Source organism: Variovorax sp. GW821-FHT09B05 (assembly GCF_059418265.1).
The window spans coordinates 504,297-561,967 of record NZ_JBWKPN010000004.1 but is presented as its reverse complement, the minus strand read 5'-3'; the positions used below and the strand labels follow the sequence as shown (position 1 = coordinate 561,967).

Below are 57,671 nucleotides of genomic sequence, written 5' to 3'. Positions count from 1 at the left end.
ACCAGGCCATCGACCTGTCGCTGCGCATGCTGGCCGACCCCAGCGACACCGTGTGGGTCGAGGAGCCCGGCTACTGGGGCTTCCACAAGCTGCTGCAGATGGGCGCCTGGCGCGTGCGGCCGCTGCGCGTGGAGGCCGAGGGCGACGGTCCCGGGGCCGGCTGGCCGCGCGGCGGCAGCGCGCCGCGGCTGATCTTCGTCACGCCCTCGCACCAGTACCCGCTGGGCTCGGTGATGAGCCTGGCGCGCCGGCGCGAGCTGCTCGACTTCGCGCGCCAGTCGGGCAGCTGGATCGTGGAGGACGACTACGACAGCGAGTTCCGCTTCGCGGGCCGGCCCATTCCCTCGATGCAGGGGCTCGAGGACGACAGCCCGGTGATCTACATCGGCACCTTCAGCAAGACGCTGTTTCCGGGCTTGCGCGTGGGCTACATGGTGCTGCCGCGCGCGCTGGCCGCGCATTTCCGCACCGCGCATGCCGACCTCTACCGCGAGGGCCACGCCATCACGCAGGTGGCGCTGGCCGAGCTGATCGGCCAGGGCCACTACGCCGCCCACATCCGCCGCATGCGCGTGCTCTATGCGCGCCGGCGCGCGCTGCTGGCCGGGCTGATCGCCGAGCACCTGGGCCCCGACCACCTGCATCCGCAGGCCAGCAATGCCGGGCTGCACCTGGTGCTGCGGCTGCCCGAGGACCGCGACGACGTGGCGATCATGGAAGCGGCGCAGGCGCGCGGCGTGCTCTCGCGGCCGCTGTCGCGCTACTACCGGCGCGGCGACGGGCGGCGCGGGCTGCTGCTGGGCTATGCCTGCGTGGAGGAGGCGAACATCGAGCCGGCGTTCCGCGTGTTGCTCGACTGCATCCGGCCTTGAGCGACGCCGGGCCGGTTCGCATCGGCCTACACGCGCTGGCCGATCATCCCGACAGCGCCGCGCGCGGCCTCGGGTCCCAATGAGGCTTTCGCCATTCACCGCCTTCGTCTCCCGTGCCCCTGCCGCCCGCGCAAGACCGACCCGCCCGCTTCGGACGCCGACTGGCCCTCGCGCTGGTCGTCGCCATCGCCGCCGGCGTGGTGGCCGTCTTCACGGGCGCCATCGAGGTGCCCGAGCGCCACGATCCCTGGGCGCCGCTCGACGTGACGGCCCCGCCCAACTGGCTCACTTCGTACAAGCTCGCCCGCGCACGCGGCGACCCGGTGCGCTGCCAGGCCGCGCTGGCCGACACCGGCATGCAGTACGAGCGCGTGCCCGACCGCGTCACGGGCCCGGGCTGCGGCTTCGAGAACGCGGTGCGCCTGCGCTCGGCCGGCGTGCGACTGGGCAGCGCGCCGACGCTGAGCTGCCCGATGGCGCTGTCCTTCTTCATGTGGGAGCACCATGCGCTGCAGCCCGCGGCCCTGCGGCACTTCGGCCAGCCGGTCGCCGCGGTCGATCACCTCGGCAGCTATGCCTGCCGCAACGTGAACCGCGGCGAAGGCGCGATGCCCGGCGCGCCACGCAGCCGGCACGCCACGGCCGATGCCTTCGACGTGGCCGGCTTCGTGCTCGCGGACGGACGCCGCATCAACGTGCGCAAGGACTGGCGCACCGACGCCACGAACCCTTCGGCCGCGCTGCTGAACGACGCCCACCTGGGCGCCTGCCGTTTCTTTCGCGGCGTGCTCGGGCCCGAGTACAACGCGGCGCACCGCGATCACTTCCATCTGGAGACGGGCGGGTTTCCGATGTGCCGCTGAGCCCGTCTGCTAGAAAGCCACCATGAGCGCTTCCCTCGCCGCGTCCCTTCTCGACCTTTTGCTGGGCCTGGAACTCGGCGCGCGCGGCGATGCCGATCCGAACCGCTTCGCGCTCGAGGGCGTGCGCTGGACCACGGGGCAGGACGGCACGCGCGAACTGCGGATCGCGCGGCTCGAAGCGACGGCCCTGCGGCTGGCCACGGGCGCGCTCGTGCTGGAGATCGAGCGCATCGCCGTGCACGAACTGGTCGCGCGCGTGCATGCCGAGAACGGCTTACTGCGCGTGGGCGCCATCGAAGCCCGCGACGCGGAGTTCTCGGGCTTGAAGCTGCACGGCCCGCTGGTACTGCCACGGCCCTTCCGCCAGCTGTGGGAGGCCACCCATCCCGCCGACGGCACCGCGATACCGCCGCCGGCCGACGCCTGGCAGCTCGGCCCGCTCGGCGAGATCGACGGCACCGTTCGTGGCCGCATCACCGACGCGCACCTGCTGTTCGATGCCGACGTGACCGTGCCGATCCGCCATGGGCTGATCGACTTCAACGATGCCACCGTCGAGCACGTGGGCCCCGACTCGCGCATGGGCGTGAGCCCGCTCGGCTTCTACGTCGATGCGCCGAACGGCCGCAGCTACCTCTACCAGTTCGCGTCGGCGCCGCTCGCGGGCGTGGAGTTCGAGCGCCGCAAGAGCCTGATCGGCCCGTGGATCTCCGAGCGCGGCAAGCTGCGGCTTCCGCCCTTCGCCGAATCGATGCTGCGCCAGGGGCTCGGCACGCAGGCCCAGGGGCTGACCGCGCAGGCGCGCACGTTGCTGGGGCGCACGGCCTTGTCGGGCGAACTGCGCCTGGGCGACGGACTGCTCGCGCTGCCCGGCCTGCAGGTGTCGATGGACGGGCACGAGCAAGGCCTCAACACGATCGTGCTGCGCTCGGAATCGGTGGGGCGCGGGCTGGGCGCGGAGATTGCGGCGCTGTCCGCGCACGAGATCGCGGCGAGCTGGGGCGGCGCGCAACTCGCCGGCGAGGCCATGACGGCGAAGCTCGGCGTGCAGATCGTCGTCGAGGGCGACACCCTGCGCTTCGTGCTCGCGGTCGCGAACGGCCGCATCACCGCACCCCGCATCGGCTTCGCGGCCGGCGAGCCCGCGTGATCCTCGCCGTCGATGTCGCCTACGCCGAGTCGGGCGGCGCCATGGCCGCCGGGCTGCTGCTCGCGGACTGGCATGACACCGCGCCCGTGCGCGAGATCCTGGTGCCGGTGCCGCAGGTCGAGGACTATGTGCCCGGCGCGTTCTACCGCCGCGAGCTGCCCTGCATCGAGGCCGTGCTCGCGCAGGTCGCCGAGCCGCTCGCCTGTATCGTCATCGACGGCTACGTGACGCTGGGCACGCCGCCGCGCGACGGCCTCGGCGCGGTGCTCTGGGACAAGCTCGGCCGCACGACCCCGGTGATCGGCGTCGCGAAGACGAGGTTCGCGGGGGCGCCGCCCGAGACCGAACTGCTGCGCGGCGACAGCGCGCGCCCGCTCTTCGTGACGGCCGCGGGCATGCCGCTCGAGCAGGCCAGGTCGCACATCCGCGCGATGGCCGGTGCGTACCGGCTGCCCGAGATGCTCAGGCGGGTCGATGGCCTGTCGCGCCAGCGCGCGCAGGTCTAGCCGACGCTTGCGTGGATCTATGCGGGACGCGATCGCTTCGATTGCTCGAGCCGCGCGATGAGCTCCTTCGGCAGACGCCGCGCCCGCGCGATGTCGACCGCATCGCGCCCCTGCGCGTCGGCCACGGAAGCATCGGCACCGGCCGCGATCAACAGCGCCAGGGTCTCGAGCCGCTGCAGCCGGGCCGCATAGAAGAGCGGCGTTTCGCCGTGCGCGCGCAGGTTCAGCGCGGGCTTGTTCGCGAGCAGCACGCGGCACATCGCCGCGTCGTCGCGCCACACCGCGGCCCACAGCGACCCGCTCGTGTTCGCGCCGCGCTTGGCGAGGAACTTCACCAGCGGCAGGTTCTCGCCGCGCGCCACCGCGTACCAGATCGGCGTGGCGCGGAAGTCGCCCTCGTCCTCGTCCATGGGCACCTCGGCCTCGAGGTCGGCACCCGCATCGAGCAGCGCGGTCACGGTCCTGATCCCGTGGGGTTCCGCGAGCTGCGCGCCCTCGGCCTTCACCGTGCAGGCCAGATGGATCGCCGCGCGGCCGCGCGGATCGGTGGCGCCGACCAGCGCCGGCGCCCGGGCCAGCTGGGCCTGGACCGAGGCCGCGTCCCAGGCCTTCGCGGCGGTGAACAGCGAGGTCTTCGAGGGCGAGGGCATGGGCGCTTTCCTTCCTTGTCTGCGTCGGGCCATCTTCCCACGGGCTTGACCCAGGTCAATCGCCGGGCGCCCGCGCCGGGCTAGCATGGACAGGCGACACGAGGAGACGCCGTGGAACTCGAGATACCGGAGATGCTGGCCGCCGTCCTGCGCAGCCAGGTCGGCGCGCAGTCGCCGCTGGGCCTCCAGCTGGGCGGCCAGGGGGCCTGCAGCGGCATACGCGTCGTGTCGAGCCGCCACTTCGACGGCCGCTCGCTCAACCTGCTCTACCAGCTGAGCCTCGGCAAGGGCGCGCGCGACCTGGTGTTCCAGCTGCTTGCGCTCGACAACCTCAACGGCGAATCGCAGCTGCAGCCGATCGCGAACCTCGAGGCGATGGTGCCGGCACTGACCGAATGGCTGGCGCGCGACGCCATCGACGGCTGGCTCTACCAGCGCGGCAAGGACGGCGTGCTGCTGCCCTGGCTGGTCCACACGGTGCGGCTGGTGAAGCCCACCGAGGGCAATGCCTACGTGCTCGTGGGCCTGCTCGCCAACACCTTGCAGGCCGCCGGCCGCGAGCCGCCCTCCGAGCCCCGGCTGCGCTTCGCGGGCATGACCTGGGGCCTGAGCTTCTACGAGGAGCAGTTGCCGCAGCGCACGCTGGCCGACCTGTTCGCCGACCACGGCTTTCACAAGGAGTGCGCGGAGTTCAAGCGCGAGTACGAGATGCAGCTCGAGCGCTTCGGCAAGCTGCAACCGCAGCACGGAGCGCAGTTCACCGTCGGCGGCAGCGTGTGGACCGCGGGCGAGGGCCCGCGCGCGGCGCTCGAGTGCCACCGGCTGCCCGAGGCCGCCGCCGTGCGCTGCGTGAACGACGAGGAGCTGCTGCGCCGCCGCTTCGACCTGGCGGCCGATCCGCACCACTGGCGCGAGAGCGGCATCGCCCAGGGCTTCGACCGCATCCCCCAGCACTGCTACCTGCACCTGTTCCACCTCGACTGGCACCGCAACATCTGGGTCCATGCCCAGCATGTGCAGGAGTACCGGTACCAGCCCGGCCTGCGCGAGCGGCTGGTGCTGCCGCAGGCGCACCGCGACCTGATCGACATCCTCACGGCCGACCGCAATTTCCTGGTCGAGGACGTGGTGCCCGGCAAGTCGGGCGGCACCACCATCCTGTGCAAGGGCGCGCCCGGCCTGGGCAAGACGCTGACCGCCGAGGTCTATGCGGAGGTGGTCGGCAAGCCGCTGTACCGCGTGCATTCGGGCCAGCTCGGCGTGACGGCGAGCTCGGTGGAGACCAGCCTCACGCGCATCCTGCAGCGCGCTGCGCGCTGGGGTTGCGTGCTGCTGCTCGACGAGGCCGACGTCTACATCCGGCGCCGCGACAACGACCTGCAGCACAACGCCATCGTGGCCGAGTTCCTGCGCACGCTCGAGTACTTCAGCGGCCTGCTGTTCATGACCACCAACCGCGTCGGCGACATCGACGAGGCCATCCTCTCGCGCTGCATCGCGGTGATCGACTACCAGCCGCCCGGGCCCGACGATGCGCGGCGCCTGTGGGCCACGCTGTCGGCCCAGCTCGGCGTGGAACTGCCCGCGGCCGTGATCGACCGGCTGGTGGTCGACTACGCCGGCGCCAGCGGCCGCGACATCAAGGAACTGCTCAAGCTCACGAGCAAGTACTGCCGGCGCAAGGAACTGCCGCTGTCGACGCAGTCCTTCGCGCAGTGCGCGGTGTTCCGCGGCATCGCGCCCGCCGCATCGCCCGGAGCCACCGCATGATCGACCCCACCCTGTTCGGCGGCGCGCTCACGGGCCGCATGGCCTTCCGGCCCGGTGCCGCGCCCCTGTACGAGCCGCTGCCGCCCGGGCGCCACGACCTGGGCTTCGACGAGGGCCGCGATGCGGTGCTGGTGGTGCCCGAGGGCCTGCCCGCCGATGCGCCGCTGCCCCTGCTCGTGATGTTCCATGGCGCGGGCGGCGAGGCCAACCGCGTGCTGCCGCACTTCGTCGCCCATGCGCGTTCGCGCGGCTTCCTGCTGCTGGCGCCGCAGTCGATGTACGCCACCTGGGACATCGTGGTCGGCGGCCATGGCCCCGACCTCGAGCGGCTCGACAACGCACTGGCCACCGTGTCGCGGCATTTCTGGCTCGACCCCGCGCGGCTCGCGCTCGCGGGCTTCTCCGACGGCGGCAGCTACGCGCTGTCGCTGGGCCTCACCAACGGCGACGTGGCGAGCCACGTGATCGGCCTGTCGGCCGGCTTCATGAACAGCTTCGCGCAGGCCGGCACGCCGCGCTTCTTTCTCGCGCACGGGCGCTCGGACAGCCAGTTGCCGATCGAGACCAGCGCCCATCCGCATGCCCGGCGGCTGCTCGAGAGCGGGCACGACCTCACGCTGCAGCCCTTCGATGGGGACCATGTGATCGTGCCCTGGGTGGTGGGGCGGGCGGTGGCCTTCTTCCTGGGGGACGAGGCGGCGAAGCCGGGCTGAGCGCACGGCTACTTCAGATAGCGGGCCTCGACGGCGCGCATGCGTTCGTCGCCCTGCAGCTCGATGATCTCCTTGACGGACGGAAGCGCCGCATCCACCTCGCGGATGCCGCCGTCTCTGCGGATCCGGGCGAACACCTCGCGCACGGCACCGACAGCCGCGCGGATGGCGTGGTTGCCGTAGATGACGATGCCGACCTTCGAGAGCGCGGCGATGTCGGCCTCGGTCAGTTGTGGATAGGCGGTCGGCACCAGCACCAGCGGCACCTTGCCGGGCCAGGACTTCACGAAGGCCAGGATCTCGTCGGGCGTCTTCTGCCTGGAATGGATCAGTATCGCGTCGGCGCCGGCCTCCTCGTAGGCCTGGCCGCGCCGCACGGCTTCCTGCTGGCCCAGGCCGGCGATCAGCGCTTCCACGCGCGCGATCACCACGAAGTCCTTGTCGGCGCGGGCAGCGGTCGCCGCCGCGATCTTGCCCTGGAACTCCTCTAGGCGGACCAGCTCCTGCCGGCCATCGGTCCTCAGGCTGGTGTCCTTGGGAAAGGTCTTGTCCTCCATCACGATGGCCGACGCGCCGGCCGCTTCGTACTGCGGCACGACGTAGTGGACGTTCACCGCGTTGCCGAAGCCGGTGTCGATGTCGGCGATCAACGGGATGGACACGGTGGAAGCGATGGCGCGCATCATCTCCAGGTGCGTGGACATCGACAGGATGTTGGCGTCGGGCACGGCATAGCTGGCCGACAGCTCGAAGCCGCTGCCCCAGATGCCGCCGAAGCCGGCCTGCTCGGCCAGCTTCGCCACCAGGGGATTGTGGGCGGCCATGGCGGTGAACAGCCGGCCGCTGTCGAGGGCTGCGCGCAGCGCTTGATTCTTGGTCATTGAAGTTTCTGTGGATGGATGAACGAAGTGATGTGGAGCGCCGCTCAGCCGAGCCGCGCGCAGGCCGCGGCGATCCGCGCCATGGCCTCTTCGAGCTCCGCGTCCGAGGCCGCATAGGAGACGCGGAAATGGCCCGGCAGCTCGAACGCGGAGCCGGGAACGATCGCCACCCCCGCCTCGCGCAGCAGGTACAGCGCGAGGTCGGCATCCGTCGCGATCAGGTGGCCCGCGGGGTCGCGCCGCCCCAGCAGTCCCTGGCAGCCCGGGAAGGCGTAGAAGGCGCCGGGCGGCAGGTCGCAGGCGATGCCTTCGATGCGGTTGAGCTGGCCGACCACGCTGTCGCGGCGCCGCCGGAAGGCCTCGACGAACTGGGGAAGAAAGTCCATCGGGCCGTCGAGCGCGGCGACGGCGGCGGCCTGGCTGATCGAACTGGTGTGCGAGGTGGACTGCGACTGGACCAGGTTCATGGCCTTGATCAGTTCGAGCGGCCCGGCGCCGAAGCCCACGCGCCAGCCGGTCATGGCATAGGCCTTGGACACGCCGTTGATGGTCAGCGTGCGCGACGCGAGCGCGGGCATCACGGCGGCCGGCGTGGCGAAGGGGTCGGTCTGGTAGCGGATCTTCTCGTAGATGTCGTCCGCCATCACCCAGACCCGCGGATGGCGCAGCAGCACCGCGCCGAGTGCGGCCAGTTCGTCGTGCGAATAGACCGCGCCGCTGGGATTCGACGGCGAGTTGAGCATCAGCCACTTGGTGCGCGGCGTGATGGCTTCCTCCAGCTGTCGCGGCGTGAGCTTGAAGCCGCTCGCGGCGCCGCAGCGGACGATCACGGGCGTGCCGCCGGCCAGCAGCACCATCTCGGGGTAGGACACCCAGGCCGGCGTCGGCACCACCACCTCGTCGCCCGGATCGATGGTGGCCTGCAGCGCGTTGTAGAGGATTTGCTTGGCACCGCAGCCGACCTGGATCTGCTCGGGGTCGAAGCGCAGCCCGTGGTCGCGCTCGAACTTGCGCACCACCGCCTCGCGCAATGCGAAAGTTCCGGCCACGTCGGTATAGCGCGACTCGCCGCGGTCGATGGCCTGCTTGCCGGCCTCGCGCACATGGTCGGGCGTCGGGAAATCGGGCTCGCCCTGGCTCAGCGCGATGACGTTGCGGCCCTCGCGCTTGAGCTGGTTGGCCAGCCGCGTCATCTCCTTCGTGGCCGAGGGCTTGGCGCCGAGCACGCGCCCGGCCAGGAACGGATGGGATTTGCGCGAGGATGTTGTTGTTGTCGTGGCTGTCGTCATTCGATGGTTCCTACTCTCAGCTTGAAGATCCAGCGCGCCAGCGCCAGGGGGATGAAGATGGTCAGCAGCAGCACCAGGCTGTAGGCGCAGGCCAGTGCCAGCCGCCCGCTGTCGATCTGCTGGAAGATCTCGATCGGCATGGTGTTCATGCCGCCGAAGTACAGGACGACCGTGGCCGACAGCTCCGACAGGGTCGTGACCCACATCAGCACGGCGGCGGCGACGACCGACGGGCCGATCACCGGAAGCACCACGCGCACGAAGCTGCGCAGCGGGCTCACGCCCAGGCTCATGGAGGCCTCCTCGATCGAATCGCGCAGGTTGTGCAGCGGGCCGGCGGCGGCGCGCACGCTGGTGGGCATGCGCCGGAGGAAGTAGGCCAGCGCCATCACCACCCAGCTGCCCGTGAGCACCAGCCAGCCGCTGTTGAACGCGTTGATGAGCGCGATGCCCAGCACGGTGCCCGCGATGGTCAGCGGCAGCATCACCAGCACGTCGAGCACATGGGTGAGCCACGAGCGCCGCTTGACGATCAGGTAGGCCGACACGACCGAGAAAACGACACCCGCCACGGTGGCGATCGAGGCCAGGAACAGCGAGTTGTACAAGGGCTCCGGCGCGCGGAACAGCGCATGCTGCAGATGGGCCAGCGTGAAGCTGCCGTAGCGCAGCACCGGCCCCACGGACGGCGTGAACGCGGTGACGACCACCACCACGGCCGGCAGCAGCGACAGCAGCACCACGCCGAGCACGGCACCACTGGCCAGCACCGCGCGCCAGCCGTGGATCGCCAGCACCGCCGGGCTGCGGCCCGCTTCCATCTGGAACTGGCGCTTCTCGATCACCAGTTTCTGGACCAGCAGCAGACCCGCGCCCAGCAGCACCAGCAGCGACGCCATCGTCGTCTGCATCTGCGGGTTACCGCCCATCTCGCTGACGAACTCGTTGTAGGCCTTCACCGCCAGCACCGGCGTGCGTGCGCCCAGGATGGCCGGCACGCCGAAGCTGCCGATCACGTGGGTGAAGACGATGAGCGCGCCGGCGAACAGCGAGGGCAGCAGCAGCGGCAGGGTCACGCCACCCAGCACGCGGCCGATCGGCCGGCCCAGGCTCAGCGCGGCCTCCTCCAGGTTGCGGTCCATCGACTTCAGGCCGACGAGGACGGCGACGAAGGCGTACACGTAGTTGTTGAGGGTCATCACGTAGACCATGCCCCACCACGAATAGAGCGACGGCAACTCGATGCCCCAGGGTGCCAGCGCCATGTTGACGAGGCCCTGCTTGCCCAGGATCAGCACCCAGGCCGCGGCCACGACGACGTCGGGGACCACCAGCGTCACCAGCGGCAACGCGGTGACGATGCCGGCCAGCGGAAACCTGCAGCGCGCGACGACCACGGCCAGGCCGCCGCCCACGAGCATCGAGGTGATCGTGACCGCCAGCCCGAGGATCAGCGTGTTGAAGAAGACCTCGCGGTACGAGGCCTCGGCGAAGAAGCGCAGGTAGCCGCCGAAGCTCGGCTGTCCGTCGGGGCCCGTGAAGGACTTGCCGATCATCCCCGCCAGCGGCAGGACCAGGAACACGCCCAGCACGCCGATGGCGCACAGCGCCAGCACCAGCCAGGCGGGATCGCGTCGCAGCGCGCGGGACATCATGCGGCCTGCACGATGTGCGCGTCGACGGGCAGTGCCAGCACGACGGCGTCGTCGCGCGAGCGGCTCTGGTCCTGCTGGCGCGTGCGCACCTCGACCCGGAGCACGCCGGCGCTGGTGCGCACCCGGTAGCCCGTGAGGCCGCCGCGGAATTCGACATGCTCGATCACGCCGCGCAGATGGCCGTCGGCCGTCGCATCGGCGTCGGCGAAGACCAGCTCCTCGCTGCGCACCGCCAGCACCGCGCCGGGGCGCAACGGCACCGCGCTGTCGGTCAGGATGACGCCGGCCGGCGTGCCCAGGCGGCGCAGCCCGTTGGCGGCCGCGGGCAGTTCCTCGTCGATGGCGATGAGGTTGGCTCCCCCGACGAAGTCGGCGGCGAAGGCGGTGCCGGGCCGGGCGTAGATCTCGCGCGGCGGGCCGATCTGGACGATGCGCCCGCGGTCCATCACGGCAATCAGGTCGGACAGCGCCAGCGCTTCTTCCTGGTCGTGCGTGACGAAGACGGTCGTGATGCCCGCCTCGGTCTGCAGCTCGCGCACCAGGCTGCGCAGCTCGACGCGCAGCTTGACGTCCAGCGCCGACAGCGGCTCGTCCAGCAGCAGCAGCCGGGGCTCGATCACCAGCGCGCGCGCCATCGCGACGCGCTGCCGCTGGCCGCCGGACAGGGCCGCGGGCGAGCGGTCGGCCAGCGCCTTCAGCCCCACGCGCGCGAGCATGGCCAGCGCGCGTTGCTCCGCGGCGGCGCGGTCGACGCCGCGCGCGGCGAGTCCGTAGACGACGTTGGCGAGGACCGAGCGGTCGGGGAACAGCGCGTAGTCCTGGAACACCATGCCGACCCCGCGGCGATGCACCGGCACGTGGGTCACGTCCTCCTCGCCGAACCGGATGCGCCCGGCGTCCGGCCGCACGAACCCGCCCAGCATGCGCAACAGCGTGGTCTTGCCGCAGCCCGAAGGCCCCAGCAGCGTGAAGAACGACCCGCTCGGGATGGCGAGATCGAGCCCGTCGAACAGGGCCTGGCCGCCATAGCTCTGGGCGATGGCTTCGAATGAGACTTGCATCGGTGGCTTTCCGTTGGCCTGGTGTGCCGGTCAGCGCGCGTTGACGCTCTGGCGCCACTGCGCGATGAATGCCGCGCGCTCCGTGCCCATCCGGGCATCGTCGAGCGCCACGACCTTGATGCTCGACAGCGCGGGCAATTCCGCCAGCCTGCTCACGTCGATGTCGGTGCGCAGCGGACGGCGGTAGGCGCTCTTGAAGACCTCGGTCTGCGTCTTGCCGGCGGCCAGGAATTCATAGAGCCGGCGGGCCTCCTGCGGATGCTTCGCGCCCTTGATCAGGGCCATGCCTTCGGGCGAGAGAAAGGTGCCCTCGGCCGGATAGACCAGCTTGATCTCCTTGAGTCCGCCGGCCACGTACTCGTAGGCGGCGTACTCCATCGTCACCGCGACCGCGAACTCGCCCTTGGCAACGCCTTCGTAGGCGGCGGAGGTGGTGCCGACGATCACGGCATTGCGCGCGACCTTGGCGAGAACCTCGTTGCCCAGCAGTTGCTGCAATCCATACAGCGCGACGAACGAGGCGCTGCTGCGCTCCGGATCGGGAATGACGATCCTGCCCTTCCACTTCGGATCGGCCAGGTCGGCCCACCCCCGCGGCGGCTGGCCGCCCGGCGTCTGGCGCAGGTTCGCCATCAGCACGGTCACGTGGACGTTGGTGCCCAGCCAGAGGCCGTTCGGTCCGCGGTAGGCCGGCGGTATGGCCGCAGCCTGCGCGGATTCGTGAGGCTGGAACTGGTCACGGAATTCGCCGATGGTCGACAGGCCGCCCGACCAGAAGATGTCGCCCAGCGGGTTGGCGGCCTCGGCCTTGATGCGCTGCATCAGCGCCCCGGTGCCGGCGCGCACCACGGACACCTTGATGTCGGGATTCTGCTTGGTGAACTGGTCGACGACCTGGTTCACCGTCTCCACGTTGTTGGAGGAATACAGCACGACCTCGCCCGCGCAGGCCTGCGCCAGCCGTCCTGCGAAAATGAGGAAAAGACATAGTTTTGGCAGCAGCCGAAGCATCTGATTCCGCCCTTTCGAGGCACTGTTGGTGACAGAATGAATGCTATCGACCGCCAAATTTCGATCAACCGAGGTTCTGTGACAGTATTCCCCGCCGTGGTTTCACAATGAGTTTTGATCATGAAAGAGCGGCCGAAGTACCGCTGACACCGCTGCGCGCCTTCGTGGCGGTCGGCCGGCATGGCAACTTCACGCGGGCCGGCGCGGCATTGGGCGTCACCCAGGGCGCGGTGAGCCGCCACATCGCCTCGCTCGAAGCATTCGCGGGCGGACGGCTGTTCCACCGCCGGGGCTCGACCGTCGAATTCACGCCCAGCGGCCTGCAGCTCTTCGAGGCGGTCAAGGACGCCATGTCGACCATCGAGATGACGATGCAGCTGCTGGCGCAACGTGGCCGCAAGCACGACCGGCTGAAGGTGCGCACCTCGATGCCGAGCTTCGCGATGACGGTGGTGGTGCCCGCGCTCGGCGCCTACACCGCGCAGCATGGCGTGCAGATCGACCTGATCACCTCGCTGGCGCCGCCCGAGCCGTCCGACGACTTCGACGTGCTCATCACCCGCGACCTGAGCGTGCCGGGAACGGAGAGCTGGGAGCTGATGCGCGAGGAACTGGTCTGCGTCGCGTCGCCGTCCCTGCTGGAGAAGCACCGCGCGCGATCGAAGAGCGGTTGGCCCCTGGTGGCGGCGCGCTCACGGCCCGACGTCATCGCGACCTGGGCCATCGCCGCGGGCATCGCGACCGAGAGCCTCTATGTGGTCGCCACCTACGACCATCTCTTCCTGGCAATCACGGCGGCCATCGGCGGCACCGGCTTCCTGGTGGTGCCGAAGCTGCTGGTGCTGGATCCGCTGCGCGACGGCACGCTGGTGCTGGCCGACGGGCAGAGCATCGGCTCCGGTGCGAGCTACCTGGCCTACGTCAGCACGCACAGCGCGCATGCCCAGAGCGCGGGCGACTTCTGCCGCTGGCTCAAGGGCATGCTTCGCGAGCGCATGTGAGCGCCGACGGCGCCGGGCTTGCGCGTCGCGCCTAGTCTTCAGGTCGGCTCGACGGCCGGCGCACGATGGACGCCGCATCCACGGTCACGGGCCGGGCCTGCCCCGCCACGCCGGCGCCCGTCGCGCGTGCGCGCAACTGCCCACAGCCTCCATCCACGTCCTGCCCCGCCGAATTGCGCAGCTTGGTCAGGATGCCGCGCTCGTGCAGGGTGCGTGCGATCTGCTGGCAGCGCGCCCAGGCCGGGCGCTGGAAGTCCACGCCGTCGACCGCGTTGAACGGGATCATGTTGAGCACGCCGTACTTGCCCGACAGCAGCCGCACCAGCCCCTCGATCTCTTCCTCGCTGTCGTTGATGCCCTCGAGCAGCGTCCACTGGTACTGGATCGGATAGCCGGTGGTGCGCGCATAGCGCTCGCCGGCCTCGACCAGTTCCTCGGGCGTGAGCCGCGGCGCGCGCGGCAGCAGCCTGCGGCGCAGTTCGTCGCGCGTGGTGTGCAGCGACAGTGCGAGCGCGGGCCGCACGCGTTCCTGCAGCAGCCGCTCGAACACGCGCGGATCGCCGACGGTGGAGAACACCAGGTTCTTGTGGCCGATGTTGCCGACCGTGCCGAGCAGCTCGATCGCCTCCATCACGTTGTCGAGGTTGTGGGCCGGCTCGCCCATGCCCATGAACACCACCTTGCGCACCGGCCGGCGCATGCGCGCGAGCGCCACCTGGGCAATGATCTCGGCGCTGCCGACCTGGCGCAGCAGGCCTTCGCGCCCGGTCATGCAGAACTGGCAGCCGACCGCGCAGCCCACTTGCGAGGACACGCACAGGCCGTCGCGCGGCAGCAGCACGCTCTCGACGGTCTGGCCGTCGGCAAGGGCCACCAGCAGCCGCTCCGAACCATCGGCGCCCGGATGCACCGCATGCACGCGCGCGAGGCCCGCGAGCTCGGCCTCGATGGCCGGCAGCTCGGCCATCAACCCGGCCGGAAAGAAGCTGTGCGGCAGCCGCCGGCCGCTGTCGCGCGGCAGCGCATGGGACCACAGCCGCAGCACGCGCTGCTCATGGCTGGGGCCCGCGCCTGCTTCGCGCAGTCGGCGTCGGATGTCGTGGATTCGCATGGGGCTGGAACGGGAGGCGGCGCGCGCGGCGGCGCGGATCGGGGGCCCAGATTGTGCACCCGGGCCGCGCCCGGCTCAGCCCCACTGCCGCGCGAGGTACTTCGCCGTGGGCGTGCCGGCCTTCGCGACCTCGCGCGGCGTGCCCGCCGCCACCACGCGCCCGCCCTCGCCGCCCGCGCCCGGGCCCATGTCGATGACCCAGTCGCAGCGCGCCACCACGCGCATCTCGTGCTCGACCAGCACCACCGTGTTGCCCGCGTCGACCAGCTCGTCGAGCTGCGCCATCAGCCGGTCCACGTCCGACGGATGCAGCCCGGTCGTCGGCTCGTCGAGCACGTAGAGCGCGTCGCCGCGCTGCGCGCGCTGCAGCTCGGTCGCGAGCTTGATGCGCTGGGCCTCGCCGCCCGACAGCTCGGTGGCCGGCTGCCCCAGGCGCAGGTAGCCCAGGCCGATCGCCGCGAGCAGGCGCAGCGGCCGCTCGATGGGTGCGTCGTCCACGAAGAAGGCATGCGCCTCGTCCACCGTCATCGCGAGCACGTCGGCGATGCTCTTGTCGCGCAGCCGCACCTTCAGCGTTGCCGCGTCGAAGCGCGAACCGCCGCATGTCGGGCACGGCGCGTAGACGCTGGGCATGAACAGCAGCTCGACGCTGACGAAGCCCTCGCCCTCGCAGGTCGGGCAGCGGCCCTTGGCGACGTTGAACGAGAACTGGCCGGCATCGAAGCGGCGCGCCTTCGCGGCGCGGGTCTGAGCGAACAGCTTGCGCACATGGTCGAACAGCCCGGTGTAGGTCGCGAGGTTGGAACGCGGCGTGCGGCCGATCGGCTTCTGGTCGACCCGCACCAGCCGCCGGATCCGGTCCAGGCCCTCGACGATGCGGCCGTGCGTCTCCTGGGCCAGCGAGGGCTCGCCCTCGCCCGGCTCGTCGTCGGCCGGCGCCTCGTGGCCCAGGTGGGCCGCCACCAGCTGCACCAGCGCCTGGCTCACGAGGCTGGACTTGCCCGATCCCGAGACGCCGGTGACCGCGGTCATCGCGCCGATCGGAAAAGCCGCGTCGACCGCCTCGAGGTTGTTGCGCGTGACGCCTTCGAGCCGCAGCCAGCCCTGCGCCGAACGCGGCGGCCGGCCCGCATCGCCGGCCGCCTCGGGCGCGAACAGGTAGGCGGCCGTGCGGGAAGCCGCCACTTCGCGCAACCCGGCGGGCGGCCCGCTGTAGAGCACCTCGCCGCCCTTCTCGCCCGCGCCGGGCCCGACATCGACCAGCCAGTCGGCGCGTCGCATCAGGTCCAGGTCGTGCTCGACCACGAACAGCGAGTTGCCCGCGCGCTTGAGCGCATCGAGCGCATCGACCAGCGCCTCGGCGTCGGCCGGGTGCAGGCCGGCCGAGGGCTCGTCGAGCACGTAGACCACGCCGAACAGCTTGGAGCGGATCTGCGTCGCGAGCCGCAGCCGCTGCAGTTCGCCCGGCGACAGCGTGGGCGTTGCGCGATCGAGCGAGAGATAACCCAGCCCGAGGCCGAGCAGCGTGTCGAGCCGCGCCAGCGCGTCCTGCGCGATGCGCTGCGCCACGATGCGTTTCTCGGCCGACGGCGCCACCTTGCCATGCGCCTCGCCACGCGCGGCCGGCCGCAGCACCTGCGCCAGCGCGCCCAGCGTCAGGTGCGAGATCTGTCCGATGTCGAGCCCCGCGAAACGCACCGACAACGCCTCGGCCTTGAGCCGCTTGCCCTGGCAGGCCGGACACGACGCGCCCGACATGAAGCGCGAGACGCGGTTCTTCATCAGCGTGCTCTGCGTGGTGGCGAAGGTGTGGAGCACGTACTTGCGCGCGCCCATGAAGGTGCCCTGGTAGCTGGGCTCGAGCTTGCGGCGCAGCGCGGCGCGCGTCTCTGCCGGCGTGAAGCCCGCGTAGACCGGCACCGCCGGCTGCTCCTCGGTGAACAGGATCCAGTCGCGCGTCTTCTTCGGCAGCGCGCGCCACGGCGTGTCGACATCGATGCCCAGCGTGACGAGGATGTCGCGCAGGTTCTGCCCCTGCCAGGCCGAGGGCCAGGCGGCCACCGCGCGCTCGCGGATCGTGAGGCTGTCGTCGGGCACCATCGCGCGCTCGGTCACCTCGAACACCCGGCCCAGCCCGTGGCAGACGGGACAGGCACCCTGCGGCGTGTTGGGCGAGAAATCCTCCGCGTGCAGCATCGCCTGGCGCGCCGGGTAGTCGCCCGCGCGCGAATAGAGCATGCGCAACAGGTTCGACAGCGTGGTCACGCTGCCCACCGAGGAGCGCGTGCCCGGCGTGCCGCGCTGCTGCTGCAAGGCCACCGCCGGCGGCAGCCCGTCGATGGCATCGACCGCCGGCACGCCGACCTGGTCGATCAGCCGTCGCGCATAGGGCGCCACCGATTCGAGGTAACGCCGCTGCGCCTCGGCATACAGCGTGCCGAAGGCCAGCGAGGACTTGCCGGAACCCGAGATGCCGCTGAAGACCACGAGGGCATCGCGCGGGATGTCGACGTCGACGTTGCGCAGGTTGTGCTCGCGCGCGCCGCGCACGGAGACGAAACGGTGGGAGGCCGGATCGGACAAGGCTTTGGGTTGTTGGGGCATGGTGTTCGCAGGGACTGGCGCCGCAGGCCGATATTGATGGCAGACATCGCAGCGGTGCCTTGCAGGACAAGGGCGCGACCTCGATTCGGCGCAGGCAAAGGCCGGCACGATAAGGCATGCGTGTCACTGCCCCCCGCAAGCCCTGGAAAGCCATCGCCTGGACCTTCGTCCTGACGCTGGCCGCCACCCTGCTCGTGCTCAACCTCACGAGCGGCGAGAAGAAGCTCGACGAACAGGTGCGGCGCGAATACGCGCTGCACGATCCCCAGTACCAGCGCGCGCTCGGCGCCATGCTCGGCCCGCCGATCACCGACGGCAACCGCTTCGAGGCCTTCCAGAACGGCGACAAGATTTTTCCGCCGATGCTCGCGGCGATCCGCTCGGCGAAGCAAAGCATCACCTTCGAGACCTACATCTATTGGTCGGGCGACATCGGCCGCGCCTTTGCCGATGCGCTGTCGGAGCGCGCGCGTGCCGGCGTCAAGGTGCACGTGCTGCTCGACTGGGTCGGCAGCGCGAAGGTCGATGCGGACTTCATCCGCGAGATGGAGACATCGGGCGTGGAGATCCGCAAGTTCCACAAGCCGAGCTGGTACGACATCGCGCGCATGAACAACCGCACCCACCGCAAGCTGCTGGTGGTCGACGGTCGCATCGGCTTCACGGGCGGCGTCGGCATCGCGCCCGAATGGACCGGCGACGCGCAGGACCCGGCGCACTGGCGCGACTCGCACTACAAGGTCGAGGGTCCGGTGGTGGCGCAGATGCAGGCGGTCTTCATGGACAACTGGATCAAGGTCTCGGGCGACGTGTTCCACGGCGAGCGCTACTTCCCGCCGCTGCCGCCGGTGGGCACGGGCCGCGCGCAGATGTTCAGCAGCTCGCCCTCGGGCGGCAGCGAGAGCATGCACCTGATGTACCTGCTCTCGATCGCCGCGGCCACGAAGACCATCGACCTGTCGAGCGCCTACTTCGTGCCCGACGATCTCACCGTGGGCGCGCTGGTCGCGGCGCTGCACCGCGGCGTGCGGGTGCGCATCATCACGCCGGGACCGATCATCGATTCGCAGACCGTGCGCCGCGCCTCGCGCGCCGCCTGGGGCCCGCTGCTCGAGGCCGGCGCCCAGATCAGCGAGTACCAGCCGACCATGTACCACTGCAAGGTCTTCCTGGTCGACGGCCTGCTGGTGTCGGTGGGCTCCACCAACTTCGACAACCGCTCGTTCCGGCTCAACGACGAGGCCAACCTCAACATCTACGACGAGGCTTTCGCCGCGGCGCAGACCGTGCAGTTCGAGGCCGACCTCGCGCAGTCGAAGCGGTTGAGCTACGAGGGCTGGAAGGATCGGCCGCTGCTCGAGAAGGCGTGGGAGCACCTGGCTGCGGTGCTGTCGCCGCAGCTCTGAGCGGCTGCCCCCGTCAGCCGCGCAGCGACCGGAACGCCGCGCGCAACTCCGCGCTGAACAGCGCCGGCTGCTCCCAGGCGGCGAAGTGCCCGCCCTTGTCGACCTCGTTGAAGTAGATCAGGTTGTGGTACGCCGCCTCGACCCACTGGCGCGGCGCGCGGTAGATCTCGCCCGGGAACACGGTCACCGCGGCCGGGATCGAGATGTCGACGGCGTTGAAGTTGTTGGCGTTGTTCTCCCAGTAGAGCTGCGCGCCCGAGGTGGCGGTCTTGGTCACCCAATAGAGCGTGATGTCGTCGAGCATCTCGTCGCGCGTGAGCGACTTCTCGGCGTCGCCGCCGCTGTAGGTCCACTCGGTGAACTTGTCGTAGAAGAAGGCGGCCAGGCCCGCGGGCGAATCCTCGAGCGCATAGCCCAGGGTCTGGGGCCGCGTCACCATCAGCGCGGCATAGCCGCCGCCCTTCCTGTAGAGGAAGTTCAGCGCATCGAAGGCCGCCTTCTCCGTGTCGTCGAGGCCGGCGGGCGCGGGATCGCCGTTGTTGAGTGCCCGCGCCACCTGCGGCGGCACGCTGGCCGGCATGTTGACGTGGATGCCGAGCAGGCCCGGCAGCTTCTGGCGCGCCATGCTGTCCGAGATGACCGAGCCCCAGTCGCCGCCCTGCGACACGTAGCGCGGGTAGCCCAGCCGCTTCATCAGCACGTCCCAGGCACGGCCGATGCGGTCGGGGCCCCAGCCGGTGCTGCGCGGCTTGGCCGAGAAGCCGTAGCCGGGCATCGAGGGCAGCACGAGGTGGAAGGCGTCCTCGGCGCGGCCGCCATGGGCGGTGGGGTTGACGAGCGGGTCGATGGTCTTGAGCAGTTCCATCACCGAGCCGGGCCAGCCATGGGTCATGACCAGCGGCAGCGCATCGGGATGGCGCGACTTCACGTGGATGAAGTGGATGTCGAGGCCGTCGATCTCGGTGATGAACTGCGGCAGGGCATTGAGCCGCGCCTCGGCCTTGCGCCAGTCGTAGCCGCTGCCCCAGTACCGAACCAGCGGCTGCAGCTTCTCGAGCCGCACGCCCTGCGACAGGTCGCTCACGGTCTCGCGGTCGGGCCAGCGCGTGGCCTTCACGCGGCGACGCAGGTCGGCCAGCACGGCCTCGGGCACGTGGACGCGGAACGGGCGTACGGCCGTGTCGCCCGTGGGCGCGCGCGGCTTCGGCGGATAGGCCGCGGCCGCTTGCGCATCGGCCTCGGGACTGCCGGCCGCCCGTGCCAGCTCGGTGCCCGAGAGCAGGCTGAAGCCCGCGGCGCCGGCCACGGCGGAGGTGGCGAAGAAGCCGCGGCGCGTGGCCCGGCTCGCGGTCTTGTCGGTGGTCTTGTGCATGGGATGTTCCTCTGGATTGGATGAAGTCGCGTGGCCCCCGTCCCGGGGCCGGAGCGCATTCTTCGAGCGCCATGCCGCCGCGCCGCGGATCGCGTATGCCTGTGTATCCGCGCGAAAAATCCACACACTACGTTGCACGCGCGGCCCAATACACGACTGGCGCGCGGGCACACCGCGTCTTCGCTAGAGTGGGCGCACACGGGGCCCACGCCCCCTTTTTCTTTTCTCGACAGGAGCGACGGATGACTTTGGCAATGAGCTGGCAGGCATGGAGCGAACAGGACGGCGTGGGGCTCGCCGCGCTGGTGCGCAGTGGGCAGGTCACGCCGGCCGAGCTCGCGGCCCAGGCCAGCGCCGCCATCGCGCTCACCAACCCCGCGCTGAGCGCGGTGGTCGAGGTCTTCGACGACGTGGTGGCCGATCCGCTGGCCGACGGCATGAACCCCGCGGGCGCGTTCGCGGGCGTGCCCTACCTGATGAAGGACCTGGGCCCGACCATGAAGGGCCGGCTGCAGGAGATGGGCTCGCTGCTGATGAAGGGCCAGCGCGCGGCCGCCGACACCCACCTGACGCAGCAGATCCGCAAGGCCGGGCTCAACATCATCGGGCGCACCACCACGCCCGAGTTCGGCGTCTGCAGCTCGGCCGAGAACCCGGCCGTCTACGTCACGCGCAATCCCTGGAACCTCGACTACACCACCTGCGGCTCCTCGGCCGGCACGGGCGCGGCGGTGGCGGCCGGCGTGCTGCCGCTGTCGCACGCCACCGACGGCGGCGGCTCGATCCGCATTCCCGCGGGCGTGAACGGCAACATCGGCCTCAAGCCCTCGCGCGGCGTGTTCTCGATCGCGCCGGCGCTGTCGGACCTCACGGGCCTGGTGTCGATCCAGGGCTGCCACAGCCGCACGGTGCGCGACACCGCGGCCTTCGTCGACCACTGCCGCGGCGGCGCGCCCGGCGAGTTCATGCCCTACTGGAAGGCCGACGAGCCCTACACGCAGCTGATCGAGCGCGACCCGAAGCCGCTGCGCATCGCGATGTCGCACGAGTGGGGCGACTTCCGCGCCACGCCGCACATCGTGGCCGAGCTCGAGCGCGTGGGCCACTTTCTCGAGGGCCTGGGCCACCACGTCGAATGGGCGCTGCCCGCGGTCGACATCCGTGCCGCCTTCGCGGCCCAGACCACCTGCTACATCAGCAACTTCGCGCAGACCATCGAGGGCTTTCTCGCGCGCTTCGGCCTCGAGCAGCCGCCGGCCGACCTGATCGAGCCGATCAACATCAAGATCTGGGAGGCCGGGCGCGACATCTCCTATGCCGAGCGCTTCAGGATGCAGACGGTGTTCAACACCACCGCGCGCGGCTTCGGTGCCTTCTTCGAGGACTGGGACATCATCCTCACCCCGATCACCGCGCTGCCCACGCCGCGTGTGGGCACCACCGAATACCTCACGCTCAGCGACAACCCCTCGGTGCTCGACTGGTTCGACAACCTCTGGCAGAACTTCGCCTACACGCCGCTGGCCAACCTCTGCGGCATTCCGGGCATCTCACTGCCGCTGGCCTTCAACGAGCACGGCCTGCCGCTGGGCATGCAGCTGCAGGCGAAGCAGGCCAACGATGGCCTGCTGCTGCAGCTCAGCGCGCAGATCGAGCGCGCGATCGGCGGCCGCTGGAACGATGGCCGCCAGCCCGGCGTGCACGTGACCACGGCGAGCTAGAAAACCTGCTCAGTGCCGGCAGCCCGGCACGCCGCAGGCGCCGTCGTTCCACGACGAGCCGAGGATCATCCCGCAGAAGTTGAGCCGCTTGTACGTGGGGTCCTTGAGCGCCAGCACGTCGGCCTTGACGTTGCCGAAGGTGGTCTCGGGCTTGAAGCGCGTGCCCTTGGCGAAGGCATCGATGATGCCTTCCTTGAAGTCGGCCTCGCGCGGATGCGCGCGCACCACCGCCTCGCGCTGCTCGGTGGGAAAGGCGTCGTAGGCCAGGCCCAGCACGTCCATCTCGACGCCCGCGGTGACCAGCGCCACCACCGGCTTCTTATGCTGCGGAATGCCCGGCGTGGTGTGCAGCGCGATCGCATCCCACACCTGCTCGACCTCGGGCTCGGCGATGCCGTGGCGCACGAGGAAATCGCGCGCGGCATTGGCGCCGTCGACCTCGAAGCGCTCGGTCCTGCTGCTGTAGGGCGCCACCAGCCCCATGTCGTGGAACATCGCGCCGATGTAGAGCAGCTCCGCGTCGTAAGCCAGGCCGCGGCGCTCGCCGGTCAGCGCGCCGAACAGGAACACGCGCCGCGAGTGGTTGAACAGCAGCGCGGTCTCGGTGTCGCGCACCAGCTCGGTGGCCTCGCGCGCCATCTGGCTGTCGGGGATGTGGATGCCGGCAATGGATTCGTTCATGGGTTCTCCGGGAATCGGGGTTGGCGAAAGTGCGAACCCAGTGTCCGGCGCGCCGATGCCCCGTGCGCGCGGCCGAGGGGGCAGGGACTGCCAGATCGGGTGCGCTTCCTGCCAAAAGCAGGGGGCAGGTCCCGAAGAGGGGGCCGCGCCGCGGGCACATCGGACTCCCGCCTCACCTTCGCCATCTGTCTATCGAAAGCGCCGCCAAGTCATTCGACACCCAACAGAGTAACCTCTCAAATAATTTTAAATAGGTTACTCAGAGGCATAATCAGTGGAGCGAAGAGACCGCCCAGCGGTCCGGATCGGGAGCACAGGAGCGGGAGTCGAACGAAGGAGCACAAGATGAATGATCGAGGTATGACCGCCGTGCTGGTCCATGGAGCCTGGGCCGACGGATACAGCTGGGCAAGGGTGATTGCGGGCCTGGAGCAGGCAGGCATCGAGGCCGTCGCGGCCCCGCTGCCGCTGACGAGCCTTGCCGACGACGTTGCCGCGCTGAAGCGCAGCCTCGCACGCATCGAAGGGCCGTTGATTCTGGTCGGGCACGCCTATGCGGGCGCGGTGATTGCGCAGATCACCGAGCAGCGCGTGGCGGGCCTGGTGTACGTGGCGGCGCTTGCGCCCGACGAAGGGGAAACGGTGCTGGAGGTCTTCGGACGCGCCGAGCCGCACGAGAAAGCGCCACGGCTGGCGCCCGATGGCGACGGATGGATCTGGCTTCCCGACGAAGCCTTTGCCGGCGCATTCGCACAGAACGCCTCGCCGGAAGACCAACGTGTATTGGCGGCCGTTCAGCGGCCGATCTCCGTGTCATGCATCACCGTGCCCGTCGGGCCGCCGTTGTGGAAGACCCGGCCCGCGTGGTACCTGGTGGCGCAGGACGATCGAATGATCGCGGCCTCGACGCAGCGCTTCATGGCGCAGCGGATGCAGGCGGTCGAACGCTCGATTCCGGCCGATCACGCGCCGAGCGTTTCGGCGCCGGGCGAGGTCATCGGGTTCATCGCCGACGCGGCCCGCGCGTTCGGCAGCGAAGCGGCGCCCCACTGAGCGCGTGGACCGACGCGGCGGGCATGCCGCCGCGGCCCGATGTCCGCGGTGGCCGGCCGCACCGGCTCGGGGATATCGGGCTGCCCCGATCAGATCGACTTGATCTCGCCGCCGTCCATGCGCAGCACCGTGCCGGTCATCCAGCGCGCTGCCGGCGACACGGCGAAGGCGATCAGATCCGCAATCTCCTCCGGCTCGCCGAAACGCGCGATGCCCGAACTTGCGAGAACCGCGGCCTTGGCAGCGTCCAGGTCGAGATGGCGCGCGCTCGCGAGCTTCTCGATCATTCCCATGCGCCGGCCCGTCATGACCGCGCCCGGCGAGACGCTGTTCACTTGAACGCCATCGGCAATGCCGCGATCGGCGAAAGCCTTTGCCAGCGCCTCGATCGCCGCGTTGATCGTGCCCACGGCGGCAGACGCCGCCTTCGGCGCTTCCGCGGCAGTGCCCGAGATGAAGACGACGGCGCCTTTCGACGACTTCAACGCCTCCCACGCGCGCAAGGTGAGCCTGCGGGCGCCATGGAATTTCAGTGCCAGGCCGCTGTCCCATTGCGCGTCGGTCATCTCGAACAGGTCCAGTCCCGGGACCGCGCCGGCCACGTTCACCAGCGCATCGATTCTTCCGAACTGCGAAAGGGTCCGCGCCACGACCGTCTCGGCGGCCTGGGGATCGCCAAGATCGCCCTCGACGACGAGCGCCTGCGCGCCCAGTGCGCGCACCTGCGCCGCCACCTGCTCCAGCTGTTCCCCGCTGCGCGCGGCGAGCACGACGCACGAGAAGTTCCTGGCGAGCCGCAGGGCCGTGGCCTTGCCGATCCCCGAGCTCGCGCCCGTCACTATCACGACTGATTCCGACATTGGATGATTCCGGTTGTTGATAAAAACTTCGACCTGGGTGCCGCCGCGGCGAGGCCGCCCGACGGCCTCGAATCAGACGGCCTTGACCTCGCCGCCGTCCATGCGGATGGCCGTGCCGGTCAGCCAGCGCGCCGCCGGCGACACGAGGAAGGCCATCAGCTCGGCGATCTCCCGCGGCTCTCCGTAGCGGGCGATCCCTGCCTCCTTCGGGAAGCTCTCGAGCGCCTCGTCGAAGCTCATGCCGTGCGCTGGTGCCCAGTGCGCGAGGTACGAACGGCGGCGCTCGGTCATGACGGGCCCGGGCAGCACGCTGTTGACGCGCACGCCGTCGCGGATCCCGAGGTCGGCGAATGCCTTGGCCAGCGCGACGATCGCGGCGTTCACCGTTCCCACGGCCGCATAGGAAGCCTTCGGGAACAACGCCGAGTTCCCGGAGGTCATCACCACCGCCCCGTTCGTCGCGCAAAGATGTTTCCACGCATGCACCGTCAGCCTGCGCGCGCCGTGCAGCTTCAGGCCGAGGCCCGCGTCCCATTGCGCGTCGGTCATCTCCAGCAGGTCCACCTGCGGCACCGCACCCGCGATGTTGACCACTGCATCGATCCGGCCGAATTCGCCGATCGTGCGCTCGACGACTTCGGCGGCAGCGGACGGCTCGCCCAGATCCGCGACGATGACCAGGCTGGACGCCCCCGCGGCCTCGACCCGTTGCGCCGTCTGCTTCAACTTCTCTTCGTTCCGGGCGACGAGCACCAGCCGGCCGAAATCACTGGCCAGGCGGATGGCGGTCTCGCGCCCGATCCCCTGGCTGGCGCCCGACACGATGGCCACTGTGTTCTTCATGCGTTCCTCGCGTTCCTTGGATGGCTCCCTCCTCGCTTTGAGAGCTCCCGCGCCGGCCCGGCGCTCGATGGCCAACCACCGCTCGAAACCCGATGCCTGTCATCTGTTCGGCGCCGAGATTAGTATCTTCCGAATAACCTGTCAAACTATATTAGCTAGGTTATCTAAAATCCAATCTGCGCGCTGCCCGCGGTGCCGCGCCGGAACCGCGGCGGGGGAAAATGCCAGGAACTTCGCTGTACCGGCATCCACCGATGTGCGCATTGCGACTGCAAGGAGCTTCGATCCCATGACCCATCGATACCCAATGAAATGCTCGCTCCCGTGTGCCCACGCGCAACCGCGCCGAGGACTTCGCTGCCCGCGACCAGGAGATCGCGAATGAGCGAGGTCCGGCCCCCGCCGATGTTCCTGGCGGATTCACCCGCGCTCGACTTCCTGAATTCGGTGGCCGTCCCGACCGACACGCAGGTGGAGTGGCTCGGCTCGGGCGAGGACCTGTTGAACTGGCTGCGAGAGGCCGGCATGGTCGATCCGCAAGTGCTGCGAGAACTGGGCGAGGCGGCCGGTCCGGGCGAGCTGGATGCGGTGGCCGCGCAGGCGCGCGCATTGCGCGAGTGGTTCAGGGCCTTCGTCCGGCAGCACCAGGGCGCGCGGCTCACGCGCAAGTCCTTCAAGGAGCTGGAAGCGCTGAACCGGCTGTTGGCGCGCGACGAGGCGTTCGAGCAGATCGAGATCCGCGACAAGGCGTCGGCCTCCGGGGACGAGCCCTCCGAGCTGGCATGGGTGCGCCGCCGTCGCTGGCGCTCCGCCGATTCGCTGCTGCTGCCGATCGCCCAATCCATGGCCGAGCTCTTGGCGACCGCCGACCTCACCCATGTGAAGGCATGCGAGGGTCCGGCCTGCACGTTGATGTTTCTCGACACGACGCGTGGACGCATTCGCCGCTGGTGCAGCATGGCCGTCTGCGGCAATCGCGCCAAGCAGGCGGCGCATCGTTCGAAGCTGAGTTCGGAAAAGCGCTAGCGGCCTGCCCCGGTCATTCTTCCCTGCCAGCGCGCATCGACTTCCACCGCCAGGCCCAAAAAACGCAAGCCCGCTTGCGTTCTTGCAAACTGACAGAAAGGCCTCGCGAACCTAATCTCCGTCCGCCACTTCAGCCCCTGCGACGCAGGGACCAGGCGATTCAGCCACATCCACAGGACGGAGACCCCCATGAGCCAGTCAACGCTCGAGACCATTCGACAGATCTTCGTGTTCGAGAGGAACACGCTCGCCGAGGGCGGCCGCGCCGCCGCCGCGCCTTCGCGCCACGTGGTCGCCGCCGCGATCTTCAAGAACCCCTGCGCCGGCCGCGGCGCCGCGACCGACGCCGAACTGGCCGACCTGGCGCAGCGCTCGGTCGAGATCGGCACGCTGCTGACCGAACGCGCGCTCTCGCACTTCGCGGGCGAGGAGCAGCCCCGCGCCTACGGCAAGGCCGCGCTGGTGGGCACGGCCGGCGAGTCGGAACACGGCGCGGCGCTGATCCACCCGCGCCTGGGCCTGGCCATGCGCACCGGCCTGGGCGCGGGCCCCGCGCTGATTCCGGGCAATGCCAAGGTATCGACGGCCGGCGGCTCGGTCGACCTGCTGTTCGGCGGCGCCGACGACGCCTGGGACTACGACGCCATGGACGGCATCACCCTCGCGATTCCGGGCGCGCCCGGCCCCGACGAGCTCGTGCTGTTCGTCGGCTTCGGCACCGTGCGCATCAATGCGCGCGTGAAGGGCGCCAGCGCCGAGCAGGTCGCCAAGGTGGTGGCCGACATCCGGGCACGCCGCCAGGCCTGAAGCGCCCATCACCGGCCACGCCACGTGGCCGGCCAGGGAGGAGCCCCACCGGGCGGCCTCCTCCCTTCAGAACCACAAGACAGGAGACAAGCATGGACATCCCCGCAACCCTGACGGGTGCGACGCATCGCGCGGAAGGCAGGAAGGTCATCGTGGCCTCTTCCGTGGGCGCCGTCATCGAGTACTACGACTTCTTCCTCTACGGCTCGCTCGCGACCATCATCGCGAAGCAGTTCTTCTCGGCGCTCGACCCCTCGGCCGCCTTCATCTTCGCGCTGCTCGCCTTCGCGGCGGGCTTCATCGTGCGGCCGCTCGGCGCCGTGCTGTTCGGGCGCCTGGGCGACATGATCGGGCGCAAGTACACCTTCATGATCACGCTGCTGCTGATCGGCATCTCGACCTTCTCGGTCGGCTTCCTGCCCAACTACGCCACCATCGGCGTGGCCGCGCCGATCATCCTGATCGTGCTGCGGCTGTGCCAGGGGCTGGCGCTCGGCGGCGAATATGGCGGTGCCGCCACCTACGTGGCCGAGCACTCGCCGCCGCACAAGCGCGGCGCCAGCACCGCATGGATCCAGACCACCGCAACGCTGGGCTTCCTGCTGTCGCTGGTCGTCATCCTCGGCGTGCGCAGCACCATGTCGCCCGAGCAGTTCGATGCCTGGGGCTGGCGCATCCCCTTCATCATCTCGCTCGGCCTGCTCGTGCTCTCGGTCTACATCCGGGTCTCGATGAAGGAGTCGCCGGTGTTCCTCAAGCTCAAGGCCGGCAACGGCATCAGCAAGGCGCCGGTGCGCGAGGCCTTCGGCGAATGGAAGAACCTGCGCATCGTGCTGATCTGCCTGTTCGGCCTGTGCGCCGGGCAGTCGATCGTCTGGTACACCTCGCAGTTCTACGCGCTGTTCTTCCTCACGCAGATCCTCAAGGTGGATCCGATCTACGCGAACACGCTGTTCGCCACCTCGCTGGTGCTGAGCATGCCGCTGTTCATCTTCTTCGGCGCGCTGTCGGACCGCATCGGCCGCAAGTGGCTGATCATGATCGGCATCCTGGTGGCGGCCCTGTCCTACGGCCCGCTGTTCAAGGCGCTCACGCACTATGCGAACCCGGCGCTGGAGCGCGCCCAGCAAAGCGCCTCGATCGTGCTGACGGCCGACCCGCGCGAATGCTCGTTCCAGGGCAACCCGATCGCGCGCGACGTCGACTTCCGGACCTCCTGCGACATCGCCAAGCGCGTGCTGGCGCAGAGCGCGGCCAGCTACGAGGTCAAGGACGCGGCGGCCGGCGAGCTGGCGACCGTGACCATCGGCGACCGGGTCATCGCCTCGGTGCAGGGAAGGCTGGTCGCGAACGGCAACGCCTTCGAGCCCGCCAGCAAGGCCGAGATCGACGGCTTCCGCGCGCGGATCGGCGCCGCGCTCCAGGGCGCCGGCTATCCCACGGCGGCTGACCGCGCGGGCATCGACTCGCCGATGGTGGTGCTGATCCTGCTGGTCTTCATGGGCTTCGTGGCCATCACCTACGGGCCGCTCGCGGCGCTGCTGGTGGAGATGTTCCCCGCGCGCATCCGCTACACCTCGATGTCGCTGCCCTATCACATCGGTGCCGGCTGGTTCGGCGGGCTGCTGCCGACCATCTCGTTCGCGCTCGTGGCCGAGCACGGGAACATCTATGCCGGCCTCGCCTATCCGATCGCGGGCGCGCTCATGACTTTCGTGATCGGCGCGATCTGGCTGCGCGACACCAAGGAGACCCGGGCCGCGGCCTGAACCGCAAGCTTGCACCGATGGCGCGGAGGCCCCCGCTGGACTAATGTCTTCGCTCCTTCGCTCAGCCTTCAATGCCATGGCCACCAAGCACCTGCCCCTGGATCAACTCGGATGGGACCACCTGCGCGCATTGCTCGAAGTCGCGCGCGGCGGTGCGCTCGCGCCCGCCGCGCGCAAGCTGGGCGTCGACCAGTCGACCATCAGCCGCCGCCTCGCGCAGGTGGAGTACAGCTCGGGCGGCACGCTGTTCCGGCGCGACCGCAAGGGCATCGTCCTGACCCCGTTCGGGCGGGAAGTGTTCACGAGGGTGGAGAAGATGGAAACGGCCTTGCACGAAATCCAGGGACTGACCGCCGACCGCTTCGGGCAGAACGCCGGCACCGTCTCCATCGCGACGATGGAGGGCGTGGGCGCGATGCTGATCTCGCGCGCGGTCAGGAAGCTGCACGAGCGCTTCGCGGCGATCGAGATCCAGCTCGCCACCACTTCCAACTACGTGGACATCGCGCGCCGCGAGTCGGACATCTTCGTGAGCTTCTTCGAGCCCCCGCCGAAGTCGCTGCACACGCAGAAGGTGGCCGACGTGCATTTCCATCTCTATGCCAGCGCCTCCTATCTCGCGGGCCGCGAGATCGCGCGACCCGAGGACCTGGCGCGGGACTTCTTCATCGGCTACATCGACGATCCGATCTACCTGCCCTCGGCGCGCTGGCTCGAGGAGTTCGTCGATGCGCCGCGCATCGGCTTCCGCGCGACCAGCATGTTCTCGCAGCTGTTCGCGGCGCGGGAGGGCCTGGGCGTGGTGCTGTTGCCTTCGTACGCCGAAGCCGAGTCCTTCGGGCTGATCCGGCTGCTGCCCGACCGCTCCGCGCGCGTGCCGCTGTTCATCAGCGTGCAGTACGACCTGCAGTACCTGCCACATATCCGGGCCGTCTTCGACCTGCTCGCGCAACTCATGGCCGAGAAGCTCGCGGCCCAACAGCCGGTGGCGCCGGCCTGACACCTATCGCTTTCTTCCATCCACCCTTTGCTCATTCAATCTCATGAACAAGAAAATCCTCGGTATCGTTTCCTACCCCATCACCGTCTTCGACGAGCGCAGCGGCGCCGTCGACATCGAGACCAGCCGCCGCGTGGTCGAGCGGCTGGTGCTCTCGGGCTCGCATGCCATCGCACCGCTCGGCAGCACCGGCGAAAGCGCCTACCTGTCCGACGAGGAGTGGGATGCCGTGGCCGAGGCGTCGATCGCTCAGGTCGCGAAGCGCCTGCCGGTGATCGTCGGCATCTCGGACCTCACGACCCGCAACGCGGTGCGCAAGGCCAAGTTCGCGGAAGCGGCCGGCGCCGACGCGGTCATGGTGCTGCCCGTGTCCTACTGGAAGCTCGGCGAGGCCGAGATCTTTCGCCACTACCAGAGCATCGCCGACGCGATCGGCCTGCCGGTCATGCTCTACAACAATCCCGCGACCAGCGGCGTCGACATGCAGCCCGAGCTGATCGTGCGGATCGTGCGGGACATCGCGAACGTCACCATGGTCAAGGAGAGCACGGGCGACATCCAGCGCATGCACCGGATCCGGCAACTGTCGAACGGCGAGATCCCGTTCTTCAACGGCAGCAATCCGCTGGCGCTCGAGGCTTTCGCCGCCGGTGCCGTGGGCTGGTGCACGGCGGCGCCCAACATCATTCCGAGCTGGCCCGTCGCGCTCCACGACGCCTGCCTGTCGGGCGACATGGAAGCGGCGCGAACGATCTTCTACGGGCAGCTCGAGGTACTGCAGTTCATCCTCAAGGGCGGGCTGCCGACGACCGTGAAGGCGGGGCTGCGGCTGCGGGGGTTCGAGGCGGGGGTGCCGAGGTTGCCGCTGCAAGGGCTCGACGAGGCTTCGGTTGCGCAGCTGCAGCGTTTGCTCAGGGAGCTGGATTCGCGAACGATTGCCTGAACAGCCGATCGCCGTCACGCATAGGCGACCCAGCCCCTGAACGTGAACCCCACATAGAAGAGCTGCACCCCGCTGAACCCCGCCTCGCGCAGGATCGCCTCGTCCTGCGCCGGCGACAGGATCGCCAGCTCCTTCTGCACCTTCTCGCTCGTTGCCGCCGCCTGCTTCGGGTCGGACCCCGACGACACGAGGAAGGCCGCGTAGCGCTTCATCCAGGTCTCGCGCTGGCCCTCGCCGTCCTCCACGCTGAGGTGCGCAACCACGAAGGGTGCGCCCGGCTTCAGGCGGCGATGGATCTCGCGCGCCGTCGGCAGGCGCTGGTCGGGTGGCACGAAATGGAAGGTCAACAGGCAGGTCGCGCCGTCGAAGGGGCCTTCGGGCGCGTCCTGCACATAGCCTTCGTGCAGGCCCACGCGCGACGTCAACGGGCCGAGCCGCTGGGCCGCGAGATCGAGCATCGGCGCGCTCGGGTCGACGCCGTCGATCCGCCAACCGGGGTGGGCGAGCGCGAGGTCCTCGAGCTCGAGGCCGCCACCGGCGCCGACCACCAGCACGCGGCCTTCGGCCGGCACGCGCTCGGCCAGCAGGATGCGCGTCATCGGCAGCAGGCCGCTATGGCCGGGCACGTTGCGCTTCGGGCCCTCCGCGTACTTGGCGACCGCATCGGAACTGTTGAATGCACTGTGAGAGTTCATCCAACGATGATGGCATGGCGCCTGGGGGTGCGCTTCAGCAGGGGTTCAGCGCCGCGAAGACCGCTTCGTAGCGGCCATCGCGCTCGGCCCAGCGGCGCGCGTGGTCGCGCTCGAGCATCAGCTCGCCGTGCGGATGATCGCCGCGCTCCAGCAGCCGCATCACCTCCGCCACGTAGGCGCCCACGGGCATGGCGCGCGGGTCCGAGGCCTGCGCGCTGCCCGTGAGTTCGGTCTGCACATAGGGCGGCGCGAGTTCGAGCACCTCGACCGGGACCGCGCGAAGCTGGTGGCGCAGCGACTGCAGCCACGAGTGCAGGAAGGCCTTGCTCGCGCAGTAGACCGGGAAGTCCGCGCGCGGCACGAAGGCCAGCGCCGAGCCGGTCGCGATGAAGCTCGCATTGGCCTGGCCCTTCAACAGCGGCAGGAACGCGGCCGCGGTGCGCAGCACGCCGAGGATGTTGGTCTGCACCATCGCTTCGGCATCGGTGGCGCTCCAGGCGTCGGCGCGCATGTCTTCCGCGCGCGAGATGCCGGCATTGGCGATCAGCACGTTGAGCTCGGGAAAACGTTCGCGCACCTCCCGCGCGACGCGTGGCAGCGAGGCGGGATCGTCGAGGTCGAGCCGCAGGCCGAACAGGCCGGCTCGGCCGGCCGTGACCTCGTCGAGCAGGGCCTGGCGCCTGCCGGTGACGATGACGCGGTTGCCGCGCCGGTGCAGGGCCTCGGCGAGCGCGCGGCCGATGCCGCTGGTGCCGCCCGTCACGAGGATGGTGTTGCCGGTGGTTTTCATGATGGCTGTCTTTCGATGGGTTGGGGTCATGGAGAAAGCCATGGCAACCCTCGCGGCGCTCTTCGCGAACGGACGCGAAAAGACCCTGTGCCGGCCGCGCGATGCAATGCAGCGCAGGAAGGCGAACAGGACGAACGAAAGGAAGAGGGAGGGCATACCGTGGCGTCTTTGCATCGAGATCTCCCTGCTGGGAACCACTCGACAAAGGACGCGTTGGATGACGGTAACGCCTACGGCAGCGCGCCGCTGGGGCGACTGCGGGCCGGATTGTCGACGCGCCGGCGCGCCGCCGTCAACCCCCGGGCGACGCCGCGAGCCGCGTGCTGCCGAAGTTCGCGCGGTACTGCTGCGGCGTGACGCCCAGGCGGCGCAGGAACACCGCGCGCATGCGATGCGCGTCGTGGAAGCCGCAGGCGAAGGCCACGGTCTTCATCGGCGCCTGGCCGTTCTCGAGCATCACGCGCGCCGCGTCGAGCCGCGCGCTCTCGACGAACTCGGCCGGCGTGAGCTTCGCGTCGCGCGCGAAGGTGCGCGCGAAGCTGCGCTCGCTCATGTGCGCGACCCGCGCCAGCACCGCCACCGTGAGCTCGTCGCCCAGGTGCGCCATCACGTACTGCTGCACCTGCGCGACCGGCGAGGCCGGCTCGAGCCGGGGCGTGAGGAAGGGACTGAACTGCGACTGCCCGCCCGCGCGCTGCGTGAACACCACGAGCCGCCGGGCCACGTGCAGCGCCACCTCGTTGCCGTGGTGCTGCGCGAGCAGGTAGAGCGACAGGTCGATGCCCGCCGTGACGCCGGCCGAGGTGTAGAGCTTGCCGTCCTGGTTGAAGAGCCGGTTCGATTCGACGCGCGCGCTCGGGCACAGGCTGGCCAGCGCCGCCGCGTCGTTCCAGTGCGTGGTGACGGTGCGGCCATTCAGCAGGCCCGCACGCGCCAGGATGAAGGCGCCGCTGCAGATCGAACCGAAGCTCGCGGCCCGCGCGCTCGCGGCCTCGAGCCAGCGGTACAGCGCCGGATCGAAATGCTGCCGCACCAGCGCCGGGCCGCCGGCCACCAGCAGCAGGTCGAAGGCATCGTCGACCTCGGCATAGTGGCGATGCGCCTGCAGCGAGAGGCCGTTCGAGCACGGCATGGTGCCGTGCTCCACGCCGATGGTCTCGAGCCGGTAGTGGTCCTCGTCCGGCAGGAAGCGGTTGGCTTCCGAGAACACGTCCATCGGGCCGCTGACGTCGAGCGACTGGACGCCGGAGAAAACGAGCAGGGCGACGGTGCGGTGCATGGGGCGGGAGATGGGGCGGGATCGGTCCGGGATTCTGGCGCACCCCGAGATCCGCGGCTTGAAAAACGCCGTGCCTCGTTCGTCTGGAAGACTTCGAGTGCTGCGGGCGGCATGCATTCACCCCGACGGCATCGGTACATCCCACCCAGCGAGCCCCTGCCCCATGACAATCGCCCGATGCGCATCGCCCCGCCGCCTCGCAACCGACGCCCCGCGATGAACCGATGGTGAGTGCCCCGCTTCCGCCCCTGCGCTTCGGTCCCTTCGTGCTCGACGCGGCCGCCGGCCGCCTGCTGCGCGACGACGCGCCCGTCGCGCTGCAACCCAAGGTCTTCGCGCTGCTCTGTGCGCTCGCGGGTCACCCCGGCCGGCTGATCGCCAAGGCCACGCTGTTGCAACAGGTCTGGCCCGCGCAGGTGGTCAGCGACGCCGTCGTCAAGACCGCGATCAACCAGCTGCGCGTCGCGCTCGGCGACGATCCCTCGCAGCCGCGCTACGTCGAGACCGTGCCACGCCGCGGCTATCGCTTCATCGCCGCCATCGAAGGTGCCACGGCGGCCCCGCCCGCCTGGGTGCCGCCGGCCGGCGACCGGCTGGTCGGTCGCCAGGCCGCGCTCGATGCGCTCCATGCGGCCTGGCAGCAGGCGCGCGAAGGCACGGCGCAGCTGGTGTTCGTGATCGGCGAGGCCGGCATCGGCAAGACCACGCTGATCGACCACTTCGCGCGGCATGCGGGCGCGGCGCTGGTTGCACGCGGCCAGTGCGTCGAACAGGGCGGCCAGGACGAGCCGCACATGCCGATCCTCGAGGCGCTCAACGGCCTGTGCCGCAGCCACCCGGGCGCGGTGCCTCAGATACGGCGCATCGCGCCCACCTGGCTGGCCCAGATGCCCTGGCATGCGAGCGAGGCCGAACGGCTTGCGCTGCGGCAGGAGATCGACGGCGTGGGTCCGGGGCGCGTGCTGCGCGAGTTCCGCGAGATGCTGGACCGGCTGGCCGAGCCCCAGCCCGTCCTCCTGGTCCTCGAGGACCTGCAGTGGAGCGACCTGCCCTCGCTGCAACTGATCGAGCACCTGGCCAGCCGGCGCGAACGCGCGCGCTGGATGCTGGTGGCGAGCCTGCGCCCCGCCGATGCGCAGGGCCGGCCGACCGCCGTGGCCGACCTGCATGCGCGGCTGCGGCTGCGCGGCCTGGCGCGTGGCCTCGAACTGGCCGCGTTCTCCGCGGGCGAGGTGGCCGAGTACCTCGCGGGCCGCTATGCACGGCAGCCCCCATCGACCCACCTGGCGCAGCGGCTGCATGCGCAGACCGGCGGCCTGCCGCTGTACCTCGCGACCTGGCTCGACGCCGCCGACCGCGAGCACGCGGACACGCGGGACGGCCCGGTCGGGCCTCCGCCCGACGCCTTCGCCGAGCCGCCGGCACTACTGGCGCAAGGGCTCGCGCACCTGATCGAGCGGCAGCTCGAGCTGCTCGAGCCCGAGGACCAGTCGCTGCTCGAGGCGGCCTCGGTGCTCGGCGTGGAGTTCTGGAGCCAGCCGCTGGCCTCGATGCTCGAACGCTCGCGGCTGTCGGTGCGCGCGCAGATCGACCGGCTCGCCAGGCAGGGGCAATGGCTGGTGCCGCTCGCGGTCGAGCGGCTGGCCGACGACAGCTTCGACGCCCGCCATGCCTTTCGCCATGCGCTGCATCGCCACGTGCTCTATCAGCGCCTGGGCGCGGCGCGGCGCGCCGAACTGCACCGCCGCGCGGCGCAGGGCCTCGAGGCCATGGCACCGCTCGGCCTGCCGGTGGCGGCCGCGGAGCTGGCCGAGCACCACGAGCGCAGCCACGACGCCACCGCCGCGATCCGCCACAGCGCGGAGGCGACGCGGCTCGCGGTCGCGCGCTTCGCGCCGCAGGAAGCGGTGCGGCTCGCGCGCCGGGCGCTGGCGCTGCTCGGCCGCAGCGATGCGTTGCCGCGGCCCGAGCGCGATGCGCTCGAACTCGGGCTGCATGCCCACCAGGCCGTGGCCTTCGCGCAGTACCTGGGCTTCGCCGCGCCCGAGCGCGAGGTCTCGCTGGCGCGCGCGCTCGAGCTCTGCGAACGCCGGCCGGCGGCCGCCGCGCATGGCTGGATCCATGGCGGCCTCGGATGGATCCACATGGCGCGCGCCGACTACCGGCAGGCGCTGCGGATGGCCGAGCGCGTCGAAACCCTGGGCCGGCGCTTCGACGATCCCGCGGTGGTGGTCTGCGCCATGAACCTGCGCGGCACCACGCTGTCGTTCCAGGGCGACTACGCGGCGGCGGCGAACTGCCTGCGCGAAGGGCTCGCGATCTGCGCGCGCGACGAGGCGCGCATCGCGGGCGCGCCGTTCCCGATCGACCCGGTGGTGTCGATGCTCGCCAATTCCGCGCTGCCGCTGGTGATGGTCGGCGAGATCGACACCGCCTTGCAGCATCTCGCGCGGGCACGCGAACGCGCCCTGCGGCTCGGCGCGCCGATGGCCAGCATGCTGGCCGCCTGGGGCGCGTCGACCGCGGGCGCCGCGCTCGGCGAAGCCGCGCTGGTGGCCGAGATGCTGCCCACCCTGCAGGCCGCGGCCGGTGCCGACGACATCGGCCAGGCCGAGGGCCCGGCCCTGTGGTTCGACGGCTGGATCGCCGGGCATGGAGCGCGCCGGCCCGCGCAGAGCGCGACGCAGCGCATCCGCGCGGCGCTCGAGCGGCACCGCCAGCGCGGCATGTTCGCGGGCGCGAGCCAGGTCCATCTGTATGCGGCCGAGGTGGCGCTGCGCGCCGGCCAGCTCGACGAGGCCCGCGCGGAGATCGACGCCGGGCTGCACAGCGCCGAGCAGTTCGGCGAAGCCGGCCATCTCAGCGACATCCACCGGCTCGATGCCCGCTGGCACGCCGCGCAGCACGACGATGCCGAATCGCGGCGCGCGCTCGAGCGTGCGTTGCACCACGGTGCGGCGCAGCAATCGGCCTGGGCCGCGCTCGCCGCGTGGATCGAACTCTGCGAACGGCCCGATGCCGGCGAGGCGGAGCGCACGGGACTGTCGCGGGCGCTCGCGCAGGTGCGCGGTGGCGAAAGCCTCGCGCGCGTGCAGCGCGCCAGGTCTCTGCTGCAGCGCTGAGGCCTTCCTCCCTCCCCCTCTGGGGGAGGGCCGGGGTGGGGGCACGCACCGTCCTCACGGCCACCCCCTATCTCTTTCGGCAGACGCTTACCAATCGCTGACCGTCTTTCCTTCCCCCGCGTTTAACGTGCATCTCCCCCGGGGCGAAGGCCCTTCCGCCGCACGAGGACACGCCATGCACTGGACCGATCGACAACGACTGCAACGCCTGGCGCGCACGCTCTGCCTGCGCGCGGGCCTGCTGTGGGCCGTGGCCCTGCCGGCCTGGTCGCAGACCGCGCCGCTGCCCGATGCGCGCTCCGCCGCGCCGATGATCCCCTTCGTCGACGCGCACGTGCATCTCAACGACCTCGCGATGCAGCTCGCGCTGATGGACCGCTGGGGCGCCACGCATGCCGTGGTGTTCTGGGGCGGGCGCAGCAGCAACGATTCGGTGGCCGAGGCCGCGAAGCGCCATCCCGACCGGCTGATCCCCTTCGCCTCGATCTCGCCCGAGCGCAGCATCTACCGCCCGGGCTGGAGCGCCGACGATCCGGCCCTGCTCGCGCAGCTCGACGCGCTGCTGGCCACCGGTCTCTACAAGGGCATCGGCGAGATCTCGGCCGCGCACTTCCCGGCATCGGGCTTCGCGGAGACCGACTACAGCCCGACCGGCGCGACCATGACCGGCATCATGGCGCTCGCGCGCAAGTACCGGCTGCCGGTGATGGTGCACGTGGAATCCACGCGCATGGCCGAGCTGCAACAGATGCTCGAGCGCTTTCCCGACGTGCCGGTGATCTGGGCCCATGGCGGCTACACGCCGCTGTTCCTCGCGCGGCGGCTGCTCGATCGGCATCCGAACCTGCACTACGAACTCAGCGCGCGCACCTGGCCGCGCCATCCGCGCTCGCCCGACTACACCGTGCTGCGCGACGGCCAGAACGTCTGGCCCGAATGGCTCGCGCTGATCGAGGCCCAGCCCCACCGCTTCCTGATCGGCACCGACGCGAGCCACCGCTCGGCCGACGCCGAGGCCATGAAGTTCGCGAGCGTGCAGAACTTCCTGGGCCAGCTCGCCCCCGAGGCGCGGGAACTGGTGGCGCGCGGCAATCTCCTGCGGCTCGTGGGGATGAAACCTTGAAACGAACGGCTGCGGCCGAGGAATTCGCGGCCATTGCAGGACGCGCGGCCATCCATTCGAGCGGAACGACCATCGCGCCGCGCCCGCCGATTTCGAACAATCGATGACCCATGCACACGCACGACATCCGTATCGACACCGACTCCCCCGTCGCCAACGACCTCATGTTCTGGAGCCTCATCGGCCACGAGGGCCTGTCGCGCGCCGCGGTCTACGAACTCACGGTGCTGTCGAAGAACGGGCATGTGCAACCCAAGGACATCCTGGGCCGCGCCTTCGACATCGGCATCGACTTCATCGATGCCCATGAGCTCCCGCACACCCGCCACTGCCACGGGCACGCCGTGCGCTTCCTGCGCGAAGGCCGCACCGGGCGCTACCACCGCTACCGCATCACGCTGCGCTCCTGGTTCTGGCTGCTGACCAAGCGGCGCAACTCACGCATCTTCCAGGACAAGCCGGTGCTCGATGTGCTCAACGGCGTGTTCGAGGACAGCCCGGCGCGGCGCATCCGCAAGACCAACGCCGACGGCGTGATCGGCGCGCACGAACCGCATCGCTACTGCGTGCAGTTCCAGGAGAGCGACCACGATTTTCTTTCGCGGCTGCTCGAGGCCGAGGGCATCTACTACTGGTTCGACGCGCACGACGAGCCGGGCCGGCTGCAGCTCGCCGACACCAGCTTCGTCGCGCACAAGCGCCTGCCGGCCACGCCGGTGCTGCACTACACCGACGTCGCGGGCGAGGCGCGCTTCAACGAGATCACGCGCTGGATCTCCACGCAGCGGCTGGACACCGGCAAGCATGCGGCGCGCGACAGCGACTTCAAGGCCATCCGCAAGAACATCGGCGCCACCATCGACGCCGCCGACGAGCACGAGCTCGCCGAGTTCGAGGACTTCGAATACCCGGGCGACTACTTCAGCGTCGAGCACGCCGAGGCCACGGCCAGGATCCGCGGCGAGGAACTGATCGCGCGCCGCGACCGCCACTGGGCCGTGACGACCTGGCCCGACGTGGGCGTGGGCCGCAGCTTCGTGCTCGAGGGCGATGCACCCGAACTGGCGCGCGGCGAACACCTGATCGGCGCCTGCAGCTTCGTCATCGCCCATCCGGGTTATGAAGGCGCCGACGACGAGCGCACGCGCAAGTGGCATGCCGAGCGGCTGTGCGGCCTGATCGCGGGCGACGCGGTCAACGACGGCGCGGACGGCGTGCTCGACGAGCTGATCCGCACCGAGCGCACGCTGCACGACGCCCAGCGCGGCGTCTGCGTGTTCTTCCTCACCGTGCTGCCGATGCAGCTGCCGTTCCGCCCACCGCGCCTCACGCCGCGCGTGACCATGCCCGGCCCGCAGACCGCGATCGTGGTCGGCCCCGAAGGCGACGAGCTGCACGTGGACGAGCACGGCCGCGTGAAGGTGCACTTCCACTGGGACCGTTACGACGAGAGCAACGAGAAGTCGACCTGCTGGGTGCGCGTGTCGCAGCCCTGGGCCGGCAAGGGCTGGGGCGGCTACTTCGCGCCGCGCATCGGGCAGGAGGTGATCGTCGATTTTCTCAACGGCGACCCCGACCGACCCGTGATCGTGGGACGGGTCTACAACGACGACCAGCCCATCCCCTACAAGTCGCCCACGCAGAGCGGCTTCCGCACGCGCTCCACGCCCGGGGGCGATGCGAGCAACTACAACGAGATCCAGTTCGAGGATCGCAAGGGGGAGGAGCTGTTGTCGGTGCATGCGGAGCGGGACATGCGGCGCAGCGTGGAGCGCGACGACACGACCGGCATCGGCCGCGATCAGTGGCTGCGCGTGGATCGCGACCAGCACACGCACGTGCACCGCGACCAGACCTTGCTGGTGGACCATGAGCGCAAGCTGCACATTCGCAAGAACGAATCGCATCAGGTCGACCTGACGCAGCGCACGAAGGTCGGCGAAGAGCAGCACACCCATGTGGTGTCGAACCAGGTCACGCAGGTGGATGGCGTTCAGTCAACAACGGTCAAGGGTGACCTGTTTACTCACACGCAGTCATCCCGGCAGGACATGACGGACGGCGACGAACGACGGCAGGTCAAAGGCAACCAAACCATCGTGGTCGACGGCAACCTCGGCTACAAGGCCACCAACATGATCTTCGAGGCGAAGCACATCGACTTCAAGGTGACGGGGGCGAACTCGATGGTGCTGGAGTCCCCCAAGGGACCGTACTCGATCATGGCCAACAAGTTCACGCTGATGAGCAATACCGACGCGTCGATCATCGCCGCTGGCGGCATCAATCAGATATCCATCGAAAACAACGTCACAGCCTACGGCTCCAACAACGGTGCCTACATGGGGACATCCAGCGACGTCAATATAGGGCTCGCCCGTAGCACCTTCCTGGGTATCGCCATGGATGCTGCTTTTGCAGGTTCACTGCGCACCACCATCGGATTCGACATGGAAATGACGACCGGTGCCACGATCAGCACTGCGAGCGTATCGAGCATCGAGATGGTGCCACTGAAGATCTTTGCGCCAGCAAGCAATGGCCAGGCCATCGCCGGCGGCGCAAAAGCCTTGAGCGCTCCTGCCGCTGTCTATGCTTACCAAGCTTCTGCACTCGGGCTGGTGTTTGGCATCGGCTCTGGATTCCTTGGCCTCGGCGAGATGGGTGAGCAGTTCAGCGACGCGAATGCAGAACTGAAGGAGGCAGCCCAGGCGGCCGCCGATGCCGGCCACCCCGGACTCGCAGCGCGGCTGCGTCGTCTGATGGACAGCCCCTCTCGTTCGATGGCAGACGATGCGCCCACCAGCACGAAATCAACCAAGGGCGACGAGTTCACGGAGGACTACTACGACTACTACGTGGATCCCAACAAGCCAGGTCGTGTTCCTCGGCCCGGCGATCTGGACTACAGCCCTTACTTTGAGCGCGCAGAAACTCGTGTCTGGGGTCCCAATGATCGGAGCCTCCACCCGGACCGCGGCCCTCAACGCCCGAAAGGGCTCGACGATCCGCCGCCCGAACCCGGCTCGGGCGATGCCTCCAAATCAGGCGAAAGCGAGCCACCTTCTAAGTGAGAAGGCAAACAGATAGTCGCTCGCACCTAGCTTCCATGCACATCATCAAACCCCAATCCCTGGGCCTGTCCTTCCGCCCCATGGAGTTCCGCCACCGCTTCGGCCTCAGCGTCTCCGGCTACCTCCATGTCCCCTTCGCCCAGGCCGAGCGCGGCACGCTCTGGGCTGAGCAATCGATGTGGGACTTCCTTGCCAAGGAAATGGCGTCGCCGGTCATCGACGAAGGCATCGCCAAGCTGCATCCCGAATTCCTGGTCCATGGCCATGCCTACGCACCCGCGGTGGACACGCGCGCCGTCGCGGTGCGCGCGCGCATCGGCCAGCGGGAGAAGACCGTGCTGGTCTTCGGCGAGCGTCGATGGGAAGGGCGCGACCCCACGGCGCCGTTGCCGTTCTCGAAGATTCCGCTCGACTGGGCCCATGCCTACGGCGGTCCCGATCACCCGGCGAATCCGCAGGGCAAGGGCCGCGCGGTGCTCGAAGGCATTCGCGCCCTGCCCCACCTCGAACTGCCGCACGATCGCCTGCTCGAGATCGACCAGGCCATCGCGCCGGCGGCCTTCGGTCCGCTCGATCTGACGCATCCGCAGCGCGCGGCCTGGCGCGGCACCTACGACGAGGACTGGCTCACGCGGCATGCGCCCGGGTTCGCGCCCGATACCGATTGGCGCTTCTTCAATCTCGCGAGCCAGGATCAATGGTTCGATGCGCCGCTCAAGGGCGACGAGGACTTCGCCTTCGATCACATGCATCCCGACCGGCCGTACGTCGCGGGCCGCCTGCCGGGCCTGCGCGTGCGTGTGTTCGCGGGCCGCGCGCCGGAGCAGGGAAGCGGCGAGCCCGCGACGCTCGACGAGATCCCGATGCAGCTCACCACCGTCTGGTGCTTTCCGCATGCCGAACGGCTGGTGCTGGTCTTTCACGGGCTGGCGCAGACCGGGCGCGACGATGCCTGCGACATCACGCGCCTGCTCGGCGCGGTCGAGCGCATCGACGAGCCGCGCGATCCGCAGCACTACCTCGACACGCTGAACAAGCGCGCCACCGGCAGGCATGCCGCGCTCCATTCGCTCGACGACAGCGTGCTGCTGCCGCCGGGCATCGACACCGCCGATCCCGCCACCGAAGCCGCGCAGGCCGCGCTGCGCCCCGACGGGCTTCAGGAGGACGCGCAGTACCGCCGCGCCGCGATCGACGTCGAGATGGCACGGGACCAGGTGCGCACCCAGGGCAAGGATCCCGATGCGCTGGGACTTCGGCTGCCGCCGCGCCAGCAGCCGCCCAAACCCGAGGAGATGCCCGCCTTCATCGAACGCACGATCAAGGACATGGAGGCCCAGGAGTGGGCCGCCCTGGAGGACACGGTCACGCTGCTCGAGAACGCCAGGGAATTCGCGCAGAAACACCGGGTCGACCTGAAGCAGGCGCAGCACCGCGGGCCGCCGCGGTTCAGCGCGCGCGACGAACTCGCGCGCCTCGAATCGGCCCATGCCGGCGCCGGCAAGGCCTTCGACCGCAACGCCTTCGTGCCCCGGCTGCAGCAGGCGGAAGCCGTTGCGCGTTCGAACTACCTGCAATCGGCGCATCGCCAGCCACCGGCGGATCCGCTGCCCGCGGAGCAGGCGGCCGAACGCCGGCGCGAGCTGCAATGGATGCTGGCGCACGGCTTCCGGCGCTGGCTGGGCTTCGACCTGACCGGCGTCGACCTGTCGAACCTCGACCTGCGCGGCGTCGACATGACGGGCTCCTGGCTCGAGAGCGCGAACCTCACGAACGCCAACCTGACGGGTGCGGTGCTGCGCCTCTGTGTGCTCTCACACGCCTGCCTCGAAGGTGCGGTGGCGATCGAGGCGCAGCTCCAGGGCAGCAACCTCGGCGGCGCGCGGCTCGCGAACGCGGTGTTCGACCGCGCCGACCTCACGGGCGCGCAGCTCGGCGGCACGGCGCTTGCCGCCACGCAGCTGCGCGAGGCCGTCATCGACAACCTGCAGTCGATGGACACCACCTGGGGACCGGCCGACTGGAGCGGCGCGCGCGGTGCCGGCCTGCTGTTCCACAAGCTCGACCTGCGGGGCCTGGTGCTCGATGGCGCGCGGCTGACCGGCTGCCAGTTTCTCGAATGCCGCCTCGAGGGCCTGAGCGCGCGCGATGCGGTCTTCACGGGCAGCACCTTCGTCGGATGCCGCCTCGACGACGCCCGCCTCGCGGGTGCGAATCTGTCCGGAGCCACCTTCGTGCAGTCCTGCGTGCTGCGCGGCGCGGACCTGTCGGACGCCCGGCTCGATGGCGCCAATCTGGCGGACTGTGATCTGGGCGCGGCCCGGCTCACGAGCGCCGTGCTCGACGGCGCGCACCTCGCGGGCGCCTGCTTCGAGCACTGCGATGCCGAACTCCTCAGCGCGCGCGGCGCGATGCTCTCGCGTTCGCGCTGGGCCGGTGCCAGGCTCTCGGGCGCGAACCTGCGCGAGGCGATCCTGCAGCATGCCGACCTGCGCGGCTGCGACCTGCGCAACGCCAACCTGTTCGGGGCCGACCTGTCGCGCATTCAGCTCGACGCCGACGCCCGTTTCGACGGGGCCTTGTTGACGCGCGCACGAACCTATCCGCGACTGACGCCCGAACAGCAGGCGGCGGCCGCGCGCCAGGCGCACGCACGCGCACAGGCCCTGGAGCAGCCCGCATGAACGCTACGCTGCTGGGCATCGCGATCCTGTTCGGCGAGACCCTGGAGGGCAAGGACTTCCGCAAGGGTGCCTATGCGGGTGCCCGCGTGGCGGGCGGTGTCTTCTCGCGCAGCCAGCTGAACGAGGCGGACCTGCGCGGCGCCGATGCGCGCGAATGCGTGTTCGATCGCTGCGACCTGCGCGGCGTGCTGTTCGGCGGCGCCAACCTGCGCCGCACGGTCTTCAACCAGTGCGAGATCGACCATGCGGACTTTCGCGACGCCAACCTGCAAGGCGCCGTGTTCTCCGAATGCCGCGCGACGCATGCCCAGCTCTCGGGAGCCGCGCTCGCCATGGCCACCTTCACGCGCTGCACGCTCGACCATGCGGGCATGGCGGGCGCGGGGCTGCAGTCGAGCAGCTTCAGCAGCTGCAGCCTGGTCGACGTGAACGCCGACGACACGCACTGGGAGCATGCGGCGATGATCGAATGCGATGCGTCGCGGCTGACCTGGGAGCGCGCGACGCTGCGGCGGGTCACCTTCCACAGGACGGGCCTGGAGCGCAAGTCGTTCCGCGGCCTCGCGCTCGAGGCCTGCCAGTTCAACGAGGCACGTCTCTCGGGTGCCGACTTCCGCGAGGTCGCGCTTGCGCAGTGCAACTTCATGCACGCGCAACTCGACGACGCCGACTTCACGCGCGCCCGCGCGCCCCAGGCGATCTTCTGCGGCGCTTCCGGCAGCGGCGTCCTTTTCGCCGGGGCCCATCTGTCGCAGGCCCTGTTCACCGGCGCGACGCTGCCGGGCGCGCGCTTCGATGCCGCCAACCTGCACCAGTGCCATTTCGCCGACGCGCGACTGCAGCGCGCGTCGCTGCGCGATGCCGACCTGAGCCATGCCGATTTCAGCGGCGCCGACCTCTGCGGCGTGGATGCACGCGGCGCGACGCTCGTGCGCGCGATGCTGCATGGCGCCCGCACCGACGATGCGCAACTGCCCGACCGGGCGCGCGCCGTCGAGATCGACGAAGACCGCGCCCGGGCCGATGCCTGGCGGTCGGTCGCGGCCTGAATGCACCCTCCCCACCGCCAAGAAGAAGACGAAAGCACGGACACCATGTCGAACCTCCCGGCGCTCGAGCGCCTCGCCCCTTCCACCCGCGCCGAGGCCTTCGTGGCGATCGTCACCGCCGTGCTGCCCGACGGCTGGACCGTGGCCGATGCCGGTGCGAGCCATCGGGCGCGACGCGCCGCCAGCTGCCTGCTGCGGCCCGAGGTCGGCGACAGCGTCGCCTGCATGCGCGTGGCGATCGGCGAATGGTGGATCACCGCGGTGCTCGACCGCGCGGAGGGCACGCCGCAGACCTGGCATTGCGACGGGCCGGCACGGCTCGAAGTCGGCGGCGGACTCGCGATCGCGGGCGCGGACGTGCGCATCGACAGCCCGCGCTTCGCGGTCCGCTCGCGCAGCGTCGAGTTCACGGCCGACGAGACGCTGTTCGTCGGCGAGCGCATGAGCCTCATGAGCCGCCAGGTGCGATTCGTCGGCGACATGCTCCACAGCGTGTTCGACCGGGTCAGCCATTTCAGCCGCAGCTACCTGCGGCGCACCGAGGGGCTGGACCGCGTCCATGCGGAACACCTCGAGCAGGAGGCCGACACGCTGTTGCGCATCAGCTCGGAACACACGCTGATCGACGGCGAGAAGCTGGTCAAGGCGCGCGGCGGCCAGATCCACTTCGGTTGAGGCCGCGATGTTCTCGAACTGCCAGCTCATGGGCACCGACATGGCCTTTCCCGACGTCTGCATGACGCCGGCCGCGCCGTCGCCGATCCCGGTGCCCTACCCCAACATCGCGATGGGCCCGATGGCCATACCGAACTGCCCGACCGTGCTGATCATGGGCGGCCCGGTCCACAACATGGCCACCACCATCCCCATGACCAACGGCGACAACGCGGGCGTGCTGCTCGGCGTGGCCTCGGGCACGGTGATGGGGCCGAGCCGCCATACGACCGGGTCCACCACCGTTCTCTACCACGGCATGCCCGCCACCCGCCTCACCAGCACCACCATGCAGAACAGCACCAACGCCATGGGCGCGCGCATCGCGCCGAGCCAGACGCTGGTGCTGATCCTCGCACCCTAAGGCCTATCGCCAATGGCCAACGCGGCAAGGGGCGCCCTAGGACCTCCGGCGGAGTGTCAAGCAGGCGTGCGATCACTAGCATCCGCTGTTTTCCGATTTCTTCCTCGCATGTCGAAGACCTTCAAGCGCGGGCGCCACCACGCAGCCCCGCACGAGACCGCACCCGACACCGAACGGCTCATCGCACGCCTCTGGTTCGAGCCGGTGCTGAGCTTCCAGTACCGCTGCGCGGCGAACGACGCGGTCGAGGTCCGCAGCCGCTCGCATGCGCCGCTGTACGTGTTCTGCGACGACGGCTGGCGCGTGCGGATGGCCGACGGGGTTCATCTCGCGAACAGGGGCGACATCCTGTTCCTGCCGCGTGGCGGCGTGCACCTGGTCTTTCGCGACGAACAGGTCGTGCCGCGCGGCATCGAGGACCTGGTGCGCGCGGGCTTTCGCAACCGTCACGGTGTCTATGCGGTGGGCTCCGAGCACGACGCGCTCGTCGCGGGCAGCTTCTTCGAGACCAGCGCCCTGATGGAACACCCGCTGATGGCGCTGTTGCCCGAGGTGGTGCACTGCAAGGCCGGCGAAGGCGCCGGGGATGCGCGCGTGGTCGACTGGGTGCGCTGGATCTCCGACCTCGACGCCGGCAATGCGATGGCGATGGGGCCTTCGATCAACGGCATCCTGCGCATGCTGCTGTCGCGCCACTTCGCCGACCCGGCCCATGCGGTGGGACTGGAGGCCGCGCCCGGACGCCGCGATCGCCAGCTCTCGACGGCCGTGCTCGCGATGCACGAGCATCCGGCGCGCAACTGGACCGTCGATGCGCTGGCCGCGCTGTGCCACCTGAGCCGCAGCGCCTTCGCTTCGCGCTTCAGCCAGCAGTTCGGCCTGCCGCCGCTGCGCTACCTCTTCCACACGCGCATGCGCATCGCCGCGCGCCTGCTGAAGGAGCAGCGGCTCACGCTCGACCAGGTGGCGCAGCAGGTGGGCTACTCGAACGGGCTCGCGCTCTCGCGTTCCTTCAAGCGCGCCACCGGCATGCGGCCGCGCGGCCAGGCGCAGCCCTGAGGAAGGCTTCGCGGCCTCAGGGCGCGGGTGCAGCTCCGCTCTTGCCCACGCGCAACCGGTACACCTTGCCCACGCCCACGGTCGCCACGTAGAGCATGTTCGCCTCGGCGCCGCGGCCGAAGCCCACGTTCACCGGGCTCTCGCGGTTCGGCAGCACGAGCCGCGCCACGAGCTGCCCCGCGGGCGTGAGCACATAGAGGCCCGGCCCGCCGGGCGAGGACGGCAGCGCGAGGTAGACGTTGCCCTCGGTGTCGGTGGCCATGCCGTCGACGCAGCCGGCCTTCTCGAGGTCGAGCAGCACGCGCGGCGAACCGGGCTGGCCCGCGGCATCGAGTGCATAGGCGAGCAGCCCGCCCGAGCCGGTGCGGTCGAGCGGGGCCGGGCCCTGCTCGCCGAGCGCGTTGGTGCCGGGGTCGCACAGGCCCGCGTAGAGCGTGCGCCCGTCGGGCGAGAGCTCGACGCCGTTGACCTTGGCGTTGTCGCCGAGGATGCGGGCGATGGGCCACAGGCCCTTGGCGCCGCTGCCCGCGGCCGGCGGGTCGAGCCGGTAGACGGCATGGATGCGCTGCTCGATGGTCTCGGGGCCGAACAGCCGCAGGTCGGAGAAATAGATGCGGCCCGCGCGGTCGATGGCCACGTCGTTGGGCGCATTGAGCTGCCGGTTGTCGTGGAAGTAGGCGACCACGCGGTAGTCGCCGCTGCGCAGATCGGTGACCGACACGCGGCGACCGCCGAAGTCGGCGCCCTCGGCCGCCACCAGGCGGTCCTGCGCATCGATGGCCAGGCCCGCCGCCATGTTGCTGGGCTCGCGGAACACGCGCGGCCTGCCGCCCGGTGGAATCACCCAGATGCGGCCGCCCTGCACGCCCCTGGCATCGCTGCAGCCGACCGAGCGCGTGATCTCGGTGAAATAGACGCTGCCGTCCGATGCGGTGGCGATGCCCTCCATCACGCCGCAGCCGCCCGCATGCACGGTCTCGAACGCGGTCGATGGAAAGAACTCCTGCTGGCGAGTGAGCGCAGCGTCCTGCAGGCCGCTCAGGCGCACGGGTGGCTGGGGTTGCGCGTACGTCAACGTGGACTGCAGCTGTGCCATCACGATGCACAGCGGCGCCAGCAGGCGCAAGCGGAGCGTCCTGTCTCTCATGGTCTTCTTCTCCTTCGTGAATGCGGGTGCGGCCATTCAGGCGTGGCGCCGCAGGAACGGCAGCACGTGTGCCAACACCTCCTCGGGCGCCTCCTCGGCCATCAGGTGGCCGCAGTCGACGGTGCCGCCCTCCACGGTGTCAGCCCAGGTCTTCCAGACTTCGGCCGGGTCGGGCCGCGCGGTGTTCGACGCGCTCCACAGCACCTGCACCGGGCAGGCCAGGCGACGGCCGGCCGCGAGGTCCTCGCGGTCGTGCTGCAGGTCGATCGAGGCGGCGGCGCGGTAGTCCTCGAGCATCGCGTGGCGCACCGATTCCTTCGCGAAGGCGCGGTGGTACTCGGCCAGCGCCTCGGGCGTGACGGCGTCGACCTTCTGCACCATGTTGCGCAGGGTCCAGTCGAGGTAGTAGGCGGGGTCGGCGCGCAGCATGCGCTCGGGCAGGTCGAAGGGCTGCGCGAACAGGTACCAGTGGAAGGCCTTGAGCCCGAAGGCCATGCCGGCGCGCTTCCACATCTCCTCGGTGGGAATCACGGTGAGCGAGACGAGGCAGCGCACGGCCTCGGGCGTGTCGAGCGCGAGCCGGTAGCCCACGCGCGCGCCGCGGTCGTGGGCCATGACGGCGAAGCGCTCGAAGCCCAGCGCGCGCATCAGCGCGAGCTGGTCGGCGGCCAGCGTGCGCTTGCAGTGGTTCAGATGCAGCGGATCGCCGGCGGGCCCGGTGCTGTCGCCATAGCCGCGCAGGTCGGGCGCGACCACGGTGAAATGCCGTGCGAGCACGGGCGCGACGCGGTGCCAGGCCACATGCGTCTGCGGGTAGCCATGCAAGAGCAGCAGCGGTGGTCCGCTGCCGCCGACTTCGACGTGGATCCGCGCATCGCCGAGTTCGATGTTGCGCGCCGTGAAGCCGGGGAAGAAAGGCGCGCTCATCGCAGCACCTCGGCGAAGAAATCGGCCATGGCCTCGAGCTGCTCGTCCATCATGTGGCGGCCGTGCACGATGCGCGCGCCCATGGATTCGGCGAGCGCGAGCAGCGCGGTGGTGGGCGGCTCCATGATCACGTCGGCCACCGTCTGGCCCGCGCGGATCGCCGAGGGCGCGATCGGCAGCGGATCGTCCGCGCGCATGCCGGCGGGCGTGGCGTTGACGAGCAGGTCGCGCGGGCTCTCGCCATCCCATGCGCCGGCGTTGCAGCCGAGCGCGCGCAGTCGCGCGACGAGATCGACGCGCTTCGCGTCGTCGGCATCGCGGATGTCGATGGAGGCGGCACCCGCGGCGGCGAGCGCGAAGGCGATCGCATTGCCCGCGCCACCGGCGCCCGCGAGACCGACGCTGCGGCCCCGCACCTCGAAGCCGTTGCGCACCAGGCCCGCGAGAAAACCGGCGCCATCGAGCAGCTCGCCCTGCCAGGCCTGGCCATGGCGGCGCAGCACGTTCACGGCGCGCGCTTCGCGCGCCGCACTCATCAGTTCGATCGGCAGTGCCGCCACCTGCTGCTTGTGCGGCACGGTGACGACGATGCCCGCGAGGTTGCGCACCGCATGCAGGCTCTGCAGCAGCGGCGCCACGTCGTCGGCGTGCACATGCAGCGGCACCAGCACGGCGTTGAGGCCGCGCCGCTGAAGGCGCTGTGTCAGCGGCAGCGGCGCCTTCACCTGCGCGATCGGGTCGCCGATGATGCCGAGCACGGCGGTGCTGCCGTCGAGCTTGAGGCCGTTCCAGTCGAGGGTGTTGTCAGGCATGGGCGAAGCCGTTTCGTTGCAGGAAGGAGGTGGTCGCGCGATAGGCGGCCGCGGCGCGCGCCTGTGGATCCATGGTGGCCATGCGGATGGCGCTGGGTGCCTCGACCGACAGCAGCGCGTCGCCGGCCAGGGAGGCGAGCAGCGCGGCCAGCGGCAGCGCGCCTTCGCCCGGAAACAGCCGGTGGGCCCGGCCCTCCTCGGCGGGCGAGAGACCCGGGTGGCGCTGCGCGGGCGCATCGTTGATCTGCATGAAGGCGTGGTCGATGCGCTCTGCATGCAGGTCCGACAGCTGGCAGCCGGCACGGCAGAAGTGCAAGGCGTCGACCACGATGCGTGCATCGGACGCCGGCACCGCGGCCACCAGCCGCTGCGCATCGGCCAGGCTGCGCGCGGCGGTGTAGACCATGAACTCGACGCCGAGCGACAGCCCATGCGGCCGCGCCCGTTCGGCCAGCGCGGCGATGCCGTCGGCGGCGCGCGCGAGGTCGGCATCGTCGACATTGACCATGAGGCAGCGCGCGCCCAGCGCCTGCGCCGATTCGAGCACGCCGGCCAGGGCCGCGGCATCGAAGTCCGGCTTGATGCGCGCGATCTCGATGTCGTGCACCGCCATGCCCAGGTCGCCCAGCCGCGCCAGCGTTTCGCGCAGCATCGCACCGCCCACGGCCATCGGAAACGGTGCCTCGCCGAGTCGCGCTGGCAGCAAGCGGATGCCGACACCCGCGAAGCCCGCCGCATGCGCGGCCTCGACCAGCCGCGGCGGCGCCGCATCGAGCATGCCGAGATGGGCCAGTGCGAGCCGGAAGCTCATGCGGTCGCCTGCGCTTCCGTTGCCACCGGCGCGGTCTGCCGCAGCGGCACGCCCTGCGCGATCAGCAGCGCCTGCAGCCGGCCCACGTCGACCTCGCGCGGCAGCACGCCCGCATCGGCCGCCAGCGCGGCCGCGGTGCCGGCCGCCTGGCCCGTGAGCCAGCATTGCGGGATCTCGCGCATGAAGCCGTGCGAGTTGGTGTCGCACGAGATGTGCTTGCCCGCGGCGAGCACGCCGTCGAGCCGCTCGGGCACCAGCGCGCCATAGGGGACCGAGATGTTCGGGAACTTCGGCGAGGGACTGGGGCTGATGCCGATCTCGTCGGCCTCGACCGCGCCCGCGTCCCAGTCCGCGCGCCGCACGCTCTTGACGCCCGCGAGGCGCCGGCCATGCCGGGTGCCGATCTGCGGCGCCATCAGCATCGGCCAGGCCTGCTCGAAGCCCGGCGCATGCGCGCGGTAGAAGGCCAGGTGCTCGGCCATGCTGCGGCGCGACTCCCATTCGACCTGCGTCATCTCGTCGACGTCGAGCGCGCTGAAGCCCGACTTGCGCGGACCGAGGAAGGTGGCGACGTCGTCGCGCCAGGAGACGATGGGCTTCTCGAAGCTGCCCAGCGACTCTCGCCCCCGAGCCAGCAGCGCCGAGTAGGCCTGCGGCTGGTGCGCGCGGAAGTCGAGCCAGCGCCGCATGTCGACGCCCGCGAACAGCCACGAGGTGTTGATGCAGTGGTGGATGTCGTGCGCGTCGATGTCGGACGAGAAGGCCGCGCCCGCGGCGGCGTAGAGGTCGCCCTCGCCCGTGGTGTCGACCACCACGCGCGCGAGGATGGCGCGCCGGCCCTGCTTGCTCTCGAACACGGCGCCGGTCACGCGCCCGGCCTCGGCGATCGGCGCGACCATCCAGCCATGCAGGATCAGGTCGACGCCGGCCTCGCGCACCATCTGGTGATACACGCCCTTGAGCATCTCGGGGTCGATGGTCGGCGAATGGGTCACCACGCCATGGAAGGCCGCGGTGCGCAACGACCAGTGCTCGGCCTTGGCGGCGTCGCGCGAACCCCAGTCCTCGCGCGGCGGGCCCGCGACGGCCTCGCGGCCCAGGCGGTCCATGAACTCGGCCGCCAGGCCCTGGATCACGTGCCGGCCCGACCAGTCGCTCATGCGGTCGATCCAGATCACGAGGCCGCCGGTCGACAGGCCGCCCAGGTGGTTGTAGCGCTCGAGCAGCACGGTGCGCGCACCGCTGCGCGCCGCGGCCACGGCGGCCGCCACGCCCGACGGGCCGCCGCCGAGCACCAGCACGTCGCAACGCTCGTGCACCGGGACCTGGCGCGCCGGTTCGGTGATGTGGCCGTGCGGCTGGCGCGTGCGGCGCTCGCCCTGGCGTGCATGCACGTCGGAGCGGAAAAAATGGCGTTCTTCGGGGGGTCAGGGTTCCCATCGCGAGGCTTTCATTCAGGTCAATCAGGAGGAAGAAGCGGCCGGGGCCGCGAGATCGGTCAGCAGTTCGCTCAGCGCCGCGGGCGCGGTGACCATGGCGTCGTGCCCGGTGGACAGCGTGCGCAGTTGCCAGCCGGCATCGGCGCGCACGCGTGCCTTGGTGGGTTCGAGCGTGGCGATCGGGTCGCCCGTGCACTCGACGTAGGTCTTGGGCAGGCCGTTGCCCAGCGGCGCCTTCAGCAGCAGCGGCTGCAGGTAGGTGCCCACGGGCTGCGGCGTGAGGTGGCGCGCGACCCAGGCCGCGTCGGCCGGGTCCTTCACGCCGAAGGCCGCGGGCGGCAGCGCGGCGGCGGCGCCCACGCCGCCGCCCGTCTCGCGGATGGCCTTCAAGCGCTGCTCGACAACTGCCGGCGGGAAGTCCGAGAACAGGCTCTTGCCGGACTCGAGCAGCAAGGCATCGAGGTAGACGAGCTGGCGCAGCCGCTGCGGCACGCGGTCGGCCACGCCCGAGATCACGATGCCCGCATAGCTGTGGCCCACCAGCACCACGCGCTCGAGCTCCTCGAACTGCAGCAGGTTGACGACGTCTTCCACATGCGTGTCGAGATTGATCTGCGGCGAGATCAGGTGGCGGCGCTCGCCGAGGCCGGTGAGCGTGGGCGTGTACACCGCGTGGCCGCGTTCGCGCAGCCGCACCGCCACGCGCGACCAGCACCAGCCGCCATGCCAGGCGCCGTGCACGAGCACGAAGGTCGAAGGCTGTGCAATGCGCGCCGGCTGCGCGAGACCAGCAGACGCAAGGCTGGCACCGGCGATGCCGGCCGCGCCCGAAAGGAGGTGTCGGCGTTTCATGCGCGGCCCCTCATTCGCCGCGCACGCCGGTGCGCTGGATCACGCCGCCCCACATCGCCGTGTCCTGGACGATAGTGCGCGTGAGCGCCTCGGGCGCGGTGCCCAGCGCCTGCCAGCCCTGGTCGAACAGCCGCTGCCGCACCTCGGGCGCCTTCAGGATGCGCGCGATCTCCTCCGACAGCCGCTGCGCCACCGGCGCCGGCAGGCTCGCGGGACCGAAGATCGCGTTCCACGAAGCCACGTCGAAGGACTGGCCGGCCGCCAGCGCCGACTGCAGCGGCGGCAGGTCCGCGAAGGCCGGGAACGGCGTCGCGGTGCTGACGCCGTAGAGCCGCAGCCGCCCGTTGCGCGCCTGCGGCACGGCGATCGACGGGATCATGAACGACAGGTCGATCTGCTGGCCCATCAGCGCGGTCGCCACCTGCGGAAAGCCCGGAAACGGCACGTGCACCGCCTGGATGCCGCTCAGCGTCTTGAGCAGCTCCATCGCCAGGTGCGAGCCCGAGCCAGGCCCGACCGAGCCGTAGCTGAGCCGGTCGCCGCGCGACCTGGCATGGGCCAGCAGCCCGCGCAGGTCGGTGGCGGGCATGTCGGTGCTGCCGGCCAGCACGAAGGGGCTGCTGCCCACCAGCGAGATCGGCCGCAGGTCGCGCGCCACGTCGTAGGGCACGGCGGGATTGAGCAGCTTCGCGGTGGTCAGCGGGCCGTTGCCGGTCAGGCCGATGGTGTGGCCATCGGTGGCCCGGGCCACCGCGGTCACGCCGATGGTGCCGGCGGCGCCGACCTTGTTCTCGACGATCACCGCCTGGCCCAGCGCCTGCGCCAGCGGATCGGCGACGGTGCGCGCCAGGGCGTCGGGCGAGGAACCCGGCGGAAAGCCGACGACCAGCCGCACGGGCTTCTGCGGCCAGGGCGCCGCGGCCCGCGCCGGCCGCGCCCAGGCGGGCACGACCGAGGCCGCGAGCGCGCCCTGCAGCAGGCGCCGGCGCGGCGGCGAGAAAGACGGGGGGTGAGGCATGGATGCGGTCTCCTGTTCGGGCTCATGGGGTCCCGTGAGCCTTCATTCTTGATCCGCGATCCAGCTCGAAACGTGATGTTTAATGATCGCTTCCATCACGTTCCGTGATTGAATCGAGGCCCCATGCCCACCCCGAACACCCCCGCCCCGCGCAGCCACACGGCCGACATCGACCTGCTGCGCGTGTTCGACACGCTGGTGCGCATCGGCAGCTTCACCACCGCGGCCAAGGCGCTGTCGCGCACGCAGTCGGCGGTCAGCATGCAGATGCGCCGGCTCGAGGAGCAGCTCGGCGTGCAGCTGGTGGAGCGCGGCAGCCGCAAGCTGGTGCCCACCGCCGAGGGCCTGCAGCTGCTGCCGCTGGCGCGCCAGATGCTGCGGCTCAACGACCAGCTGTTTCGCGACGTCGATGCGCAGGAGGTCTCGGGCAGCGTGCGCCTGGGCTCGATCGAGCACTACGCCACGCGCGTGCTGCCGGCTCTCATCGCCGAGTTCTGCCGGCTGCATCCGCGCATCCATGTCGAACTGCAGCATGGCGTGTCGTCGCTGATGCATGCCGAGCTGGGCGCACGCTACGACATGGTCATCGGCATCGGCCCGGTCGGCTCGGGCGAGGGACTGCCGCTGTCGAAGTCGCGCATCGTCTGGGCCGCCGCGCCGGGCTCGTCGACGCACCTGCAACGGCCGCTGCCGCTGGCGCTCAATCCCGAGGGCGCGATGCTGCGCGACTGGGCCACCCACGCGCTCGACCGCGCCGGCATCCCCTGGCGCATCGCCTACACCAGCACCACCGTCACCGGCCTCGAAGCGGCGGTGCGCGCGGGCATCGCGGTGGGCGTGTTCCGCGAGGCCACGATCTCCAAGCGGCTGCGCATCCTCGGCGCCAAGGAAGGCCTGCCCGCGCTGCCCGAGTCCGAGGCCTGGCTGGCCACGGCGCCGCTGCCGGGGCGCAAGGCGGCCGAGCTGCTCGAGGCGTTCCTGATCCACCGATTGCGCAAGTCGCAGCGCTGAACGGCACACCGGCGGGGCAGCCTCCCGCGCTGTCAGCGCCCGCCCTCGGCCGGGGTTGAAACCCGCTGACTTCCCGCCGGCACCGCGCCCCTCTATATTTGCCGGCATTTCCGCCCGGCGAGGCGGCGGCTCGCCCACGAAAGGCACAGGCAATGATGGACGGTTCCGGCAACACGCAGCGAACGGACGACGAAGGAGAACGCACGCACCTGGCCTTCCTCGAGGGCGGCGGCGAACTGGGCCGCCTGGTGCGCGACTTCCCCTGGGAGCGCACCTCGCTCGGGCCGATCGCCGCCTGGCCGCAGAGCCTGCGGACCGCGACCAGCCTGCTGCTGCGCTCGCCGGTGCCGATCGTGATGCTGTGGGGCGAGCCCGGCTTCATGATCTACAACGACGCCTACTCGGTGTTCGCGGGCGGCCGTCATCCGCAGCTGCTGGGCTCCGAGGTGCGCCAGGGCTGGCCCGAGGTGGCGGACTTCAACGACCACGTGATGAAGGTCGGCCTGGCCGGCGGCACCCTGGCCTTCAAGGACCAGGAGCTGGTGCTGCACCGCCACGGCAAACCCGAGCCGGTGTGGATGAACCTCGACTACTCCCCGGTGCTCGACGAGAGCGGCCGCCCCGCCGGCGTGCTGGCGATCGTCATCGAGACCACCGAGCGCGTGCATGCCGAGGCCGCGCTGCGCGAGAGCGAGGCGCGCGCCAGCGGCGTGCTCGAGGGCATGGCCGAGGGCTTCGTGCTGGTCGATGCCGAGTACCGCGTGCTGGCCATCAACGCCGAGGGCATGCGGCTGGAGACGCGCTCGCGCGAGGAGATCCTCGGCCGCACCCTGTGGGACGCCTGGCCGGGCACGCTCGACAGCGCCTTCGGCCGGCTCTACCGCCAGGCGATGAGCGAGCGCCGGCGCGTCGAGATCGAGCACTTCTACACCTGGCCCAGCGGCCGCAGCGCCTGGATCGAGATGCGCGCCTATCCCTCGGGCGACGGGCTCGCGATCTTCTACCGCGACATCTCGGAGCGCAAATCGGTGGAGGAGCGCGAGCGCTTCCTGCTCAAGCTCAGCGACACGGTGCGCGACCTCGCCGACCCGGTGGCCGTGACCCGCGCCGCCGCCGAACTGCTGGGCCGCCATCTCGCGGTGGGGCGCGCCGGTTATGGCGTGGTCGATGCCACGCAAAAGCACGTGACCGTGGCGCGCGACTGGAGCGCCGGCGCCATGCCCAGCCTCGCGGGCGAATCGCGCGTGCTCGACGGCTTCGGCCCCGAGGTGGTGGCCGAGCTCAAGGCCGGCCGCACGCTGGTCATCGCGGACTTCCGCGCCGATGCGCGCGCGGGCGGCGCGTATGCCGACACCTGGGAGAGCATCGGCACGCGCGCGCTGGTCGTGGTGCCGCTGCTGCGCGCGGGTGCGCTGCGGGCCGTCTTCTACCTGCACCAGGCCGCGCCCAGGACGTGGACACCGCACGAGATCGAGCTGGCCGAGCTGACCGCCGAGCGCACCTGGGACGCGGCCGAGCGCGCGCGCATCGAGGCGCGGCTGCGCGACAGCCGCGACCGGCTCGCGATGGAGACGCAGACGCTGGAGATCATCAACGGCACCGGCGCGCAGATCGCCGCCGAGCTCGATCTGCAGAAGCTGGTGCAGCACGTGGTCGATGCCGGCGTGGAACTCACGGGCGCGAGCTTCGGCGCCTTCTTCTACAACGTGCTCGACGATGCCGGCGAGCGCTACATGCTCTATTCGCTCTCGGGCGCCGACCGCGCCGCCTTCGAGAACTTCGGCATGCCGCGCGCCACCGCGGTCTTCGCGCCCACCTTCCGTGGCGAGGGCGTGATCCGCTCGGACGACATCCTCGCGGATCCGCGCTACGCGCAGAACCCGCCGCACAAGGGCATGCCCCGCGGCCACCTGCCCGTGCGCAGCTACCTCGCCGTGCCCGTGGTCTCGCGCTCGGGCGAGGTCATCGGCGGCCTGTTCTTCGGCCATGTGCGCACCGGCATGTTCAGCGAGCGCTCGGAGCGCGTGATGGTCGGTCTGGCCGCGCAGGCCGCGATCGCGATCGACAACGCGCGGCTGTTCGATGCCGTGCAGCATGCCAACACCCAGCTCGAGGAGCGCGTGAAGGCGCGCACCGCCGAGCTCGAGCTCGCGCACGAGCGGTTGCACCAGTCGCAGAAGATGGAGGCCGTGGGCCAGCTCACCGGCGGCATCGCGCACGACTTCAACAACATGCTGGCCGTGGTCATGGGCTCGCTCGAACTGCTCAAGCGCCGCATGGGCGACAGCGATCCGCGCGCCCAGCGCTACACCGAATCGGCCATGGACGGCGCGCGCCGCGCCGCCGTGCTGACCCAGCGGCTGCTCGCCTTCTCGCGCCAGCAGCCGCTGCGGCCCGAGGCCATCGACGCCAACAAGCTGGTGGCCGGCATGTCCGACCTGTTGCGCCGCGCGCTCGGTGCCGAGGTGCAGCTCGAGACCGTGCTGGCCGGCGGCCTGTGGCGCGCGCACGCCGACCCGAACCAGCTCGAGAACGTCATCCTCAACCTCGCGGTGAATGCGCGCGACGCCATGCCCGAGGGCGGCCGCCTCACCATCGAGACCCAGAACGCCCACCTCGACGGCCACTACGCGAGCACCCACCTGGGCGTGCCCTCGGGGCAGTACGTGATGATCGCCGTGACCGACACCGGCATGGGCATGAGCGAGGAGGTCATCGCCAAGGCCTTCGATCCCTTCTTCACCACCAAGGGCGTCGGCAAGGGCACCGGCCTCGGCCTGAGCCAGGTCTACGGCTTCGTCAAGCAGACCGGCGGCCACGTAAAGATCTATTCGGAGGTCGGCCACGGCACCACCGTCAAGGTCTACCTGCCGCGCTTTGCCGGCGCCGGCGAGGACGGCCCCGACGCCGAGCGCGCCGACGAGGTGCCGCTCGGCGAGATGCAGGAGGTGGTGCTGGTGGTGGAGGACGAGCCGGCCGTGCGCCAGTTCAGCGTCGACGCGCTGACCGAGCTCGGCTACCGCGTGCTCGAGGCCGACGGCGCCGCCGCCGCCCTGCGCCAGCTCGAGGCCCATCCCGAGATC

At 70.4% G+C, this 57,671-nt stretch carries 47 protein-coding genes (2 of these 47 cut by a window edge); 25 read left to right on the top strand and 22 right to left on the bottom strand.

The annotated features are described in order from the left end of the window. From pdxR to AC07RM_RS14280, 4 genes are all read left to right on the top strand, one after another. Nucleotides 1–872 carry part of the coding region annotated (gene pdxR / locus AC07RM_RS14295) for a MocR-like pyridoxine biosynthesis transcription factor PdxR (protein WP_495334967.1) on the top strand (this coding region is incomplete at its 5' end). 310 nt of the annotated region lie to the left of the window's left edge, so 872 of the 1,182 annotated nt are shown. A 113-nt stretch (nt 873–985) separates the two neighbouring features. Beyond that, nucleotides 986–1,735 (top strand): extensin-like domain-containing protein, encoded by a 750-nt coding sequence (locus AC07RM_RS14290; protein ID WP_495334966.1) that lies wholly within the window; start codon nt 986–988, stop codon nt 1,733–1,735. A gap of 22 nt (nt 1,736–1,757) precedes the next feature. Beyond that, entirely contained in the window at nt 1,758–2,885 is a 1,128-nt protein-coding gene (locus AC07RM_RS14285) for a hypothetical protein (protein WP_495334965.1), read from the top strand. Further along, complete coding sequence (locus AC07RM_RS14280) at nt 2,882–3,391, top strand: endonuclease V (protein ID WP_495334964.1); 510 nt, start codon at nt 2,882–2,884, stop codon at nt 3,389–3,391. Before AC07RM_RS14285 ends, AC07RM_RS14280 begins: the two co-directional genes overlap by 4 nt. A 17-nt stretch (nt 3,392–3,408) precedes the next feature. Here AC07RM_RS14280 and AC07RM_RS14275 read toward each other — a convergent pair whose 3' ends face one another. Next, a complete protein-coding gene (locus tag AC07RM_RS14275; protein WP_495334963.1) occupies nt 3,409–4,041 on the bottom strand; it encodes an ankyrin repeat domain-containing protein in 633 nt (210 codons plus the stop codon). 111 nt (nt 4,042–4,152) lie between these two features. Here AC07RM_RS14275 and AC07RM_RS14270 point away from each other — a divergent pair, with 111 nt between their 5' ends. Further along, nucleotides 4,153–5,811, top strand: coding sequence for an AAA family ATPase (locus tag AC07RM_RS14270; RefSeq protein WP_495334962.1), 1,659 nt, complete (start codon nt 4,153–4,155; stop codon nt 5,809–5,811). Further along, on the top strand, nt 5,808–6,524 hold the full coding sequence (locus tag AC07RM_RS14265) for an alpha/beta hydrolase (RefSeq protein ID WP_495334961.1): 717 nt from the start codon (nt 5,808–5,810) through the stop codon (nt 6,522–6,524). The genes AC07RM_RS14270 and AC07RM_RS14265 overlap by 4 nt, the downstream gene beginning before the upstream one ends. 8 nt (nt 6,525–6,532) lie before the next feature. Here AC07RM_RS14265 and AC07RM_RS14260 read toward each other — a convergent pair whose 3' ends face one another. The 5 genes from AC07RM_RS14260 to AC07RM_RS14240 are packed head-to-tail and all read right to left on the bottom strand — an operon-like array spanning nt 6,533 to nt 12,343. Next, nucleotides 6,533–7,405: a phosphonopyruvate hydrolase gene (locus tag AC07RM_RS14260; RefSeq protein WP_495334960.1), complete on the bottom strand. Its 873-nt coding sequence runs from the start codon at nt 7,403–7,405 to the stop codon at nt 6,533–6,535. 44 nt (nt 7,406–7,449) lie between these two features. Next, complete coding sequence (locus tag AC07RM_RS14255) at nt 7,450–8,694, bottom strand: pyridoxal phosphate-dependent aminotransferase (protein ID WP_495334958.1); 1,245 nt, start codon at nt 8,692–8,694, stop codon at nt 7,450–7,452. Then, nucleotides 8,691–10,346, bottom strand: coding sequence for an ABC transporter permease (locus tag AC07RM_RS14250; RefSeq protein WP_495334957.1), 1,656 nt, complete (start codon nt 10,344–10,346; stop codon nt 8,691–8,693). The genes AC07RM_RS14255 and AC07RM_RS14250 overlap by 4 nt, the downstream gene beginning before the upstream one ends. Then, nucleotides 10,346–11,410 (bottom strand): ABC transporter ATP-binding protein, encoded by a 1,065-nt coding sequence (locus AC07RM_RS14245; protein WP_495334956.1) that lies wholly within the window; start codon nt 11,408–11,410, stop codon nt 10,346–10,348. Before AC07RM_RS14245 ends, AC07RM_RS14250 begins: the two co-directional genes overlap by 1 nt. Nucleotides 11,411–11,440: 30 nt before the next feature. Beyond that, entirely contained in the window at nt 11,441–12,343 is a 903-nt protein-coding gene (locus AC07RM_RS14240) for an ABC transporter substrate-binding protein (protein ID WP_495334955.1), read from the bottom strand. Nucleotides 12,344–12,528: 185 nt separating this feature from the next. Here AC07RM_RS14240 and AC07RM_RS14235 point away from each other — a divergent pair, with 185 nt between their 5' ends. Next, entirely contained in the window at nt 12,529–13,422 is an 894-nt protein-coding gene (locus AC07RM_RS14235; RefSeq protein ID WP_203206660.1) for a LysR family transcriptional regulator, read from the top strand. Between the two features lie 31 nt (nt 13,423–13,453). Here AC07RM_RS14235 and AC07RM_RS14230 read toward each other — a convergent pair whose 3' ends face one another. After that, nucleotides 13,454–14,533, bottom strand: coding sequence for an RNA methyltransferase (locus AC07RM_RS14230; RefSeq protein WP_495334954.1), 1,080 nt, complete (start codon nt 14,531–14,533; stop codon nt 13,454–13,456). A 75-nt stretch (nt 14,534–14,608) separates the two neighbouring features. Continuing rightward, entirely contained in the window at nt 14,609–17,137 is a 2,529-nt protein-coding gene (locus AC07RM_RS14225; RefSeq protein WP_495334953.1) for an excinuclease ABC subunit UvrA, read from the bottom strand. Nucleotides 17,138–17,253: 116 nt separating this feature from the next. On the opposite strand from AC07RM_RS14225, the gene AC07RM_RS14220 reads away from it, so the two are divergent. Continuing rightward, nucleotides 17,254–18,543, top strand: a complete 1,290-nt coding sequence (locus tag AC07RM_RS14220) for a phospholipase D-like domain-containing protein (protein WP_495334951.1) — start codon at nt 17,254–17,256, stop codon at nt 18,541–18,543. Between the two features lie 13 nt (nt 18,544–18,556). On the opposite strand, the gene AC07RM_RS14215 is transcribed toward AC07RM_RS14220, so the two are convergent. After that, nucleotides 18,557–19,915 carry an epoxide hydrolase family protein gene (locus AC07RM_RS14215; protein ID WP_495334950.1) on the bottom strand — a complete coding sequence of 453 codons (1,359 nt, stop codon included), beginning with the start codon at nt 19,913–19,915 and terminating at the stop codon, nt 18,557–18,559. Nucleotides 19,916–20,157: 242 nt separating this feature from the next. Here AC07RM_RS14215 and AC07RM_RS14210 point away from each other — a divergent pair, with 242 nt between their 5' ends. Further along, nucleotides 20,158–21,636 (top strand): amidase, encoded by a 1,479-nt coding sequence (locus tag AC07RM_RS14210; protein WP_495334949.1) that lies wholly within the window; start codon nt 20,158–20,160, stop codon nt 21,634–21,636. A 9-nt stretch (nt 21,637–21,645) separates the two neighbouring features. Here AC07RM_RS14210 and AC07RM_RS14205 read toward each other — a convergent pair whose 3' ends face one another. Further along, nucleotides 21,646–22,317: an HD domain-containing protein gene (locus AC07RM_RS14205; protein ID WP_495334948.1), complete on the bottom strand. Its 672-nt coding sequence runs from the start codon at nt 22,315–22,317 to the stop codon at nt 21,646–21,648. A 360-nt stretch (nt 22,318–22,677) separates the two neighbouring features. On the opposite strand from AC07RM_RS14205, the gene AC07RM_RS14200 reads away from it, so the two are divergent. Further along, nucleotides 22,678–23,370, top strand: a complete 693-nt coding sequence (locus AC07RM_RS14200) for an alpha/beta fold hydrolase (RefSeq protein ID WP_495334947.1) — start codon at nt 22,678–22,680, stop codon at nt 23,368–23,370. Nucleotides 23,371–23,459: 89 nt separating this feature from the next. Here AC07RM_RS14200 and AC07RM_RS14195 read toward each other — a convergent pair whose 3' ends face one another. Next, entirely contained in the window at nt 23,460–24,230 is a 771-nt protein-coding gene (locus AC07RM_RS14195) for an SDR family oxidoreductase (protein WP_093346430.1), read from the bottom strand. Nucleotides 24,231–24,302: 72 nt separating this feature from the next. Then, nucleotides 24,303–25,073, bottom strand: coding sequence for an SDR family oxidoreductase (locus AC07RM_RS14190; protein ID WP_495334946.1), 771 nt, complete (start codon nt 25,071–25,073; stop codon nt 24,303–24,305). 381 nt (nt 25,074–25,454) lie between these two features. On the opposite strand from AC07RM_RS14190, the gene AC07RM_RS14185 reads away from it, so the two are divergent. The 5 genes from AC07RM_RS14185 to AC07RM_RS14165 all read left to right on the top strand — a co-directional run bounded on the left by AC07RM_RS14185 (nt 25,455) and on the right by AC07RM_RS14165 (nt 30,618). Next, nucleotides 25,455–26,099 (top strand): CGNR zinc finger domain-containing protein, encoded by a 645-nt coding sequence (locus tag AC07RM_RS14185; RefSeq protein WP_495334945.1) that lies wholly within the window; start codon nt 25,455–25,457, stop codon nt 26,097–26,099. Between the two features lie 189 nt (nt 26,100–26,288). Next, a complete protein-coding gene (locus AC07RM_RS14180) occupies nt 26,289–26,906 on the top strand; it encodes an amino acid synthesis family protein (protein ID WP_495334944.1) in 618 nt (205 codons plus the stop codon). Nucleotides 26,907–26,998: 92 nt separating this feature from the next. Beyond that, nucleotides 26,999–28,675, top strand: a complete 1,677-nt coding sequence (locus AC07RM_RS14175; protein WP_495334943.1) for an MFS transporter — start codon at nt 26,999–27,001, stop codon at nt 28,673–28,675. 76 nt (nt 28,676–28,751) lie between these two features. Next, on the top strand, nt 28,752–29,675 hold the full coding sequence (locus AC07RM_RS14170) for a LysR family transcriptional regulator (RefSeq protein WP_495334942.1): 924 nt from the start codon (nt 28,752–28,754) through the stop codon (nt 29,673–29,675). A 43-nt stretch (nt 29,676–29,718) separates the two neighbouring features. Beyond that, the gene (locus AC07RM_RS14165; RefSeq protein ID WP_495334941.1) at nt 29,719–30,618 is read left to right on the top strand and encodes a dihydrodipicolinate synthase family protein; all 900 of its coding nucleotides are present in this window, start codon (nt 29,719–29,721) and stop codon (nt 30,616–30,618) included. A gap of 14 nt (nt 30,619–30,632) precedes the next feature. On the opposite strand, the gene AC07RM_RS14160 is transcribed toward AC07RM_RS14165, so the two are convergent. From AC07RM_RS14160 to AC07RM_RS14150, 3 genes are all read right to left on the bottom strand, one after another. Then, a complete protein-coding gene (locus tag AC07RM_RS14160) occupies nt 30,633–31,313 on the bottom strand; it encodes a class I SAM-dependent methyltransferase (protein WP_495334940.1) in 681 nt (226 codons plus the stop codon). Between the two features lie 34 nt (nt 31,314–31,347). Beyond that, a complete protein-coding gene (locus tag AC07RM_RS14155) occupies nt 31,348–32,103 on the bottom strand; it encodes an SDR family oxidoreductase (protein WP_296799616.1) in 756 nt (251 codons plus the stop codon). 292 nt (nt 32,104–32,395) lie between these two features. After that, nucleotides 32,396–33,382, bottom strand: a complete 987-nt coding sequence (locus tag AC07RM_RS14150; RefSeq protein ID WP_495334939.1) for a GlxA family transcriptional regulator — start codon at nt 33,380–33,382, stop codon at nt 32,396–32,398. A gap of 227 nt (nt 33,383–33,609) precedes the next feature. On the opposite strand from AC07RM_RS14150, the gene AC07RM_RS14145 reads away from it, so the two are divergent. From AC07RM_RS14145 to AC07RM_RS14110, 8 genes are all read left to right on the top strand, one after another. Further along, on the top strand, nt 33,610–36,504 hold the full coding sequence (locus AC07RM_RS14145; protein ID WP_495334938.1) for an ATP-binding protein: 2,895 nt from the start codon (nt 33,610–33,612) through the stop codon (nt 36,502–36,504). Between the two features lie 175 nt (nt 36,505–36,679). Further along, nucleotides 36,680–37,627: an amidohydrolase family protein gene (locus AC07RM_RS14140; RefSeq protein WP_495334937.1), complete on the top strand. Its 948-nt coding sequence runs from the start codon at nt 36,680–36,682 to the stop codon at nt 37,625–37,627. A 110-nt stretch (nt 37,628–37,737) separates the two neighbouring features. Then, a complete protein-coding gene (locus AC07RM_RS14135) occupies nt 37,738–40,701 on the top strand; it encodes a type VI secretion system Vgr family protein (protein WP_495334936.1) in 2,964 nt (987 codons plus the stop codon). A gap of 35 nt (nt 40,702–40,736) precedes the next feature. After that, nucleotides 40,737–43,385, top strand: a complete 2,649-nt coding sequence (locus AC07RM_RS14130) for a DUF2169 family type VI secretion system accessory protein (protein WP_495334935.1) — start codon at nt 40,737–40,739, stop codon at nt 43,383–43,385. Further along, on the top strand, nt 43,382–44,434 hold the full coding sequence (locus tag AC07RM_RS14125) for a pentapeptide repeat-containing protein (RefSeq protein ID WP_495334934.1): 1,053 nt from the start codon (nt 43,382–43,384) through the stop codon (nt 44,432–44,434). Before AC07RM_RS14130 ends, AC07RM_RS14125 begins: the two co-directional genes overlap by 4 nt. Before the next feature lie 45 nt (nt 44,435–44,479). After that, nucleotides 44,480–45,109 carry a DUF3540 domain-containing protein gene (locus AC07RM_RS14120; RefSeq protein WP_495334933.1) on the top strand — a complete coding sequence of 210 codons (630 nt, stop codon included), beginning with the start codon at nt 44,480–44,482 and terminating at the stop codon, nt 45,107–45,109. A 7-nt stretch (nt 45,110–45,116) separates the two neighbouring features. Continuing rightward, complete coding sequence (locus AC07RM_RS14115) at nt 45,117–45,512, top strand: DUF4150 domain-containing protein (RefSeq protein WP_093346393.1); 396 nt, start codon at nt 45,117–45,119, stop codon at nt 45,510–45,512. 108 nt (nt 45,513–45,620) lie between these two features. Further along, nucleotides 45,621–46,571 carry a helix-turn-helix transcriptional regulator gene (locus AC07RM_RS14110; protein WP_431514620.1) on the top strand — a complete coding sequence of 317 codons (951 nt, stop codon included), beginning with the start codon at nt 45,621–45,623 and terminating at the stop codon, nt 46,569–46,571. A gap of 16 nt (nt 46,572–46,587) precedes the next feature. On the opposite strand, the gene AC07RM_RS14105 is transcribed toward AC07RM_RS14110, so the two are convergent. The 7 genes from AC07RM_RS14105 to AC07RM_RS14075 all read right to left on the bottom strand — a co-directional run bounded on the left by AC07RM_RS14105 (nt 46,588) and on the right by AC07RM_RS14075 (nt 53,577). Beyond that, the gene (locus AC07RM_RS14105) at nt 46,588–47,718 is read right to left on the bottom strand and encodes an SMP-30/gluconolactonase/LRE family protein (RefSeq protein WP_495334932.1); all 1,131 of its coding nucleotides are present in this window, start codon (nt 47,716–47,718) and stop codon (nt 46,588–46,590) included. Between the two features lie 36 nt (nt 47,719–47,754). Then, nucleotides 47,755–48,645: an alpha/beta fold hydrolase gene (locus AC07RM_RS14100; RefSeq protein WP_495334931.1), complete on the bottom strand. Its 891-nt coding sequence runs from the start codon at nt 48,643–48,645 to the stop codon at nt 47,755–47,757. Next, nucleotides 48,642–49,457 carry a shikimate dehydrogenase family protein gene (locus AC07RM_RS14095; RefSeq protein ID WP_495334930.1) on the bottom strand — a complete coding sequence of 272 codons (816 nt, stop codon included), beginning with the start codon at nt 49,455–49,457 and terminating at the stop codon, nt 48,642–48,644. The genes AC07RM_RS14100 and AC07RM_RS14095 overlap by 4 nt, the downstream gene beginning before the upstream one ends. Further along, a complete protein-coding gene (locus AC07RM_RS14090) occupies nt 49,450–50,268 on the bottom strand; it encodes a sugar phosphate isomerase/epimerase family protein (RefSeq protein WP_495334929.1) in 819 nt (272 codons plus the stop codon). Before AC07RM_RS14090 ends, AC07RM_RS14095 begins: the two co-directional genes overlap by 8 nt. Continuing rightward, nucleotides 50,265–51,662, bottom strand: a complete 1,398-nt coding sequence (locus AC07RM_RS14085; RefSeq protein WP_495334928.1) for an FAD-dependent oxidoreductase — start codon at nt 51,660–51,662, stop codon at nt 50,265–50,267. The genes AC07RM_RS14090 and AC07RM_RS14085 overlap by 4 nt, the downstream gene beginning before the upstream one ends. 69 nt (nt 51,663–51,731) lie before the next feature. Continuing rightward, the gene (locus AC07RM_RS14080; RefSeq protein WP_495334927.1) at nt 51,732–52,559 is read right to left on the bottom strand and encodes an alpha/beta fold hydrolase; all 828 of its coding nucleotides are present in this window, start codon (nt 52,557–52,559) and stop codon (nt 51,732–51,734) included. 10 nt (nt 52,560–52,569) lie between these two features. Beyond that, complete coding sequence (locus AC07RM_RS14075) at nt 52,570–53,577, bottom strand: Bug family tripartite tricarboxylate transporter substrate binding protein (RefSeq protein WP_495334926.1); 1,008 nt, start codon at nt 53,575–53,577, stop codon at nt 52,570–52,572. Between the two features lie 123 nt (nt 53,578–53,700). Between AC07RM_RS14075 and AC07RM_RS14070 the strand changes: the two genes are divergently transcribed. Both AC07RM_RS14070 and AC07RM_RS14065 read left to right on the top strand, forming a co-directional pair. Then, entirely contained in the window at nt 53,701–54,588 is an 888-nt protein-coding gene (locus AC07RM_RS14070) for a LysR substrate-binding domain-containing protein (RefSeq protein WP_057589983.1), read from the top strand. A 152-nt stretch (nt 54,589–54,740) separates the two neighbouring features. Further along, a protein-coding gene (locus tag AC07RM_RS14065; protein ID WP_495334925.1) for a PAS domain-containing protein crosses the window boundary here: on the top strand, nt 54,741–57,671 show its 5' portion. It continues 222 nt past the right edge of the window; only the first 2,931 of its 3,153 coding nucleotides appear in the window; its start codon is at nt 54,741–54,743; its stop codon lies beyond the right edge, outside the window.

Excerpts from the sequence above, each read along its gene's own strand:
- AC07RM_RS14080 (WP_495334927.1), bottom strand. The coding sequence starts at position 52,559 with ATGAAACGCCGACACCTCCTTTCGGGCGCGGCCGGCATCGCCGGTGCC.
- AC07RM_RS14250 (WP_495334957.1), bottom strand. The coding sequence starts at position 10,346 with ATGTCCCGCGCGCTGCGACGCGATCCCGCCTGGCTGGTGCTGGCGCTG.
- AC07RM_RS14130 (WP_495334935.1), top strand. The coding sequence starts at position 40,737 with ATGCACATCATCAAACCCCAATCCCTGGGCCTGTCCTTCCGCCCCATG.
- AC07RM_RS14150 (WP_495334939.1), bottom strand. The coding sequence starts at position 33,382 with ATGCACCGCACCGTCGCCCTGCTCGTTTTCTCCGGCGTCCAGTCGCTC.
- AC07RM_RS14120 (WP_495334933.1), top strand. The coding sequence starts at position 44,480 with ATGTCGAACCTCCCGGCGCTCGAGCGCCTCGCCCCTTCCACCCGCGCC.
- AC07RM_RS14175 (WP_495334943.1), top strand. The coding sequence starts at position 26,999 with ATGGACATCCCCGCAACCCTGACGGGTGCGACGCATCGCGCGGAAGGC.
- AC07RM_RS14095 (WP_495334930.1), bottom strand. The coding sequence starts at position 49,457 with ATGCCTGACAACACCCTCGACTGGAACGGCCTCAAGCTCGACGGCAGC.
- AC07RM_RS14180 (WP_495334944.1), top strand. The coding sequence starts at position 26,289 with ATGAGCCAGTCAACGCTCGAGACCATTCGACAGATCTTCGTGTTCGAG.
- AC07RM_RS14105 (WP_495334932.1), bottom strand. The coding sequence starts at position 47,718 with ATGAGAGACAGGACGCTCCGCTTGCGCCTGCTGGCGCCGCTGTGCATC.
- AC07RM_RS14155 (WP_296799616.1), bottom strand. The coding sequence starts at position 32,103 with ATGAAAACCACCGGCAACACCATCCTCGTGACGGGCGGCACCAGCGGC.
- AC07RM_RS14255 (WP_495334958.1), bottom strand. The coding sequence starts at position 8,694 with ATGACGACAGCCACGACAACAACAACATCCTCGCGCAAATCCCATCCG.
- AC07RM_RS14200 (WP_495334947.1), top strand. The coding sequence starts at position 22,678 with ATGACCGCCGTGCTGGTCCATGGAGCCTGGGCCGACGGATACAGCTGG.
- AC07RM_RS14215 (WP_495334950.1), bottom strand. The coding sequence starts at position 19,915 with ATGCACAAGACCACCGACAAGACCGCGAGCCGGGCCACGCGCCGCGGC.
- AC07RM_RS14070 (WP_057589983.1), top strand. The coding sequence starts at position 53,701 with ATGCCCACCCCGAACACCCCCGCCCCGCGCAGCCACACGGCCGACATC.
- AC07RM_RS14275 (WP_495334963.1), bottom strand. The coding sequence starts at position 4,041 with ATGCCCTCGCCCTCGAAGACCTCGCTGTTCACCGCCGCGAAGGCCTGG.
- AC07RM_RS14245 (WP_495334956.1), bottom strand. The coding sequence starts at position 11,410 with ATGCAAGTCTCATTCGAAGCCATCGCCCAGAGCTATGGCGGCCAGGCC.
- AC07RM_RS14110 (WP_431514620.1), top strand. The coding sequence starts at position 45,621 with ATGTCGAAGACCTTCAAGCGCGGGCGCCACCACGCAGCCCCGCACGAG.
- AC07RM_RS14225 (WP_495334953.1), bottom strand. The coding sequence starts at position 17,137 with ATGCCCCAACAACCCAAAGCCTTGTCCGATCCGGCCTCCCACCGTTTC.
- AC07RM_RS14205 (WP_495334948.1), bottom strand. The coding sequence starts at position 22,317 with ATGAACGAATCCATTGCCGGCATCCACATCCCCGACAGCCAGATGGCG.
- AC07RM_RS14160 (WP_495334940.1), bottom strand. The coding sequence starts at position 31,313 with ATGAACTCTCACAGTGCATTCAACAGTTCCGATGCGGTCGCCAAGTAC.
- AC07RM_RS14265 (WP_495334961.1), top strand. The coding sequence starts at position 5,808 with ATGATCGACCCCACCCTGTTCGGCGGCGCGCTCACGGGCCGCATGGCC.
- AC07RM_RS14220 (WP_495334951.1), top strand. The coding sequence starts at position 17,254 with ATGCGTGTCACTGCCCCCCGCAAGCCCTGGAAAGCCATCGCCTGGACC.
- AC07RM_RS14165 (WP_495334941.1), top strand. The coding sequence starts at position 29,719 with ATGAACAAGAAAATCCTCGGTATCGTTTCCTACCCCATCACCGTCTTC.
- AC07RM_RS14135 (WP_495334936.1), top strand. The coding sequence starts at position 37,738 with ATGCACACGCACGACATCCGTATCGACACCGACTCCCCCGTCGCCAAC.
- AC07RM_RS14170 (WP_495334942.1), top strand. The coding sequence starts at position 28,752 with ATGGCCACCAAGCACCTGCCCCTGGATCAACTCGGATGGGACCACCTG.
- AC07RM_RS14285 (WP_495334965.1), top strand. The coding sequence starts at position 1,758 with ATGAGCGCTTCCCTCGCCGCGTCCCTTCTCGACCTTTTGCTGGGCCTG.
- AC07RM_RS14090 (WP_495334929.1), bottom strand. The coding sequence starts at position 50,268 with ATGAGCTTCCGGCTCGCACTGGCCCATCTCGGCATGCTCGATGCGGCG.
- AC07RM_RS14075 (WP_495334926.1), bottom strand. The coding sequence starts at position 53,577 with ATGCCTCACCCCCCGTCTTTCTCGCCGCCGCGCCGGCGCCTGCTGCAG.
- AC07RM_RS14140 (WP_495334937.1), top strand. The coding sequence starts at position 36,680 with ATGCACTGGACCGATCGACAACGACTGCAACGCCTGGCGCGCACGCTC.
- AC07RM_RS14100 (WP_495334931.1), bottom strand. The coding sequence starts at position 48,645 with ATGAGCGCGCCTTTCTTCCCCGGCTTCACGGCGCGCAACATCGAACTC.
- AC07RM_RS14125 (WP_495334934.1), top strand. The coding sequence starts at position 43,382 with ATGAACGCTACGCTGCTGGGCATCGCGATCCTGTTCGGCGAGACCCTG.
- AC07RM_RS14230 (WP_495334954.1), bottom strand. The coding sequence starts at position 14,533 with ATGCGAATCCACGACATCCGACGCCGACTGCGCGAAGCAGGCGCGGGC.
- AC07RM_RS14195 (WP_093346430.1), bottom strand. The coding sequence starts at position 24,230 with ATGTCGGAATCAGTCGTGATAGTGACGGGCGCGAGCTCGGGGATCGGC.
- AC07RM_RS14210 (WP_495334949.1), top strand. The coding sequence starts at position 20,158 with ATGACTTTGGCAATGAGCTGGCAGGCATGGAGCGAACAGGACGGCGTG.
- AC07RM_RS14260 (WP_495334960.1), bottom strand. The coding sequence starts at position 7,405 with ATGACCAAGAATCAAGCGCTGCGCGCAGCCCTCGACAGCGGCCGGCTG.
- AC07RM_RS14115 (WP_093346393.1), top strand. The coding sequence starts at position 45,117 with ATGTTCTCGAACTGCCAGCTCATGGGCACCGACATGGCCTTTCCCGAC.
- AC07RM_RS14190 (WP_495334946.1), bottom strand. The coding sequence starts at position 25,073 with ATGAAGAACACAGTGGCCATCGTGTCGGGCGCCAGCCAGGGGATCGGG.
- AC07RM_RS14235 (WP_203206660.1), top strand. The coding sequence starts at position 12,529 with ATGAGTTTTGATCATGAAAGAGCGGCCGAAGTACCGCTGACACCGCTG.
- AC07RM_RS14185 (WP_495334945.1), top strand. The coding sequence starts at position 25,455 with ATGAGCGAGGTCCGGCCCCCGCCGATGTTCCTGGCGGATTCACCCGCG.